Annotated in this window: 54 protein-coding genes and 1 tRNA gene (1 of these 55 cut by a window edge); 35 read left to right on the top strand and 20 right to left on the bottom strand. The window is 41.7% G+C overall.

Annotated elements, in window-relative coordinates:
* Positions 1-69: 69 nt before the first annotated feature.
* Complete coding sequence (locus tag ACS8FC_RS02460; RefSeq protein ID WP_439261965.1) at positions 70-882, bottom strand: M48 family metallopeptidase; 813 nt, start codon at positions 880-882, stop codon at positions 70-72.
* Between the two features lie 424 nt (positions 883-1,306).
* Between ACS8FC_RS02460 and ACS8FC_RS02455 the strand changes: the two genes are divergently transcribed.
* Positions 1,307-1,381: transfer RNA gene (locus ACS8FC_RS02455), tRNA-Gly, on the top strand.
* A 286-nt stretch (positions 1,382-1,667) separates the two neighbouring features.
* Positions 1,668-2,459 (top strand): glucose 1-dehydrogenase, encoded by a 792-nt coding sequence (locus ACS8FC_RS02450; protein ID WP_439295768.1) that lies wholly within the window; start codon positions 1,668-1,670, stop codon positions 2,457-2,459.
* A 143-nt stretch (positions 2,460-2,602) separates the two neighbouring features.
* Here the strand turns inward: ACS8FC_RS02450 and ACS8FC_RS02445 are convergent, their stop codons facing one another.
* The 5 genes from ACS8FC_RS02445 to ACS8FC_RS02425 form a co-directional block, all read right to left on the bottom strand.
* A complete protein-coding gene (locus ACS8FC_RS02445) occupies positions 2,603-3,859 on the bottom strand; it encodes an amidohydrolase family protein (RefSeq protein WP_439295767.1) in 1,257 nt (418 codons plus the stop codon).
* A 209-nt stretch (positions 3,860-4,068) separates the two neighbouring features.
* On the bottom strand, positions 4,069-4,872 hold the full coding sequence (locus tag ACS8FC_RS02440; RefSeq protein WP_439295766.1) for an SDR family NAD(P)-dependent oxidoreductase: 804 nt from the start codon (positions 4,870-4,872) through the stop codon (positions 4,069-4,071).
* A complete protein-coding gene (locus ACS8FC_RS02435; protein ID WP_439295765.1) occupies positions 4,872-6,011 on the bottom strand; it encodes an MBL fold metallo-hydrolase in 1,140 nt (379 codons plus the stop codon). Before ACS8FC_RS02435 ends, ACS8FC_RS02440 begins: the two co-directional genes overlap by 1 nt.
* 120 nt (positions 6,012-6,131) lie before the next feature.
* A complete protein-coding gene (locus tag ACS8FC_RS02430; protein ID WP_439295764.1) occupies positions 6,132-7,037 on the bottom strand; it encodes a LysR family transcriptional regulator in 906 nt (301 codons plus the stop codon).
* Positions 7,038-7,203: 166 nt separating this feature from the next.
* Positions 7,204-7,812, bottom strand: coding sequence for a YceI family protein (locus ACS8FC_RS02425; RefSeq protein ID WP_439295763.1), 609 nt, complete (start codon positions 7,810-7,812; stop codon positions 7,204-7,206).
* A gap of 532 nt (positions 7,813-8,344) precedes the next feature.
* Between ACS8FC_RS02425 and ACS8FC_RS02420 the strand changes: the two genes are divergently transcribed.
* The 3 genes from ACS8FC_RS02420 to ACS8FC_RS02410 all read left to right on the top strand — a co-directional run bounded on the left by ACS8FC_RS02420 (position 8,345) and on the right by ACS8FC_RS02410 (position 10,127).
* The gene (locus ACS8FC_RS02420) at positions 8,345-8,749 is read left to right on the top strand and encodes a DoxX family protein (protein WP_439295762.1); all 405 of its coding nucleotides are present in this window, start codon (positions 8,345-8,347) and stop codon (positions 8,747-8,749) included.
* Positions 8,750-8,812: 63 nt separating this feature from the next.
* Entirely contained in the window at positions 8,813-9,367 is a 555-nt protein-coding gene (locus ACS8FC_RS02415; RefSeq protein ID WP_439295761.1) for an NADPH-dependent FMN reductase, read from the top strand.
* Complete coding sequence (locus ACS8FC_RS02410) at positions 9,330-10,127, top strand: YoaK family protein (RefSeq protein ID WP_439295760.1); 798 nt, start codon at positions 9,330-9,332, stop codon at positions 10,125-10,127. Before ACS8FC_RS02415 ends, ACS8FC_RS02410 begins: the two co-directional genes overlap by 38 nt.
* A 206-nt stretch (positions 10,128-10,333) precedes the next feature.
* Here the strand turns inward: ACS8FC_RS02410 and ACS8FC_RS02405 are convergent, their stop codons facing one another.
* Positions 10,334-10,669: a GNAT family N-acetyltransferase gene (locus tag ACS8FC_RS02405; protein ID WP_439295759.1), complete on the bottom strand. Its 336-nt coding sequence runs from the start codon at positions 10,667-10,669 to the stop codon at positions 10,334-10,336.
* 281 nt (positions 10,670-10,950) lie between these two features.
* Between ACS8FC_RS02405 and ACS8FC_RS02400 the strand changes: the two genes are divergently transcribed.
* The 3 genes from ACS8FC_RS02400 to ACS8FC_RS02390 all read left to right on the top strand — a co-directional run bounded on the left by ACS8FC_RS02400 (position 10,951) and on the right by ACS8FC_RS02390 (position 13,626).
* Positions 10,951-11,664, top strand: coding sequence for a pirin family protein (locus tag ACS8FC_RS02400; protein WP_439261946.1), 714 nt, complete (start codon positions 10,951-10,953; stop codon positions 11,662-11,664).
* A gap of 205 nt (positions 11,665-11,869) precedes the next feature.
* Positions 11,870-12,808: a pirin family protein gene (locus ACS8FC_RS02395; RefSeq protein WP_439295758.1), complete on the top strand. Its 939-nt coding sequence runs from the start codon at positions 11,870-11,872 to the stop codon at positions 12,806-12,808.
* A 206-nt stretch (positions 12,809-13,014) separates the two neighbouring features.
* Positions 13,015-13,626: a nitroreductase family protein gene (locus tag ACS8FC_RS02390; RefSeq protein WP_439295757.1), complete on the top strand. Its 612-nt coding sequence runs from the start codon at positions 13,015-13,017 to the stop codon at positions 13,624-13,626.
* Positions 13,627-13,778: 152 nt separating this feature from the next.
* Here the strand turns inward: ACS8FC_RS02390 and ACS8FC_RS02385 are convergent, their stop codons facing one another.
* From ACS8FC_RS02385 to nadR, 3 genes are all read right to left on the bottom strand, one after another.
* Positions 13,779-14,225, bottom strand: a complete 447-nt coding sequence (locus ACS8FC_RS02385) for an Mpo1 family 2-hydroxy fatty acid dioxygenase (RefSeq protein WP_439261940.1) — start codon at positions 14,223-14,225, stop codon at positions 13,779-13,781.
* A 172-nt stretch (positions 14,226-14,397) separates the two neighbouring features.
* On the bottom strand, positions 14,398-15,141 hold the full coding sequence (gene pnuC, locus ACS8FC_RS02380) for a nicotinamide riboside transporter PnuC (protein ID WP_439261939.1): 744 nt from the start codon (positions 15,139-15,141) through the stop codon (positions 14,398-14,400).
* 107 nt (positions 15,142-15,248) lie between these two features.
* The gene (gene nadR / locus ACS8FC_RS02375; RefSeq protein WP_439295756.1) at positions 15,249-16,304 is read right to left on the bottom strand and encodes a multifunctional transcriptional regulator/nicotinamide-nucleotide adenylyltransferase/ribosylnicotinamide kinase NadR; all 1,056 of its coding nucleotides are present in this window, start codon (positions 16,302-16,304) and stop codon (positions 15,249-15,251) included.
* A gap of 605 nt (positions 16,305-16,909) precedes the next feature.
* Here nadR and ACS8FC_RS02370 point away from each other — a divergent pair.
* From ACS8FC_RS02370 to ACS8FC_RS02355, 4 genes are all read left to right on the top strand, one after another.
* Positions 16,910-17,122, top strand: coding sequence for a PspC domain-containing protein (locus ACS8FC_RS02370; RefSeq protein ID WP_439295755.1), 213 nt, complete (start codon positions 16,910-16,912; stop codon positions 17,120-17,122).
* A 421-nt stretch (positions 17,123-17,543) separates the two neighbouring features.
* Complete coding sequence (gene glyQ, locus ACS8FC_RS02365) at positions 17,544-18,539, top strand: glycine--tRNA ligase subunit alpha (RefSeq protein ID WP_439295810.1); 996 nt, start codon at positions 17,544-17,546, stop codon at positions 18,537-18,539.
* A 9-nt stretch (positions 18,540-18,548) separates the two neighbouring features.
* Entirely contained in the window at positions 18,549-20,642 is a 2,094-nt protein-coding gene (gene glyS, locus ACS8FC_RS02360; protein WP_439295754.1) for a glycine--tRNA ligase subunit beta, read from the top strand.
* A 282-nt stretch (positions 20,643-20,924) separates the two neighbouring features.
* Positions 20,925-21,179, top strand: a complete 255-nt coding sequence (locus tag ACS8FC_RS02355; protein ID WP_439262142.1) for a hypothetical protein — start codon at positions 20,925-20,927, stop codon at positions 21,177-21,179.
* Positions 21,180-21,195: 16 nt separating this feature from the next.
* Here ACS8FC_RS02355 and ACS8FC_RS02350 read toward each other — a convergent pair whose 3' ends face one another.
* Positions 21,196-21,654 carry a cell division protein ZapA gene (locus ACS8FC_RS02350; RefSeq protein WP_439295753.1) on the bottom strand — a complete coding sequence of 153 codons (459 nt, stop codon included), beginning with the start codon at positions 21,652-21,654 and terminating at the stop codon, positions 21,196-21,198.
* Positions 21,655-21,761: 107 nt separating this feature from the next.
* Positions 21,762-22,202 (bottom strand): hypothetical protein, encoded by a 441-nt coding sequence (locus ACS8FC_RS02345; RefSeq protein WP_439295752.1) that lies wholly within the window; start codon positions 22,200-22,202, stop codon positions 21,762-21,764.
* A gap of 212 nt (positions 22,203-22,414) precedes the next feature.
* On the opposite strand from ACS8FC_RS02345, the gene ACS8FC_RS02340 reads away from it, so the two are divergent.
* The 4 genes from ACS8FC_RS02340 to ACS8FC_RS02325 all read left to right on the top strand — a co-directional run bounded on the left by ACS8FC_RS02340 (position 22,415) and on the right by ACS8FC_RS02325 (position 25,758).
* A complete protein-coding gene (locus ACS8FC_RS02340; RefSeq protein ID WP_439261930.1) occupies positions 22,415-23,068 on the top strand; it encodes a UPF0149 family protein in 654 nt (217 codons plus the stop codon).
* 84 nt (positions 23,069-23,152) lie between these two features.
* Positions 23,153-23,635: a nucleoside deaminase gene (locus ACS8FC_RS02335; protein ID WP_439261929.1), complete on the top strand. Its 483-nt coding sequence runs from the start codon at positions 23,153-23,155 to the stop codon at positions 23,633-23,635.
* A 31-nt stretch (positions 23,636-23,666) separates the two neighbouring features.
* Positions 23,667-24,902: an acetylornithine deacetylase gene (gene argE / locus ACS8FC_RS02330; protein WP_439295751.1), complete on the top strand. Its 1,236-nt coding sequence runs from the start codon at positions 23,667-23,669 to the stop codon at positions 24,900-24,902.
* 124 nt (positions 24,903-25,026) lie between these two features.
* Entirely contained in the window at positions 25,027-25,758 is a 732-nt protein-coding gene (locus tag ACS8FC_RS02325; RefSeq protein ID WP_439295750.1) for a LysE family translocator, read from the top strand.
* 104 nt (positions 25,759-25,862) lie between these two features.
* Here ACS8FC_RS02325 and miaB read toward each other — a convergent pair whose 3' ends face one another.
* Complete coding sequence (miaB, locus tag ACS8FC_RS02320) at positions 25,863-27,344, bottom strand: tRNA (N6-isopentenyl adenosine(37)-C2)-methylthiotransferase MiaB (protein WP_439295749.1); 1,482 nt, start codon at positions 27,342-27,344, stop codon at positions 25,863-25,865.
* A 682-nt stretch (positions 27,345-28,026) separates the two neighbouring features.
* Between miaB and ACS8FC_RS02315 the strand changes: the two genes are divergently transcribed.
* The 4 genes from ACS8FC_RS02315 to ACS8FC_RS02300 all read left to right on the top strand — a co-directional run bounded on the left by ACS8FC_RS02315 (position 28,027) and on the right by ACS8FC_RS02300 (position 32,814).
* Entirely contained in the window at positions 28,027-30,009 is a 1,983-nt protein-coding gene (locus ACS8FC_RS02315) for a lytic transglycosylase domain-containing protein (RefSeq protein ID WP_439295809.1), read from the top strand.
* A 548-nt stretch (positions 30,010-30,557) separates the two neighbouring features.
* Entirely contained in the window at positions 30,558-31,088 is a 531-nt protein-coding gene (locus ACS8FC_RS02310; protein WP_439295748.1) for a T2 family ribonuclease, read from the top strand.
* 294 nt (positions 31,089-31,382) lie between these two features.
* A complete protein-coding gene (locus tag ACS8FC_RS02305; protein ID WP_439295747.1) occupies positions 31,383-32,366 on the top strand; it encodes a malate dehydrogenase in 984 nt (327 codons plus the stop codon).
* A gap of 208 nt (positions 32,367-32,574) precedes the next feature.
* On the top strand, positions 32,575-32,814 hold the full coding sequence (locus ACS8FC_RS02300; RefSeq protein WP_299217662.1) for a DUF2789 domain-containing protein: 240 nt from the start codon (positions 32,575-32,577) through the stop codon (positions 32,812-32,814).
* Between the two features lie 81 nt (positions 32,815-32,895).
* Here the strand turns inward: ACS8FC_RS02300 and ribF are convergent, their stop codons facing one another.
* Positions 32,896-33,939 carry a riboflavin biosynthesis protein RibF gene (ribF, locus tag ACS8FC_RS02295; RefSeq protein ID WP_439295746.1) on the bottom strand — a complete coding sequence of 348 codons (1,044 nt, stop codon included), beginning with the start codon at positions 33,937-33,939 and terminating at the stop codon, positions 32,896-32,898.
* Between the two features lie 203 nt (positions 33,940-34,142).
* Here ribF and ACS8FC_RS02290 point away from each other — a divergent pair, with 203 nt between their 5' ends.
* Positions 34,143-34,769 (top strand): GNAT family N-acetyltransferase, encoded by a 627-nt coding sequence (locus ACS8FC_RS02290; RefSeq protein WP_439295745.1) that lies wholly within the window; start codon positions 34,143-34,145, stop codon positions 34,767-34,769.
* A gap of 22 nt (positions 34,770-34,791) precedes the next feature.
* On the opposite strand, the gene ACS8FC_RS02285 is transcribed toward ACS8FC_RS02290, so the two are convergent.
* From ACS8FC_RS02285 to ampD, 3 genes are all read right to left on the bottom strand, one after another.
* Complete coding sequence (locus ACS8FC_RS02285) at positions 34,792-35,436, bottom strand: hypothetical protein (protein WP_439295744.1); 645 nt, start codon at positions 35,434-35,436, stop codon at positions 34,792-34,794.
* Positions 35,437-35,569: 133 nt separating this feature from the next.
* Positions 35,570-37,120, bottom strand: coding sequence for a murein biosynthesis integral membrane protein MurJ (gene murJ, locus ACS8FC_RS02280; protein ID WP_439295743.1), 1,551 nt, complete (start codon positions 37,118-37,120; stop codon positions 35,570-35,572).
* Between the two features lie 153 nt (positions 37,121-37,273).
* Complete coding sequence (gene ampD, locus ACS8FC_RS02275; RefSeq protein WP_439261911.1) at positions 37,274-37,873, bottom strand: 1,6-anhydro-N-acetylmuramyl-L-alanine amidase AmpD; 600 nt, start codon at positions 37,871-37,873, stop codon at positions 37,274-37,276.
* 288 nt (positions 37,874-38,161) lie between these two features.
* Here ampD and ACS8FC_RS02270 point away from each other — a divergent pair, with 288 nt between their 5' ends.
* From ACS8FC_RS02270 to lpxC, 12 genes are all read left to right on the top strand, one after another.
* Positions 38,162-40,198: an Lnb N-terminal periplasmic domain-containing protein gene (locus ACS8FC_RS02270; protein WP_439295742.1), complete on the top strand. Its 2,037-nt coding sequence runs from the start codon at positions 38,162-38,164 to the stop codon at positions 40,196-40,198.
* Between the two features lie 9 nt (positions 40,199-40,207).
* Positions 40,208-41,047: an SDR family oxidoreductase gene (locus ACS8FC_RS02265; protein WP_439261908.1), complete on the top strand. Its 840-nt coding sequence runs from the start codon at positions 40,208-40,210 to the stop codon at positions 41,045-41,047.
* Between the two features lie 163 nt (positions 41,048-41,210).
* The gene (locus tag ACS8FC_RS02260) at positions 41,211-42,248 is read left to right on the top strand and encodes a hypothetical protein (RefSeq protein ID WP_439295741.1); all 1,038 of its coding nucleotides are present in this window, start codon (positions 41,211-41,213) and stop codon (positions 42,246-42,248) included.
* A 76-nt stretch (positions 42,249-42,324) separates the two neighbouring features.
* Complete coding sequence (gene pyrE / locus ACS8FC_RS02255) at positions 42,325-43,041, top strand: orotate phosphoribosyltransferase (protein ID WP_439262138.1); 717 nt, start codon at positions 42,325-42,327, stop codon at positions 43,039-43,041.
* Positions 43,042-43,193: 152 nt separating this feature from the next.
* The gene (gene gshB, locus ACS8FC_RS02250; protein WP_439261904.1) at positions 43,194-44,159 is read left to right on the top strand and encodes a glutathione synthase; all 966 of its coding nucleotides are present in this window, start codon (positions 43,194-43,196) and stop codon (positions 44,157-44,159) included.
* 237 nt (positions 44,160-44,396) lie between these two features.
* Positions 44,397-45,482 carry an undecaprenyldiphospho-muramoylpentapeptide beta-N-acetylglucosaminyltransferase gene (gene murG, locus ACS8FC_RS02245; protein WP_439261902.1) on the top strand — a complete coding sequence of 362 codons (1,086 nt, stop codon included), beginning with the start codon at positions 44,397-44,399 and terminating at the stop codon, positions 45,480-45,482.
* A gap of 90 nt (positions 45,483-45,572) precedes the next feature.
* Complete coding sequence (gene murC / locus ACS8FC_RS02240; protein WP_439295740.1) at positions 45,573-47,012, top strand: UDP-N-acetylmuramate--L-alanine ligase; 1,440 nt, start codon at positions 45,573-45,575, stop codon at positions 47,010-47,012.
* A 29-nt stretch (positions 47,013-47,041) separates the two neighbouring features.
* A complete protein-coding gene (locus ACS8FC_RS02235) occupies positions 47,042-48,136 on the top strand; it encodes a D-alanine--D-alanine ligase (RefSeq protein WP_439261898.1) in 1,095 nt (364 codons plus the stop codon).
* A 400-nt stretch (positions 48,137-48,536) separates the two neighbouring features.
* Positions 48,537-49,334 carry a cell division protein FtsQ/DivIB gene (locus ACS8FC_RS02230; RefSeq protein ID WP_439261896.1) on the top strand — a complete coding sequence of 266 codons (798 nt, stop codon included), beginning with the start codon at positions 48,537-48,539 and terminating at the stop codon, positions 49,332-49,334.
* Positions 49,335-49,493: 159 nt separating this feature from the next.
* Positions 49,494-50,786 carry a cell division protein FtsA gene (ftsA, locus tag ACS8FC_RS02225; RefSeq protein WP_439295739.1) on the top strand — a complete coding sequence of 431 codons (1,293 nt, stop codon included), beginning with the start codon at positions 49,494-49,496 and terminating at the stop codon, positions 50,784-50,786.
* 281 nt (positions 50,787-51,067) lie between these two features.
* Entirely contained in the window at positions 51,068-52,264 is a 1,197-nt protein-coding gene (gene ftsZ / locus ACS8FC_RS02220) for a cell division protein FtsZ (protein ID WP_299217620.1), read from the top strand.
* A gap of 349 nt (positions 52,265-52,613) precedes the next feature.
* Positions 52,614-53,531, top strand: a complete 918-nt coding sequence (gene lpxC, locus ACS8FC_RS02215) for a UDP-3-O-acyl-N-acetylglucosamine deacetylase (protein WP_439295738.1) — start codon at positions 52,614-52,616, stop codon at positions 53,529-53,531.
* Between the two features lie 300 nt (positions 53,532-53,831).
* Here lpxC and ACS8FC_RS02210 read toward each other — a convergent pair whose 3' ends face one another.
* Positions 53,832-54,347, bottom strand: coding sequence for a DciA family protein (locus ACS8FC_RS02210; protein ID WP_439295737.1), 516 nt, complete (start codon positions 54,345-54,347; stop codon positions 53,832-53,834).
* Positions 54,348-54,498: 151 nt separating this feature from the next.
* On the opposite strand from ACS8FC_RS02210, the gene ACS8FC_RS02205 reads away from it, so the two are divergent.
* Positions 54,499-55,227 carry a CHAP domain-containing protein gene (locus ACS8FC_RS02205; RefSeq protein ID WP_439261890.1) on the top strand — a complete coding sequence of 243 codons (729 nt, stop codon included), beginning with the start codon at positions 54,499-54,501 and terminating at the stop codon, positions 55,225-55,227.
* A gap of 188 nt (positions 55,228-55,415) precedes the next feature.
* Here the strand turns inward: ACS8FC_RS02205 and ACS8FC_RS02200 are convergent, their stop codons facing one another.
* Together ACS8FC_RS02200 and ACS8FC_RS02195 are read right to left on the bottom strand one after the other, a co-directional pair.
* On the bottom strand, positions 55,416-56,177 hold the full coding sequence (locus ACS8FC_RS02200) for a DOMON domain-containing protein (RefSeq protein ID WP_439261888.1): 762 nt from the start codon (positions 56,175-56,177) through the stop codon (positions 55,416-55,418).
* 144 nt (positions 56,178-56,321) lie between these two features.
* On the bottom strand, positions 56,322-56,633 hold the full coding sequence (locus tag ACS8FC_RS02195; protein WP_439261886.1) for a YhbY family RNA-binding protein: 312 nt from the start codon (positions 56,631-56,633) through the stop codon (positions 56,322-56,324).
* 460 nt (positions 56,634-57,093) lie between these two features.
* Between ACS8FC_RS02195 and ACS8FC_RS02190 the strand changes: the two genes are divergently transcribed.
* On the top strand, positions 57,094-57,671 hold the 5' portion of the coding sequence (locus tag ACS8FC_RS02190; RefSeq protein WP_439261884.1) for an RlmE family RNA methyltransferase. It continues 55 nt past the right edge of the window; 578 of the gene's 633 nt are visible here — the first part of the coding sequence; its start codon is at positions 57,094-57,096; its stop codon lies beyond the right edge, outside the window.

Raw genomic sequence — 57,671 nt, 5'->3', positions numbered from 1 at the left:
CAGCAGTAAAAAAGCAGAGTGCAAACCATGGTTTGTACTCTGCTTTATACCCCATCCAAAAATACACAATTAACGACGTGTTCTTTGGTAGAGTGGCATGACTTTGGGCATCAATGATTGCAATTGTGCAATGCGATTGCTACTGGTTGGGTGAGTGCTCAAAAATTGCGGTGGCTCGCCTTGGCTGGCACGTTGCATTTTTTGCCATAAGGTAATCGCAGCTTGTGGGTTGTAGCCTGCGCGTGCCATTAGCTCTAAACCGATTTGATCAGCTTCTGCTTCTTGAGTGCGGCTATGCGGACGACTCAGACCGAGATCACCAGCGACGTTTGCAAGCTCGGCCTGTCCTTGCGATAGACCAAAGATGCTCGCGGCGACACCGATGCCTGTTTGAGTTGCATACTCACGTGAGAGGCGCTCGCGAGAATGCTCACGAAGTGCATGAGACATCTCATGACCCATAATTGCAGCGATCTCATCATCAGTTAAATTCAGGCGATCGATAATACCTGAATAGAACATGATTTTACCGCCTGGCATAACAAAGGCGTTAAGCTGATCAGACTTTATCGTATGTACTTCCCATTGCCATTTAGCAGCGTCTGGACGATATGTACCAACTTGACCAATTAAACGATTAGAGATGTTTTTTAGGCGATTCAGTTGTGCCTTGTTAGTGTCGAGCAGACCGCGCTTGCGAGCTTCTTGTAGGTTTTTATTATAACTCTGAGCTGATAGCTGTTGTACCTGTTCACTAGAAACCAATAAGAACTGTTGACGATCAACACCAACGGCACCGCTATTGGTTGTGCTCGTACAACCTGTTAAAGTGAGTGCCGATAACGAAGCTGCCATCACTGTGGTGGTAAGCATTTTTCTCATAATAAATATCCTCATTATAAATAGTAAAAAGTTGATCAAAGCTAATCTAGTAAATAAACAGACTATTATTTAAATTTTCATATTGTTTGTCAGCTTACCTACGCTACCAATAAATTTTACCCGAACTTTTGTTAAACATAAGTATAATAATGTTAATAATGAAAAACAAAGGTGGAAAAAGTAACAAAATAAAGTATCCCTGTAACTAAGGCGATGATGGATGGTCTTATTATTTTTTATTGTGAGTTAATGAAAAATTTTGCTATATCAATAGGTTATATGGATGCTTAACGTTATCTAGTACTGGATTTAATAATATTACTCATAAACTTTAAAAAATATATTGACACGCTCAGGATTTTTGCTAAAATAGCCAGCCTATCAAGACGTAGTCGTTATTAATAACGGTATGGTTTGATATTTAGCGGGATTAGCTCAGTGGTAGAGCATAACCTTGCCAAGGTTGGGGTCGAGAGTTCGAATCTCTTATCCCGCTCCAAATATGGCTCTTTAAGAGCACTAAAGCCTCACTTTATAGTGAGGCTTTTTTTATGTGTAAAATTTTTATTATTTAGTTTTTTGATTTTTTTATCTTATAGTTCCAAATTTATATCATTTATCTAAACAAAATTAACTTATAGATAATCGTTACAAAAGACGGTCAATCTGTCACATTAAGTCAAATTAATAGGCGCATACTTATTACTGTCATTCGAACAAGAGTGACAATCAAATCATAGATAACCATCTAACAATTATATAAATAATAATTATAAGGGATAAGTATGCAGAAATTTCAACATAAAGCATTTAATGAACTATTTGATTTGTCAGGTAAAGTGGCTATCGTCACAGGCGGCGCAAATGGTATTGGTAAAGCAACCGCAATGCGCTTAGCAGAGGCGGGCGCTAATATCGCTATTGCTGATCTAAAGTTAGAAGATGCTAAAGCTGCTATTAAAGATATTGAAGCACTAGGGGTCAAAGGTTTAGCGGTCGAGTGCAATATCCTAAAAGATGATGATTTAGTCGCTATGGTTGATCAAGTAGTGACAGAGTTTGGAGCGGTTAACATCTTAATCAATAACGCTGGCGGTGGCGGCGGTGGTAAAGAAGATCCTACTAAAATCTCAGTAGATGATATCCGCCGCGACTTTGAGCTAAACGTTTTTAGTGGCTGGCGTCTGTGTCAGTTGTGCGTGCCATACATGAAAGAGTCAGGTTATGGTTCCATTGTGTTTACCACTTCCATGTCGAGTGTGAATAAAAGCCCAAATATGAGTGGTTATGCAGGATCAAAAGCCGCTGTCAATCATATGGTGGCAAACTTGGCACATGATTTTGGCCCTGAAGTACGTATTAACGCAGTTGGTCCTGGCGCGACGCGCACGGCTGCGTTAGAGAGTGTATTGACACCTGAGATTGAGAAGAAAATGCTCGCAAATACGCCTATTAAACGCCTAGGTGAAGCCGATGATATCGCCGGTGCTATGTTGTATTTTGCTGCGCCTATATCGACTTGGGTCAGTGGTCAAACTATCTTTGTAAATGGTGGTGGTGTACAAACCTTGGATTAAGATTTGCGCGATTACTGCAAAATCAAAGTATTAAAATAAAAGCATCATCTGACTTTTGACTAGATGATGCTTTTTTTATTCTAACGTTGATACATTATAGTAGAGATTTAAGTATTTCCATCAGTACAAAGACTTAAGCATGTTTATTCAAAGCAAATATAAGCCGCTTCATTGCAAAAAGTCTGCTTGCCATTTTTAAAACCCGCGAGCGCTTGTGCATTGGTGCGGATCGCTTCTACGGCACTCTTGGCTTCTAATACGATGAGCGTTGCCGGCGCACCAACGATGATATCGCTCTTAACCGCTAATAATTTAGCAGCATTTTTGGTAATCATATCAAAGGTATCGGTAAGCTCATCATCCGTAGATAGTTGTGCAATATTGGCATACATGTTAGCCATTCTGATTAATGACGCATCACCATAAGGCGTAAAGGCGTTCAAAATATTATTGCTAGAGATTGTTGTATTAAGTCCCAACGCTGCAAATTGATTCGCATTGACTGTGCCTCTAGGTATCAGGGCTTCATAGTTGCTACCGTTGATATAGATATCAGTAGCTGGTAGTACAATCAAGGTGATGTCTGCTTGTTTGAGCAATCCTGCCATCTCACCGCGCTTCATTTTATCCATAGCTGACAGTTTGGTAACGTGACCGATAGAGACGCGGCCTTGATAGCCACGCTTAATAGTCTCTTCTGCTACTTTTGGAATGCTTGAACCTTGTGGATCTAAATCAAAATCTAAATGAAAGTCGACATTGACATCAAACTGCTCAGCAATGTCAAATATCATCTCGATGTGCTGGTCTGGATTTTCATCCTTATACGGGCAGCCCCCTATTAGATCAGCGCCTTGCTCAAGCGCCTGTTGCAACAGCTCATGAGTTTTGGGTTTAGTGGTTAGGCCCGACTGAGCAAACGCGCAGATCTCAATATCGATAGCAAAAGCGTACCTATCTTGCGCTCTTTTTATCGCCTCAAAGCTACGTAATTCTGTCTTCTCATCAGTCTCTACAAAGGTACGTAGACCTACTGTGCCTTTTTTTATTGCCATCTCAATAACTCTTGAGGCGCGCTCAAATACGTCTTGTTCGGTAAAATCTTCTTTAGCTTTACCTGTCTCTTCAACCGCTTCCTTAAGTGTGCCTTCTTGTACGCTACACCGATCTAAAATGCAGGCTTTATCAAGATGAATGTGACTCTCAAAAAACCCTGAGCACACAAAGTTGCCTTTAGCATCGTAAACGTTTTTGGAAGTTTTAGACTTTTTGTCCGATTCGTTATCAGTGATATAGTCTTCTACAACGTCTATATTAGCAATATGTCCATCTTTTATGTGAATATCGACAGGGTACTGATAATCCATTAGTCTGGCATTTTTTATTGTTAAATCCGTCATTGTTATTATCCTATTTTAGGTAGTATGCGCTTATTATACTTTGCAAGACTGTTTTGATGATTAGATAGAGTAGAGTATCGAAAAAACATCTACCATCCGTTACTGTCTTAGTTCGGTGGGAATTATGTAGATGCGATAGTGAAAGGTGTTATTAGCCATAAAAAAGCCAAGCAATATGCTTGGCTTATATCTACAAGTTGATGAGCAAATTACCTTTTCATAGACAATGCCACGGTCTTATTACCTATCCAATTCACCCATTTCACTGGGAAGAAGCGCAGCTGTAATCTTATTAAGTTTGCCATTACGCCTGGTACGACTAGGAACTCTCGGTTTTCCACACCTTTTAACATGGATTTAACCGCTCTCTCAATCTTTAGCTCACCTGCTAGCTTTTTCATACCGACGCCAGCTTGCGACATGACGCCGACTTCAGATTGCGTCAATGGTGTATCTATCGGCGGCGGCGCAAAGACAGTGATATCGATACCCAATGGCTTCCATTCAAAGCTTATCGACTGCACCATGCCCCAAATAGCAAACTTCGACGCGCTATAAGAGCTGTAGCCATAACTGCCAGTGAAAGATGACATAGAAGCGGTAACCATGACTTGCTTGCCACGTGACAAAAACGGACGTACGGCAGCCAGAACGTTGCGCGTACCAAACAGGTTGATATTTATCACCCGTTCAAACTGCTCTTGGCTCATATCATCAAAAGTCCAAGGCCCTGTAATCCCCACGAAATGCATTAAAATATCTGGTGATAAGCTTTCGGCAGCTGTAGCGATTTGCTTAGTGGTCATATCCGCATCGGTCACATCCAACTGATAGGTTGCAATCGAAGCGTCATTTTTATTCATAGCTTGTAAGGTTGGTAGTACCTCATCGAGCGGTTGTACATCAAAAAGTACTAAATTGGAACCTTGGTTAATCAGTTGCTTGGCAGTTTCAAGTCCGATACCAGATGCCGCGCCAGTGATATAAACCGTCTTATTGGTAAAATAACCCATTAGGCACTTTCCTTTTGCAAGGAGCTATTTCTGGTGGCAGTTGTCTGCGTTGAGCGACTTTTTTTCGATTTTTTATGTAAGGTTCCAAATTTTGCTTCACCGATGAGATGACTGACTTTATGACCAGGGATAAGCCAGTAAGGGGTCGCTTCACTGCTTGAGGCACAGTTAGGAAAGTTAGGGTTTTTAGAGGGACCGGCGATGGTTTTTTCGACGACCATTGAGATATATTGATCATTACTGCCTTCTAGCGTGTTGCCGTTTAGGATCACCTCCATGCCTGTCTGCTGAGCATAACGGCGGATGGCATTCACTTTTGAATTCATTGGCGCATAAGCATCTGCGCCCACGCCATTCTCTGAGGTGACTCTTATCCCATCGAGCACACGTGCGACTAGCGAATGGTTACCCTCGGTATGGCCTGGGGTATGTACTAGTGCCAAGCCTTCGCCCAATTTGATGCTACCAGTAAACTTAATGACTTTATTAGGGTCGACGCCTTCGATACCGTTGGGGCAATACCAATCTGCTTGTACTGGTAGCAAAGCAGTGGTGCTTAGCCATTCTTGTTCATGCACCAAAATCTTGGCATTAGGGAAGTAGGCGACGTTATCTTTGGTGCCTAGCCAGCGGCGTATATCTTGGGTATGTAGATGATCGTAGCTGATGTAATCGACATCTTCTGGAGCTAAACCGACTTCGGCTAATGCGCCAGTCACATCACGGATGATGGGAGCAACCACGCTTTCAAGAGGCGACCAGTTGGGCATCTTGTCCGTTAAGCGTTTAAAAAACGGCGTCTCGCGATCCGCTTCGATATCAGAAGGAGAGAATAACAAGGTCTTTAATTCGTCTAAAAAGTCATAATATTGAATGATAAAAATGCGGTTTAAGATATGAAGATAGGGGAATTTATAAGTGCTTTGCGTATAGACGCCGCTGTAAGCGTACCACGTTGGGTAGGGTACTCTGACCATGTCCGCGCTTTGATAAAATTGAACAGGTGGCTCATCTATAAAGCGTTCTCTAAACGCGCTTGCCTGCTTGCGAGCTACATGTAAGCGCTCTTGAGGTAGGGGACTTTGACGTACATTGTCAAAGTCATTAATCGCTTTCATACCTAGTGCTTGCAAATCCATAATGCATCTCCTTATGATTGATGGATATCTTGACACAATACTAGCAACATTGTTTTGGGGTTTATAGCGACTTTAGAAAACTGTTGAGTCTTATTAAATTAGGCTTGCTTGTGTTTTTTATTAGAATTCATCCCAATAAGGATCGTCACCAAAACGCTCTGCAATAAAATCGATCAAATAGCGACAGCGCTGTGATAAAAAGCGGTTTTTTGGATATACCGCATAGGCGTTTAGTGTGGGCAATTGGTATTGCTTAAGAATAGGTATTAGCTCACCTTTAGCCAGTTTTTGATAAGCGATAAAGGTTGGTATAAAAATAATACCGTGATCTTTCACTGCCAAATCTACTAAGAACTCACCATTAGTCGCTTTGATTTTTGCGTTTATTGTATGGTTATGCTTTTTTCCTTGTGCATCAGTCAGCTGTAGGTTGCTTGTTTTACTAAGGCCATACTGCAAAAACTCATGTTCTTTTAAGTCTTCGAGCGTTTCAGGCGTTCCCATCTTTTCTAAATACTCAGGGCTGGCACAGAGCGCATAACGAATCAGCGCTAAACGTTTTGCCTGATAGCTAGAGTCTTGCAGCTCTCTAATACGAATGGCTAACTCAAAACCCTCTTCAATTAAGTCAACATGTCGATCAGAAAAATCTAAATCAAAGCTTAAATTGGGATGTTGATTGGCGTACTCATCGATCACATCATTTAAATGCATAAGCCCAAATGACAGGGGCGCTGTCATTTTGAGCGTGCCTTCAATGCGTGTAGGTGCACCACTGGTCTGCTCATTAAGTGCGTCAACTTCACTGAGGATATTGTTCGCCTGTCGATAATAATGCTCACCAGCCTCGGTCAAGTTAGACTGCCGTGTGGTCCGACTTATCAACTGGTTGCCCAAGCGAGACTCTAAATCTTTTAGTCGCCTACTTACAGCCGACTTAGCAACATCCAATTGCTCAGCGGCTTTAGTAATACTACCGGCTTCGACAATGCGTACAAACATTGCCATATCTTCTAGCTGTCCCATTTTAGCTGTCCTATTGTTATCTTAACTTATCGCTTTATAAGGGAGATTGTCTGCATAAAACTCTCATAAACACTTTCACAAAATAAAAAAAGCCGGGTTAAAAAACCCAGCTTCATTGTAGTACAGATTGTCTTAAGTGGACGAGCCATTGTTGTTTAAGGTCTACTTACTTAAGATCTGCTTGTTTACTGCCCTCTACCTGAATGACCAGCTTGACATCTTTCATCATACCGCCGTCTGTATAGGTATCGATACCCCATTTGGTTCTGTCGATAGTGGTTTCAAAATCACCACCACAAGCTTCTGCTTCTAACAAAGGACTATCGTAGCAGTTAAATTTAGTGGCTGTTAAAGTCACAGGATGGGTCTCATCAAGTAAGGTTAAGTCACCTTTGACGGCCTTAACTTTATTGCCATCAAACTGCCATTCAGTAGATTTAAAATAAGCCGTTGGATATTCTTTTACATTGAAAAAATCGGCAGACTTTAGATGCCCATCAAAGACTTTGAGGCCTGTGCTTAAGCTGCCCATAGGGATAGTAATACCTATAAAGCCTTTCTGCTCTTCAGGTGCGTACTCAAGAGTACCCGATAGATTATGAAAGCCGCCGCTGTTGGTCGTAGTGCCAAAGTGATCGACATAAAAGCGTACCGCGGTATGTTTGGGATCAAGCTCGTAAGTCGCTGCATGACCCAAAGTGCTAAGCATACCAAGCGCACTGATGGCTGCAAAAGTCATAGCACGATTCGCTTGTTTGATAGATTTTAAAGTCATTATAAATAATCCTTTTTAGATAAGTAAATTAATTACATTTAAGTTTGTACGTATAGGTAAGTAAGGGGTTTAGTAAATATAGTATTTCCTTTGATCGTCAGCATAAAACTGATTGAATCTGAAACTATATTATTAATTACTGCTTATACATAGAAGTAATAAGTTTAGCAAAGAACTACTTTATTTAAAGCCAAACACTATCAAGAGATGTGTAATTCCGTTATTTTTTTGTACTTTTTATAGAGTCTTCAATACTTTCCTAACTAAACTCTGCTATACAAGTGAATAGGTTTTAACCATCTTACATAGGACGTTTTTCGTAAATGATTCACTTATAAAAGTTCTTTTGTGAGCAAGAAGTTGTTAAATGTCTAGGTATTGTTCTGATAAAAAGAACATATATTTGAGATTATTACTGTTTATCTAAGTATAGTCAATGTCTACAATGAGTGCATTAAATAACTGAATCAACAATACTTAAATATATTTATTTTCATAAATATTTTAATTTACACTTTTATGGAGAGTGGCAATGGATAAATTACAAGACATAAGCGCCCCTATCGGTCGTCTGTTTTTATCAATGATTTTTATTTTTTCAGGGTTTAGTAAGATTACAGGTTATGCAGCGACAGCAGGCTATATGGAATCGGTGGGCGTACCAGGTATCTTGCTACCATTAGTGATTGCACTTGAGTTATTGGGCGGTATCGCTATCTTGATTGGCTTTAAAGCACGTCTAATATCGTTGTTGTTTGTTGGATTCAACATCGTTTCTGCACTTCTTTTCCATCAATTTTGGAATGATGAATCACAGATGAACCCATTTATGAAAAACATCGCTATGGCTGGTGGTTTCTTAATGATATTCGCTCATGGTCCAGGTGCTTATTCAGTTGATAAAGGTCATGCACCTAGAACAAGAACGTTACACTAAGCAACACAAAGCTAAGCACTGTCAAATCAATTAACGTACGGTAAATAGGAGGTCTTCATCATTATGAACACATCGACGAATATAGCCCTAGTCATCGGAAGCTTGCGTAAAGAATCAATTAACCGCAAGTTTGCTGAATTTATTGTGTCGCAGATACCAGAAAGTCTCACGGTAGAAGAAGTCAATATTGCAGACTTACCTCTCTATAACCAAGATTATGATGATACAACCATAGACAGCTACGAACGAGTTCGTCAGCAGTTAAAGAATGCTGACGCGGTGTTGATTGTCACACCAGAGCATAATCGCACCATGCCTGCTGCTTTAAAAAACGTCATCGACATCGCCTCTCGTCCTTATAAAGAGAGTGTGTGGGAAGGCAAAAAAGTAGCAGTAGTGACAGCATCACCAGGCACTTATGGGGGTAGAGTTAGCGGTCTCGATGTACGCAAAAGCATGCAGATGCTATCGGCTCAAATGATGATTAGCCCTGAAGTATACCTAGGCCATGCGACTGATAGCCTAAATGAAGATGGTAGTGTCAGTGAGCGCACGCAAAAATTCCTGCAAAAGTTTGTGGATGAGTTTGTCGTGTTTGCTGGAAATACTGGTGCATAACAGCGCCTCTAACAACACTGAATCTAACATTACAGCCTCTAAGAATGATAAGAGTGGCGCTCAAGATGATAAGCCGCCAAGCTTTTGGCAACGTTATCAAGCGCCTGTGTTGCTGACAGTCGTTGGTGGGGCTATCGATACTATTGGCTTTATCACCTTGTTTGGGTTTTTTACCGCTCATGTCACTGGTAACTTGGTGCTGGCAGGTAGCGGTCTGGTGAAAGGCGAAGATGGTCTATGGATTAAGCTTGCGTCTGTACCATTGTTTATTTTGACGGTAGTAGTAACGAAGATATACATAGATAAAAGCAAAAAACAGCAGCTGATACTGAGTCATTTATTATTAGCTGAAGCAGTGTTTTTGACCGCATTTATGGTTGCAGGCTTGTCTTTTCAACCTTTTATCGATGCAGGCGATATTACCGTTGCAATAACTGGCGGTTTGGGTTTGACTGCGTTAGCGATTCGTAATACTGCTAGCAAAACAGTCATCAAGCACATGAGTCCAACGGTACTGATGACTGGCAATACGACGCAACTAGGGATAGGTCTATCGGACTACTTATCCAATAGAACGTCTGAAAATGCTAAAAAGTTGGGACATAGCTCAGCACTGGTCATAAGCTTTGTAATAGGCGCGTTGTTAGGCGCTGTACTATATGTCAAGTTGAGCTATTGGGCCGTTGGTCTGTTTGTACTGCCCGTACTCTATTTATCATTTTTGGCCAAAGATAAAGAATTTTTACAGAATATTGGTTAAGAGCTTTTTGTGTTGTTAAGTCGCTCTGTTAATTTATTATTTGTTAAAGTAGGGCTATTCAATTACGACAGTCTAATCTTCAATGAGTAAACCATCAAAGGTAAAGATTTTTGAAAAAGGTTAAATAGTTTATCGTTAAATCAAAAACGCCACGCTTTTTAGCATGGCGTTTTTTTGTCTTTAAAATCTGATGTTCAAAATGTGAGTTACGGCGTAGCGTTATGAAAGACAGAGTTGTCTTGATACTCAGGATGCTTGTCGATGTAGGATTTGACGTAAGGACAAGTCGGTTTAACTCTTAAACCCTTTGCCGCTGCATCATCTAAGATGTATTTCACTAAGTAACCGGCGATACCCTGACCACCAAGCGCTTCTGGCACTTCAGTATGTTTATACTCGATGCCTTTTTCACCCTGACTGGTAGTAAAAAACTCGTAGTCCTCTAATGCAATTTGATCATCAATATGGATCTCAAAACGTTTTTGTTCAGTATTGTCAATGACCTCATAATCTAGAGGCTGTTTGTTTAATTCATTAGACATGTTTAGCTTTCCTTATTAGTTAATATTATGTGTTTAACGTTTTATAAATTTAACACAATTTAGTTAACATTAATAATATTAACAGCTTATGCTGATTGTTCTGTTATGAATATATTACTCTATTTAGGTTTTTATATTGTTCTTGAAATAAGAATAGTTATTTGCTATTTACCTTGTTTATCTCTCAACCAACAACAATTATAATAGCTCCATTGTTTAGACAAGTTCGTTAATCATAAATTTTCAGACATGTTTAACTACTCAATAAATAAGGATAAATTATGAAAACTATCTATCATGCAGCAGATTCTCGTGGTGATGCAAACCATGGCTGGCTCAAAAGCAAGCACACCTTTAGCTTTGCAAACTACCACAATCCAGAACGTATGGGCTTTGGCGCACTACGCGTAATCAACGATGACCATGTGAGCGCAGGTCAAGGTTTTGGTAAGCATTCGCACCGTGATATGGAAATCATTAGTATTCCATTATCGGGTAAGCTTGGTCATGGCGATAATATTGGTAACAACGGCATCATCGAAACGGGTGAAATCCAAGTCATGTCAGCCGGTACTGGTATCACGCATAGTGAGATGAATGGCGACAATGAAGAAGATGTAAAGTTTCTACAGATCTGGGTCATTCCAAACAAAATGAATGTAGAGCCTCGTTATCAGCAAGTACGCATGGACGATATCATGCAGCATAATGAGTTCACCCAAGTACTGTCACCTAATCCTGACGATGCTGGCGTGTGGATTCATCAAAATGCTTGGTTCAGCATGGGCGATTTTGACAAAGGCGTCACTCAGACCTATCAGCTAAACGATGCCAATAACGGTGTTTATATATTGGTTCTTGAAGGTAAGGTCACTGTAAACGGTCACACTTTGGATACTCGTGATGGCCTTGGTGTTTGGGATACTAAGAACTTCACAATGGATGTAGAAGAAGACGCTAAAGTACTACTAATGGAAGTACCGATGAGTTTATAAGCCACTTTGAGCTTATAAGATACGTCTTTTTAAATGATAATATTTAGAAGATGTTAAGATTATAAAATACGATAATTAAAAGTAGCGTGGTGAGATATTTATAACATCTATGTTTTAGCGCTACTTTTATTTTTACATACCGTATGTCAGGCCGTATCATTTTCATTACATTGACTGTCACATAATAGATAATAAGAGGTGAACCATGAGTATCGAAACCCTAGAACCGCGTTTGGCAGATGTTGGCGGTATTCCAATTGCCCGTCTTTTACCAAATAAAGGCAAAGAGCCTATTGGTCCTTGGTGCTTTTTGGATCATGCAGGCCCTGCCGAATTCGATGAAGATGACTCAGGCATGCAAGTCGGCCGTCATCCGCATACTAATCTGCAAACTTTTAGCTGGATGTTGAATGGCGAAGTGCTGCACAAAGACAGCTTGGGTAACGAGCAAGTTATTACCAAAAACCAAGTCAATGTCATGACTGCAGGGACAGGCCTTAATCGCGGTATCAGCCATACTGAGCAAAGTGTCTTCCCAGATACGGGTGGCTCACCAGATGCGGCACGTGCGCTAAGCATGGTGCAACTATGGATCGCACTACCAACCGACCAAGAGATTGAGCCAAGTTTCCATCATTATCCAGAGCTACCAACGTGGACGGAAGATAGCGTTGAGATGATTCTGACGACCGGTAGCTATAACAGTATCACAGGGGAGCGCTATGAGGCGCCAACCGTACAGTACTCAAAAATGGTCGGTATCGATGTGTACTGGGTCGAAGACGGTGAAGTTACGCTGAACCTAGAGCCAGGCTTTGAGTATGGGATCTTGGTGACCGAAGGCGAGATTGAGTCTGAGGGCAAAGTCTGCCCGCAAGATCAGCTACTACGCTTCCACGATAGCGATGTCGCTAACAATGAGAGCATCAAGCTGGTCGCTAAAAAGGGTACTCGTGTGATGTTTATCGGCGGTGAGCCTTTGAATAATCAAGTACTACTATGGTGGAACTTCGTCGCTGATAATAAAGAAGAGATTGAGCAATCAATTATTGACTGGAACAATGGTCATGAGCGCTTTGGCGATGTTGATTCTGATATGAAGCGGTTGGTAGCGCCAGAATTACCTGAAGGCTTTAAAGGCTAATTTGATAACAAAGACGATTTGTTAAATTATCTTTTTAAAGAAGATTTATAATTAAGTTTTTTTACAAAAAGGAAATAAGGATTTAATCCAGTTTTCTTTATAATAAATGAAATTAATCTAGTGGATGGTTATCAGATATGACTTTTTAATCATACTCATCTAGCGTTTATTTTAATCAATACACATTAATAATTTGGAGAAAATCTATGTCAGACCTAAAAGATCTACAACAATTGGCTGAAAAACGTCGTTCTATCTATGCACTAAGCAATAAGCTGCCAGTGTCTAATGATGAGGTCATTAAACTGGTTGAGCATGCTATTTTGCACACGCCATCAGCGTTTAACTCACAATCAACGCGTATCGTTGTATTATTCGGTGACGATCATCAAAAGCTGTGGGATATCACTGAAGAGACCTTGAAGGTTATAGTTGGCGATAATGAGAAGTTCCAAGGTACGAAAGATAAAATCGCAGGCTTTAAAGCAGGCGCCGGTACGATATTGTTCTTTGAAGACAAAGGCGTGGTCAGAAACATGCAAGAAGCAGCGCCTTTATATGCGGACAAATTCCCAATTTGGGCACACCAAACCAACGCCATGCATCAGTATGTGATTTGGACGGCATTGGCAAGTATCGATGTTGGCGCAAACTTGCAACATTATAATCCAGTAATTGACCAGCAAGTTGCCGATACTTGGAATATCGCTGATGACTGGGAGTTGAATGCACAAATGGTGTTTGGTGCGATCGAGCAGCCAGCTGGCGACAAAGAGTTTAAGCCAGTAGAAGAGCGTATGAAAGTATTTGGTAAATAATACCCAGGCTCAGTAATATAAAAGATGAAGAGCTAAAAAAAGCGCCATCCAGTTAAGGGGTGGCGCTTTTTTAGGTGTAAAAACTATCAATACGTAAGTTGTGGCTACATAGCGCGCTAAACATAAAGCGTTGCGCTGTTAAACGGTGGTTATTAGCTGTTTTTGCCACCCATAAGGCTGTTGGCCACCCAAGCAGGGCCAATCAATAAAAACTGTAAGTCTTCAAAAAACGATGGTTTTTTGCCTTCAATTTTATGACCGATAAACTGTCCAATCCAAGCGACAATAAAAATACCTGCCCAAATCTTAAATCCCCATGGCAGCAAGCTCATCACTGACAGACAAATAAGAATGAAAATTCCCATCGCCATAAATAGTGGCGTAGAGAGTTGCATATAAAATAGTAATACCAAAGCACTAAGTACCAGAGTAAACCAGACTGAGAGCGACATTCCCATCCCTAAAAGGCTGACAAAGATAGTCGGGACGCAAAGCCAATGAATTTTCTTATTGACTAAGTTTTGGTGGCTGACAGAGTACTCACTGAGCCATTGTTCAAGTGTACGTTTGGACATACCTGTACGATTGATACGCGACATACTAACCTCCTTGTTAGTGTTTGAGTGCTTACGAGTAGTTAAGTCATTACTGAACCATCAGTTTTAACACTATCTAAGACAATCTACCATATTATTAGCTAGACCATGCAGTCATAAGGCCTTGTTTTGGTAGCGTTATTCGCCATTTAACTATCTAATATTCTTATTAACTTTAAACTTCTACTGCATCTTGCTCGCTACGATGCCATTCGTACAAGCCGATAAAGGCATTGACTTGATAAACCATGGTTTGAATAGCAAAAATATAGTTGCCAGACATCAAGTTTACGATTAACCAAACGAAGTTGACGATAATCCACAGCCACCAGTTAAACGAATAGCGCAGAACCATAGCAGCCTGTGCGGTAATAGACAGTACAAAGGCTAAGACGTTGATCCAAAAAAAAGAAATAACGCCCAAAAACTTACTATTATCATCTTCTACAACAGCATAACCATAGCTTGCTAGTATGTCGTTGACTGTCGGAAATAGTGCTAAACCAATGACAATAAAGGTGGCGGTGATAAGCCAAACCCATTTACTGGCTGATTTAGGTACCATGTCCCCATCGAGGTCGGTGTGCTTGGACCAATAAAACAATCCATAAACATGGGTAAAAAAGTTAAATAATGGCGCAAGCATCAAGCCCACTGCACCAGACGTTGCTTGTACGACCACCTCACCAGCGGTCGCCGCCATACCAAGACCGTTACCCATGACGTTTTTGCGAAATGACAGCGACACCACACAGATCAAGCCGACAAAAGAGACTCCCAAATAAAACATGTCAAGGGTTGTGTGTTCTGTAGTGAGCCAAAAGCCTGTAGATAGTGCAACCACACCGCAAATGAACCAGATAACAATCCATTGCATGGACCATTTTCCAGTAATGTTATCTAATAGCTGAATGCGCATAACTTGTTTTCCTAAAAATATATCAGGGAGGTACTGACAAAAATGATATTATTATAAATGTGGTATTCGTGAATCTCCGAAACTTCGGATTATGATGAAACTTTAAACTATGATTTTGGTATGTTTTTACCATAAATATACTGATCGATAAATCGTAACGCTTGCTGATAGCGAGCGTCGTAGTCAGGTTCATCGATCAAATATGGTGCTATATCATGCCGTACAAATATATCGATAAGACGCTGCTCAAAACGTCCACGTGCATCAGGGTCTCCCAATGAGCGCATGCCATCGTCAACCCATGGTGTGTTGTTATCTAGCATGATCGTATGGTCTAAGCGAAACTCGTCAATACTGGCAGTGACAAATGGGTGAGTACGACCTTCATACTCTTCACAAAATGCTTGTGTGGTCACAAAATCTGTATCAACAATAGTAACAGGGGCGGTTGCTACAGCAGTAGCATCTCGAATGGCCTGTGCATGATCAAGCGCAATAGGCCCATAATCACTGTATTGTAGACCAATTTCACTACCGCCTAAGTCCGTCCCTACGTACAAGCGTCCCATCTCTAACGCAAAACTCGCCCCATAATAGTTAGCAAGCTTATGGACTAAAGTGGTCTTCCCTGAGCTTTCACCGCCAACGATAGCGACCGTCTTTGTGTAATCACCGCGTGCTTGTGGATGAATCGCTGACCAATGGGCGATGGGATCACAAGCGATAGCATAAGAGTCAAATTCAGGCTGAAGTGGGGTAGTGACCACTGTCATCAGTAATTGCTCATGAATGTCGCTCTGCGCCAATGGATGATTATCCGCGACGAATAAAACCGCTTCTGCGGGTAAGTTGAGCGCAGCGATTAAACGTTGCAGTCTAGCATTGCTGGCTGGGACATCAATCTTGATATCATCAAAGCTATCATGAAGTGGTAGCTCAATCTCATGAGTGGTGTGAATGTGGATAAACGGCAGATCTGCACAAGCCATCTGGAGCCAGCGGGCTTTATCTTGTAGCGTAATAGTGAAGTCTGGATGCGGTGACGGGTGAGCGGTAATGATGATGTGTAACGATTTTGCTTGTCCTGCAGCGTCTAAAATACTACGCATTTGCCCTAAGTGTAGCGGTTCAAAGTGTCCAATCATCAAGCCGTTATCGTACATATTGTTCCCTAAGTTGTTCTCTAAAAGTGACTTATCAAATGTTTTATTGCTCAAATTTTTATCTGTTATTTATCATGGATTATATGACACAGAGCCTTACTTAGCACAGACTATATAAAGCTTTTCGCTCTGATGCAGGTACCTTATTGTAAACTACTGCTTGGTTTTTGTGAGTCTATTTCAATACGTCACTATATCAAACGATAAAATTATCCATTATTGACTAACCATACTTTTATATCAAAAGTAACAGAGCAAACTACCAGTAGAATAAGAGAAAGATAAGCGTAACAAAGGTTATTCTGAAACATTTTGAAATACCTATTTAAAATCAAGTAGTTAGAGGTGGTCATCGATATATTAGGGTAAGTTTAAGTAGCATAAATTCACAAAGCATACCTACATGAATAACAGATGGTAAGTAAATCATTGCTATAATTATCTCAAGTCAAAAAACAACAAATGCGCAAACAAACACTATTAGAATTTTTACTGAAAGTTGAGTTAATAACGGTTTGGTTTTCTAATAATTGTTCAAAGCATGATTTTCACGCATTTTATAATAATAACGCTAATTGAAAGTAAAAAAAGAAGAGGTATGGATTTTGGGTAAATTAGCAAAATTACATCGTTCACAAAATAGCCGTATGATCGCTGGTGTGATGGGAGGTATTGCAGAGTATGTAGGTTGGTCACCAACTTGGGTACGCCTTTTATTTGTAATAATCTCTACGTTGAGTGCAGCAGTACCTGGCATATTAATTTACGTTATCTTATGGGTCGTTATGCCTAAAGCCTCAAATCAGTCTTATCAGTAATATAATTTATAGTCAGTTATACAGCATTATCAAACTTAATAAACGAATAATAATAATAGTAACATGCTACAAAGGTTGCTTATAAAGTGCACAAGCCTTAAGCATAAATCAATAGCAGCCATACAGCTTTCCTCCTGCCCAGATGTTAATTCATCTGGGTATTTTTTTGTTGTCTGGTTTTACGCTACTTGATGATCATGACGTTTATGAATGTCTAGATACCATTTTATTATTCGATATGACTTACTAGCAAGATAAATTTAGTTGCGGTAAATATGGATAAAATATCCGTTTTTTAGTAAGGTGAGCAGGCAAATAGATATGTAGCCAAATGCGCTACACGAACAGTTAGCATAGATGTTTGTTACGTTCGGTCTAACCTTCTTAATTCCATAGTGATTTTCTTATGAATTCTCAACCGATGACTTTTCAAGATTTAATCTTAACCTTACAGAATTATTGGGCTGACAAAGGCTGTGTGGTCTTGCAACCTTATGATATGGAAGTTGGCGCGGGTACCTTTCATACGGCGACTTTTTTGCGCTCACTTGGTCCTGAGCGTTGGAACGCCGCTTATGTGCAGCCATCACGTCGTCCAACTGATGGCCGTTACGGCGATAACCCCAACCGTCTACAGCATTACTATCAGTTTCAAGTAGTGCTAAAACCCAACCCGCCCAATATCCAAGAGTTATATTTAGACTCATTAAGAGCCATTGGTATTGATCCTTTAGTGCATGATGTGCGTTTCGTTGAGGATAATTGGGAATCACCTACGCTTGGCGCTTGGGGGCTTGGTTGGGAGATTTGGCTCAACGGTATGGAGGTGACGCAGTTCACTTATTTTCAGCAAGTCGGCGGTATTGAATGCTTCCCAGTCACAGGCGAGATTACTTATGGTCTTGAACGCTTGGCGATGTATGTACAAGGCGTCGATAGTGTTTATGACTTGGTTTGGACAGATGGTGAGTTTGGCCGTGTCACCTATGGCGATGTCTTTCATCAAAACGAAGTTGAACAATCAACCTATAACTTTGAGCACGCTGATGTGCCAAAGATGGGTGAGTTTTTTGATTTTTATGAAGCGCAAGCGGATAAATTGGTTGCCGAAGGCTTGCCATTACCAGCGTATGAGATGGTGCTAAAAGCCTCACATGCTTTCAATTTGCTCGATGCACGCGGTGCTATTTCGGTTACTGAACGTCAGCGCTTCATTTTACGTGTGCGAACGCTAGCGCGTAAAGTGGCTCTTAGTTATGTCGAAGCGCGTGCCAAGCTTGGTTTTCCATTGGCAGATGACGATCACCGTCAAGCGGCGCTTGATAAGTATTTGCCAAAAGAAGAGCCTGAGACGGCAGCTGAAATAGCGGACAAAAACCAGTCTAACGACAATCATCAAACGACTAATAATAAATAGGAGCATCCCATGAGTACGATATTATTTGAATTGGGGTGTGAAGAGCTGCCTCCAAAAAGCCTAAAACCACTACGTGATGCCATGCAAGCCAGTGTCATCGAACAATTAAACGAATTTAATATTAGCTTTGATAGTATTAAAGCTTTTGCCGCACCGCGTCGTTTGGCACTTCAGATTCAAGGAATTAGCGATAAGCAGCCAGATCGCATGGAACAAAAGCGTGGCCCTGCTATTAAAGCGGCATTTGACGCTGATGGTAACCCGACGCGCGCAGCAATGGGCTTTGCCAAAGGCTTAGGCATCAATGCCAGCGAGCTTGTCACTATCAACACCGATAAAGGCGATTATGTTGGCTACGAGCAGACCATTCATGGTCAGGCAACGACTGAGTTACTGCCTACTATTTTTCAGGCAGCGCTAGATAATTTGCCAATTGCCAAACGCATGCGTACAGGTGCGAGTCGTGATGAGTTCGTGCGTCCAGTACAGTGGACAGTATTAATGCAAGATGATGCTGTCATTGATGCGGTGATTCAGGGACATCAGACCAGCAATCAAACCCGCGGTCACCGCTTCCACAGTCCTGACTATCATAATATTGCTCACGCCAATGATTATGAGGAGCTCCTTACTGACCTAAAAGTTGTGGCCGATTTTGATAAGCGTCAAACAATGATCAAAAACCAAGTCAAAGCATTGGCGGATGAAGTCAATGCTGATGCGATCGTGCCGCAAGACTTGCTTGATGAAGTGACGGCGTTGGTCGATTACCCTATTGCATTACGTGCAAGCTTTGAGCCGCGCTTTTTGCAAGTGCCACAAGAAGCGCTAATCTCCACCATGCAAGCGGATCAAAAGTACTTTTGCTTGACTGATAAAGCAGGTAAGTTGCAACCGTACTTTATTTTTATTACTAATATCGAGTCAAAAGACCCCAATCAAATCATCGAGGGTAATGAGAAAGTGGTGCGACCACGTCTGGCTGATGCCGAGTTTTTCTTCTTACAAGATCAAAAGCAGCCATTGTTTGCACTAACTGAAAGCCTCAAAACCCGTGTGTTTCAAGACAAGCTGGGTACGATTTGGGAAAAGTCTGAGCGTATTGCTAAGCTTGCTGCCTTTATTGCTACCTTGATGCAACAGCAAGATCGTGATATTAGTGTTGATGAAACAGTACGCGCGGCTATGTTGTCCAAGGCGGACTTGGCAAGCTCGCTTGTTGGTGAGTATCCTGAATTGCAAGGTATCGCTGGTACTTATTATGCGCGTTTAAATGATGAGCCAGAAGCCGTCGCTACAAGCCTGCAAGAGCAGTATTTACCTAAATTTAGCGGCGATATATTACCGCAGACGCAGATTGGTATCTGCTTAGCGCTAGCTGATCGCTTAGATACGCTCGTCGGTATCTTTGCAATCGATCAAGCGCCAACTGGTTCAAAAGATCCGTTTAGCCTGCGTCGCTCTGCTATTGGTATCTTGCGGATTTTAATTGAAAAACAGCTACCGATTAATTTGGTAGCATTGGTTGAGCAAGCGATCAAAGGCTACAGCACAAGCGATGGCAGCAAAATCACTAAGATGGGTGATACTTTCACCCAAGTGATGGCGTTCTTAAATTCGCGTTATCGAGCGATGTATACAGAGCAAGGAGTGAGCGTCGATACCATCCAAGCAGTACAAGCGATTAATCCGCATATGCCACTAGATTTTGATCAGCGTATTCGCGCAGTACAAGCGTTTAGCGAGTTGCCTCAAGCTTCGATGTTAGCCGACTCTAATAAACGGGTGGCTAATATTTTAGCCAAGTCAGAAATAACCGTTGCTGACAATGTCGATGAAGCATTACTGAGCGAAGCGGCCGAACAGAATCTGTATCAAGCTGTTCAGCAAGCACAAGAGGCTGTAGAACCGCTACTTGAGCAAGCTGATTATACGCAAATATTGCAAACGCTCGCCAGCTTAGATGGGCCATTGACGCAGTTCTTTGATAACGTGATGGTCAATAGTGACGATGCAGCGCTTAAAAACAACCGCTTAGCCTTGCTCAAACAAGTACGAGCCTTGTTCTTAACCGTGGCTGACATCAGCGAGCTACAACTATAACCTTATGGTTTAAGCTCGCTTAAATTGTTTTTGCAAAGTAGTGCACTAATAATAAAAAACTGACCCTAATGAGTCAGTTTTTTATTCTCTTTAAAAAGCGTTTTTAAAAAGTGCTAAGCGCTTGGTAACAATTAATATGACAGTAAACAAACAGAGCAAAGATTGTGCTTATAGTTTAACTTACAGTACACTTCATACCGTACCTATAGTATATAAATTATCTATCTAAGGAGCATGACCGTGGCTGCTGCTATTATTATAATCATTCTTATTTGGGTCTCAATGTGGGGGTTTTATAAGTTCATGTACCCACGAGCACCCAAAAGTATGATGCCAAAAGAAGGGGATGTGACCACACCGCGCAATTGCGATTTTTGTGGGCACAGCTTGGCTGAATATCGCGGCGTCCTCGAAAGCCAGCCTAATTTGGCCACAGATAGCGATGGGCATACTGTAGCCAATAAAGAACTATTTTTTTGTAATTATGAGCATCAAGCAGACTTTCATGCTGGTAAGCATTATCAGCCAGAAGGGTAGTCTGTCATTTATGAGCTTACAAAATAGACTGTGCATCTTTCATAATTTTTCTAAGCAGTGCTTCAGCTTGTTTAGATGCTTGAGCAGTCTCGTCATCTGATTTTTTATGAGCATGAATTTTTTCATAAAGGTTCAAGCAGCATAGTACGAGTAAGTTTTCTTGACTTAAGTTCGGCGCATCTTTTTTGATATTGAGCAAAAAGTCATTGATATAATATACTGCTGAGCGTAGCTCCGCTTCTTCATTTGCAGGGCAATAAATTTGATAGGTCACACCAGCGATGACAATGTCTACTTTTTTCATTTCTGGTTCCAAAGTCGCAGGTTTTGCGCTTGTATTAGAGGCAGAGCTCCTAGAAGCTGAGTTGTTAGAAGTCAAGTTTGCATTGTCAGCGCGCTGTTTTGATGCTTCATTTTGGTTTTGCTGAGATTGCAGTTTGTCTTTTTGAGTGGCGTTGCTATTGTTATCAGTCATAGAGAATCCTACAAGTTAACGTCGTTAAAATAGTATCATTAGCCCAGACATCATTAATACATGATGCACCGCAGCATTATTAAATTAAAGTATATAAAAAACTATGCTTAGCCTTCCATTTGATCAATACGCGTCAATCGTTTTAGTACGACTTGCGTACGTTCAGCGGCGAGCTGATTTTTTTCTTGTAAGTCATGATTTTGCTTTTTGATATCGCTATTTTGTTGCTTAAGTTCATTGTTGTGCTGTTGTAGCTCATTATTCTTATGCTGCAAATCACTTATCTGTTTATGCAGTTGGTCTTGTTCTTCGCCAATCATATGATGTGCTTCAGCGAGGCTTTGATAGCGTTTATCCAGATCGCCCAACTGTTTTTTGGCATTATCGTTTTCAGATTTAAAGCTGTTTAGCTGGGTTTTAAGCGCTGCTAGTTCTTTTGGGTCGCTATTTGGCTTTTGTTTGAGGCTGCTAAGTTCGCTACTGACGAGCTGATACTGCTTTTTTATATCGAGTATCATTTTTTCTAAGTTTTTGAGTTGATCGTACATAGTCAGTTATTATCCTTAACAAGTAATGTGTGGAGGAATTTTCTTCGTTACGTTTAATAATGCCATAGGTGACCGCATAATATCTATATCAACAAAGTAATTGCACGTATTGTGCTCCATTTTTTGCTTTTATTGGCTGTAATCTTATAAATAGTATGAAATTACAGCTATTTTAAATGAATAAGTACCGACTAATTGATAGGACGATAGTTATGAATGACAACATCTCAGGCTGGAATACTTGGTCAAATACCATTGAAGATTGGACTGATGTTAGCATTAGTGAGCTACATGGTTTGATGACAGGCTTGATGACAGCATGCAATGCTCCTAGTGAGCAAGAATGGGCGACTGTCCTTGCAGAGCTAAGTTTTGCACCATTGCCAGACGCGGCGCTAACCTTATTGGCAGAGGAGGGCGAAGATACAGTATTTCAGCTAAAAGACAAAGACGATGCCTATGCATATATGCCACTTGTCCCTGATGACGAACATAGCTTATACGAACGTGTCATTGCTTTGAAACAGTGGGCGAATGGTTTTATGACAGGGTTTGGGGTTACTGATTGTGGTCTGACTGCTGAAGAAAATGAGATGCTTTCAGATTTGGCCAAAATTGGGGCTATCCGCCTTGAAGAAGATGAAGAATATGAGGGCGGTGAAGAGTCTTACCTTTATATTTATGAGTTTGCGCGTATGATACCTGTAAGCTTTGCCACCCGTAAGCGTAAACCTGTCAAAGATATCGCCCTGATTTCTGGACTGGCCATTGATGCTAAAACGACCAAAGAGTTACAAGCAGAAGGTAAGCTGCCGAAACCGATGCCACCAGTGATAGATATCATGAATCAAAACAATCCGTCATAATTGAATCGTTATAATAAGCAGTGTGATAGGAGTGCTGGTTGACAGTAAGCTTATAAGCTATAAGCGATTAAAAAGGAGACTGTGATGATAACAGACAAAGACATGCAACATCTGCGTCGCTGCGTTGAGCTTGCCGCCGAAGCTTTGGAAGCGGGCGATGAGCCATTCGGTAGCGTATTAGTGGATAGCGAGGGTCATGTATTACATGAAGATCGTAACCGTGCCAATACGGTTGATGCGACTTATCACCCTGAGATTGCTGTCGCCAAATGGGCGGCTCAAAACATGGACCCTGATGCGCGTGCAAAAGCAGTGGTCTATACCTCAGGCGAGCACTGTGCTATGTGTTCTGCTGCGCATGCTTGGGCAGGATTGGGGCGTATTGTTTACGTTAGCTCATCGAAACAGTTGGGCGAATGGATGGAGGAGATGGGCATTAAATCTTCTTCTCCTATCAATACCTTGTCGATTCAGGAAGTGGCTCCGAACATACCAGTAGAGGGCCCAGTTACTGATTTAGACAACAAGGTAAAAGAGTTACACCGGCGCTCAATCCAGAAAGACTAATGTTTGTTTTATATCGTAATGAGGATGTTCTATGGCTATGAGTAGTAGTAACGATGATGATAATCAAACCTTGTCTCATGTGACGTATCCTGCGCAAAGTATCGATTGGCTAGAGCGTCTGATAGGCTTTGATACGGTCAGTCGCCATTCCAATTTAGCGTTGATCGAAGATGTACAAGCCTATTGTGAGCAATTGGGCTTATCGGTGGATTTGACTTTTAATGAGGCTAAAAATAAAGCCAATTTATTTGTCACCGTCCCAGCAGGAGCCAACGCTGATGAGGTGAACCGTGGCCTTGTGTTGTCTGGTCATACGGATGTAGTGCCAGTTGATGGACAAGAGTGGGCATCGGAGCCATTCACCGCGACCATTCGTGGTGACAAGCTATATGGGCGCGGTGCTTGTGACATGAAAGGCTTTATTGCCTGTAGCTTAACGGTGCTACCTAAAGCAGTAGAATTATCTAAAGCGGGTAAGCTGAGCCGTCCGCTGCATCTGGCACTATCCTTTGATGAAGAGGTGGGCTGTTTGGGTGCGCCGCTGATTTTAGCGGATATCGAGGCGCGCGGTATCACTCCTGATTATTGTATCGTCGGTGAGCCAACCAATATGACGGTGGTTGTGGCACATAAAGGCATTGCTGTTTATCGCTGCCGCGTCCATGGCAAGTCTGTGCATTCATCATTGACCAAACAGGGCGTCAATGCCATCAGCTATGCCAGTCGTCTAATCGGCTATGTCGATGAGTTGGCGGAAGAGATTAGCCAGCGTGATGACAACGATGACATGTTTGATGTGCCTTTTTCAACCATGTCAGTGGGTACAATAAAAGGCGGCACAGCGACCAATATCGTACCCAATCTGTGCGAGTTCACCTTTGACTATCGTAATCTACCGCATATGACGCAAGAGAATATTGTAGCGCCCATCCAAGCTAAAATTGCCGAGCTAAACGCGCAGATGCAAGCGCGGTCTCCTGAAACCGGTATCGAGCTGATACAGGAAGAGGGCGTACCCGCAATGAACGATAATAATAATGATGAGCTACAAACGCTGATAGCGGCATTAACGGGCGATAATGAGCGCCATAAAGTGGCTTATGCCACCGAAGGCGGGCAGTTTACCAATTCTGGCATTCCGACCATTATTTGTGGCCCCGGCAGCATTGAGCAGGCGCATAAAGCCGATGAGTTCGTGGCATTGAGTGAGATTGCGCGCTGTAATGAGTTTTTACAAAAATTGCTTAAGAGCTGTGCGGTTAGTTAAGGCAGTAAGCAGTTCTTTTTTGTTATGAAGTAGCATAAAATATACCGTCTTTATGGCGGTATTTATTTTTTGCGTCTTTTGCGTTTATGCCATTTATTTTAAATAAAAGAGTAGGGGTTGGTTGATGTCTTGGCATCTGTTTGCGGTATTTTTTGCAAGTACGTTTTTTATTTCAGCGACCCCTGGTCCCAATATGTTATTAGCGTTCCAGTATGGGATGAACTATGGGGTCAAGCGGACAATCTGGACGCTGGCGGGGTTAAGCCTTGGTTTGTTTATACTGCTATTATCGACATTGCTTGGATTGGATGTCATCAGTCGCCAGTCCCCTTGGTTGCTTACGGTTATTAAAGCAGTCGGCGCAGCATATCTTATCTATTTGGGTATCAGCTCGTGGCGCGATGCTAGTGAAGGCAGCTTAATGAGTGATGCTTGTGAGATAGGTGAAGAGGTGGCAGCTGACTATCCCACTACTATGCAACCTATGGCTGATATGCCCAGACCGCGTTCGCTATCTAGTGCAGCCGTTAAGGTATCGCCGAGCAACACGACCTTGTTTCGTACTGGTATTTGGGTATCACTGTCTAATCCAAAAGCCATCTTGTTCTTTGCTGCGTTCTTTCCTAAGTTCCTCAATTTTAGTGCGCCATTGTGGCCACAATATGTGGTATTGACTATAGGATTGTTTTTGAGTGAGACAATCTGGCAGATTGTTTATACCCTAGGTGGTACAAAGCTCGCAAGCTGGCTCGATGTTGGAAATCGCTTAGCGTGGCTTAATCGTGGTTGTGGAGTGATTTTTATATTAATTGCGGCGGCGCTATTGGCCGAAGTGCTTAATAGCTTTATGGTTTAAAATAAGCCGTTTGTCATTTAGAAACTTATCATTGAGTCATAAAAAAAGTCGCTTCCTATCGAATAGGAAGCGACTTTTCTTATTTGTATCTACACAAAATAAATTTAGGCTAAAACAGCCTCAAGCTCACCCTTGACCATATGCGGACTCACAAAATCCGTCACGCGTACGTTGACGATTTTACCGAGTAGCTGATCTATTTGTTCCATATCGTAAGGGAACATAACAGTGCGTGTATTGTCCGCCGTACCGATTAGGCAATCCGGATGACGATCTGCCACTTGTTCAACCAATACGCGAGTCGTCGTGCCGACCATTTCATGAGTTTTAGCAAGCGTTGAGTCAATAATGACTTGCTGAAACTCTGCCAAGCGCTCTTTTTTGGTCGTAAAGCTCACATCGTCAGGCAGCTCTGCTGCTGGCGTACCTGGGCGTTTAGAATAGATAAAGCTATAAGAATGATCGAAATTTAACTCTTTTGCCAAGTTTAATGTATCTTGGAAGTCTTGATCGGTCTCACCAGGGAAGCCAATGATGAAGTCGCTCGACAGATAGATATCAGGACGAATAGCTTTGAGTTTATTAATCTGATTGATATAAACATCGATCGTATGATTGCGTTTCATCGCTGCAAGGATGTTGTTTGAGCCACTTTGTACAGGTAGGTGCAGGTGCGATACCAGCTCTGGTAATTGCGCATAAGCATCAATGATATCATCAGTAAACTCTAGCGGATGGCTTGTGGTATAACGAATACGCTCAACGCCATCGATATGTGATACATAATGCAGCAGCTCAGCGAAACGGCAAATACTGCCATCATCCTTTTCTCCGCGATAACCATTGACGTTTTGACCGAGCAGGTTGATCTCACGAATACCTTGCGCCGCCAAACTGTCAATCTCAGCCAATACATCGTCTAATGGACGTGACAGCTCTTCGCCGCGCGTATAAGGAACCACGCAAAATGAGCAATACTTTGAGCAGCCTTCCATAATAGAAACAAAGGCTTTATAACCCTCTACCTTTGGTTCAGGCAAAAAGTCAAACTTTTCGATACTAGGAAAAGAGATGTCAATGGTGCCAATACGATTTTTGGGAGCGATATTACGTTGCTCGCTCGATTGATCATATAGTTCTGGCAGACGGTGCAGGGTCTGCGGACCAAATATCATATCGACGTAAGGGGCACGTTTTTGGATATTATCGCCTTCTTGTGAGGCCACGCAACCACCGACTCCGATGACCAAGTCTGGACGTTTCTCTTTCAATTTACGCCAGCGACCCAATTCTGAAAACACTTTTTCTTGGGCTTTTTCGCGGATTGAGCAGGTATTCATCAAAAGCACATCAGCTTCATCAATGTCCTGCGTCACTACCATGCCGTGCGAATCGCCCAGCACATCAAGCATTTTATCAGAGTCATAAACGTTCATCTGACAGCCTTGAGTCGTGATAAATACTTTCTTAGTAGCAGTTGAGGCAGTTTCTGGATTTGTCTCTACGAGTGCATTGATAGCAGGCGCAGTGACATCAGTTTTAGCACTAGCGTCAATGATGCGGGGGTCGAATACAGAAACACTCATAAGTTAAAATCCACAATTATCAAAAATTATCAAAACATAGCGGCGATGGGCCACTAATGCGTGGCGTATTTTATCATAACCATCTGCTAATGTGAAAAGTAACCGTAGCGTATTGGATATAATTATCATAAATTATTTATAATACTATCAATTGCTTATCATGATTTTTATAGGTGTTTGACGAATATAGCAGAGTCGGCGCTATATCATCTCTGTGTTACGCGCCACTCTCTTATTTATTAACGAATAGTAAGGGCGCTGGTTGAAGGTCAGATGAATGTAGTATGATAAGTGTGATACTACCAATACAGTACATTGTTCTAGTCTTTACTTATTTTGACTGATCTCTACTCATTTTAATAAGTAGTGAGCCTATCATGGTATGAATGAACAGATAGTCGATGTTAATAAAGAGTATTTGTCAAATATTAGAATGACGTTCATAAAGTTAGTACAGGAAATGAGCACAGATAAGAGAGCTAAAACAGCATAAAGGGTTTTGGCAGTAAATGATGATTAAAATACAAAGAGAGAAAGTATGAGAAAGCAGTCAGCTGCCAATCACATTCAAAATAACAGCCAAGCTAGTGATTTTGCTATGTCTAAACCTAAACGCCATATAACTGTTATGGGCGTGCAAGCCCGATCATTACGTATTGGGGCGCTAAGTCTAGTCACCGCAATGAGTGCAGCTGGGTTGTCACAGGTTGCTTGTGCACAGCCTACAACCTCTTATGGTAATAGTTACCAGCAAGACAACAGTGTGGATTACTTTACATTAGCTGCACAAGCGGCAGACCGCGGGGACGTTAATGCCTTGTTTAATTATGAGCAATTGATGAGTGGCGGATTGTTTGCCATGTATCCGACCTACTGGCGTATGAATCTAGATTTAGAGGCACAAACCTCTGCCGCCGTATCGCAGTTCGTTCGTCAGTATCCTAATACGGTAATGGCTGAAAAATTGGTTGCTGATTTTGCCGAAACAAAAGCCGCTTCAGGTGACCACGCTTCGGTACGTCAAGTTGCTAATTTAGTGACAAATGGCGATCGTAGTGAGCGCTGTGCTGTTGCTCTTGGATTTAATAGTGGCGGTGATACGATGCGTGCGCTGGCAGAAAAGTCAGATGTTTGGTTGAGCACGCTTAAGCAGCCTGCACTGTGTGATCAGCTTGCCACTGAGCTTAATAATAATACGCTTATTAGTAATCAAGACCGCGCCGCTCGTCTCAAACGTATGTTACGTAAAGGCAAGACAGGCGATATTATGGCATTATCATCACGTCTTGGTACGCCGATTCCTTATTCTACGTTAAGCGAGATTCAGCTTAATCCAAGTGCTTATTTTGGTCGCTTTAGCATGCAGCCTAATAACCAAACCAACCAGTATTTATATCTATATGCTATAGGACGACTCGCTGAAAAGTCATACCGTGAAGCTGCTCTGCAGTTAGATTTTGATATCAAACAAGACAATCAGCGTTCAGCCAAATTATTGAATGATGATACACGTCGCTACGCTTACCGTATTCTAGGGGTAGAGCGTATGAACCACACCACTGATGATGGTTTTAGCGCTGAGGCTATCGACTGGTTTCGCAACAGCTTAGACGATGACTTTAACTTTGAAGAAGCTGAAGATTATGCTAAAGCGGCTATTCGTTTTAGTCGTTGGGATGATGTGATCGAATCGATCTCGCAAATGGATGCTGAAACTCAAAAACTGAATCAGTGGCAATATTGGCTAGCACGTGCATACGAACAGTCAAATAACAGCAGCAAGCGCAATACGGCTAAGAAAATGTATCAATATTTGGCCAAAAGTAATGATTATTATGGTTTGATGGCTAAAGACAAAGTCGGACAGCGTTTCGATGCTAGGAGCTTAGGTGGTAGCAACCTGCCAAATGTAAGTACTGCTGATAAAGCTCGTGTTCTACAAGACCAACACTTTGCACGCGCTTTTGCTTTATATAATGCTGACGCTAGCCGTGCCTATGCCAACCGTGAATGGAACTGGGCTGTAAAGCAGGCACGCGATAATCGTGATGATGGCTTAATTATTGCAGCGGCTCGTCAAGCGCATGATATGGGCTGGCTTGATCGTGCTATTTATGCTGCCGACAATACTAATAGGATAAACAGTTTGGCATTATCGCATCCAATGCCGCATCAAGATGCGGTGGTACGTTATAGTCAGTCGGCCGGTATTGATCCAGCATGGGCTTATGGCATTATGCGTCAAGAAAGCCGCTTTGTGACGTCAGCACGTTCTAACGTTGGCGCTAGTGGACTTATGCAAATCATGCCAGGTACAGCAAAATATATCGCACGTAACCTAGGTGAGTCGTATAGTGCCAGCCGTGCCAATAGTGGAGACACTAATATTCGCTATGGCACATGGTATATGAGTGATATCTTGGGTAAGCTGAACTATCAGCCTGTACTGGCAACGGCAGGTTACAATGCTGGTCCTAACAATGCCAAACGCTGGCAACCTACTTATGGTCCGCTTGCCGCAGATCAGTATGTTGAATCGATAGCCTATCCTGAGACTCGTAATTATGTGAAGCATGTAATGGAGAACGCGACTGTTTATAGTAGTTTGTTGGGTCGTACTAAGTCGATTAGTGAACGTATGGGCACAGTGCCAGCAGCGCTTTAGATTTAACAGCGATCTGATTTTTCCTATGTCGGTATTATAAAATTAAAGTTTTTGTAAGTGGTAGTAAGGGCGATGTGAAAGCGCTTTGCTACCTCTGTTATAATTGTCATTCTTTACAAAGTTTTACTAAACGGTTCATTTAAAACTGTTGCTTAAATTATTAGCATTTTACGTTCAGAACTTAGCTGCATTTTACTGTATGATGTTGCCTAAATGCTGCTGTCCATGTTTAATAACTATTGAGTATTTTTTTATTTATGATAAACAATGCCCCCATCCGGCTTGCGCATACGTTCACCAGATTTCAGTTATCTGCTCGAAAGCGTGCGCGCCAGTTTGTGCGGGTATTTGTTTCAATAGCTAAATTACGGCGAAGTGATATAAAAAGAGATGGGTCACAAAGATATTGGTCGAACAAACTTGAAAATAATGTCCCTAATAAAAATCATTATCTAACCTTGAATATTGTAGGTCTAATCCTACTACAAGGCATATTTTTACTACCAGCACAGGCAGCAAATGCTATTCAATCTAATCAAAGAGTACTAATGATTGAGATGACGCCAGCGCTGTGTAATTTGCAACCTTCACGCGCACGCATGCGTCAATGTTTAGAAGGTTATTCCTTGACGGTATCTGGACTGGATATGGGATATGGAGAGCGCTGTGGTCGCGGTAGTGATCCACGTTTAACGCCGTTGCAGCTAAAAGTTGTTAATCGTATTATGCCTGATACGACCGTACGTAGCCAAGCATGGCAGCATCATGGTGCTTGTAGTCCGCTGAGCGCCAGCAGCTATTTTCGCCAAATTACCAACTATGCCGGCGCTTTAAAACTACCTAGCGAGTTGAATACAGGTAATAGTTATACGGTTTCAAAGTCTCGTTTTATTAGTCAAATGACTCGCCTCAATAGTGGAATGTCTTCTGCTAGTGTTGATTTGATCTGTCAAGCTGGTAATCGTCGTCAGTCTGTACTGACTGACATACATGTTTGCTACGATGGTGGCCAGTTTGGTAAATGCAACGAAGTAACAAATAGTTGCGGCAGTAACTTTATTATTTCGGGTGGTAAGTAGCCATAACTATTGATGAGACAAATCAATTAAAGCAGTTCTCTTACTGTACAGCCCTTTCTTATGTGCATGATGGTTTTTGCTGACAAACTTTTGTACGTATAAAATGTAACAATATAGACATCAGTAAGCGCGTCGTTGTCCCTAGACGGTTTACTAAATGAAGTGCTACACTAGCTTTCGGTTTGTGACCGCTACCATTGAGCAAGTCTATATCTCATTGCGCAAGTCCATATCTATTATGCTTGTCTGTATAATGATGACGACATTATCTAATAATTAATTAGGGAGTATTCTATGAAACAGCCTTTACGTATTGCCGTGACTGGTGCCGCTGGTAATATCAGCTATGCGATGCTATTTCGTATTGCATCTGGTGAGATGCTTGGTAAAGATCAACCAGTTATTTTACAATTGCTTGAAATCACACCAGCGCTTGATGCTTTAAAGGGCGTGGTCATGGAATTAGAAGACTGTGCATTCCCATTGTTGGCAGGTATTGTCCAGACTGATGATGCCAATGTTGCATTCAAAGATATCGATTATGCGTTACTAGTAGGTGCACGTCCGCGTGGCCCAGGTATGGAGCGCAAAGACTTGCTAGAAGCCAACGCTGCGATCTTCTCAGCACAAGGTAAAGCATTAAACGAAGTGGCCAGCCGTGATGTAAAAGTATTGGTCGTCGGCAACCCTGCCAACACCAACGCGCTAATCGCCCAGCGTAATGCGCCAGATCTTGATCCACGTAACTTTACTGCCATGACTCGTCTAGATCACAATCGTGCGATGGCACAGTTGGCTGACAAGACAGACAGCACTGTTAATGACATTAAAAACATGACTATCTGGGGCAATCACTCATCAACTCAGTATCCAGATCTAACCGCTTGTACGGTAAATGGTAAGCCAGCATTAGATTTGGTAGATCGCGACTGGTACGAAAATACTTATATTCCAGAAGTACAACAGCGCGGTGCAGCAATCATCAAAGCGCGCGGTGCATCATCTGCGGCCTCTGCTGCCAATGCTGCCATCGCTCATATGCGTACATGGGCACTCGGTACTGATGAAAACGATTGGGTATCAATGGGTGTTTATTCAAACGGCGAATACGGTATCGCTGAGGGTTTGATTTACTCATTCCCATGTACATGTAGCAACGGCGATTGGTCTATCGTAGACGGCGTTGACGTGTCATCAGATTTCTCAAAAGAGAAGATGGCAGCTACAGAACAAGAACTTAGCGAAGAGCGTGATGCGGTTGCACACCTGCTTCCATAGGTCGTAAATTTGCTAAACCCATTGTACAAAGTAATCTAGAAGAAGCCCTCTTATATAGAGGGCTTTTTGGGTTTTAAGCGTACATCAATACAATTGATAACGTTAGATACACGTTGATTAACAGCGAATAAAAAAAAGCTTGCTACAATAAATGCGTTCGTTGAAATAATAAGTACAATCAAACTTGCATTATTTAAGGAGAGACAGTATGTTGGGTGAACCTGAATATAATATGAATGAGCTATTTGCTCAGTTGGGGCTAGATAGCTCGGATGAAGCGATTGATGAGTTTATCGAAAAGAACCAATTAGCAAAAGAAGAAGAGCTAATCGATGCTCATATTTGGAATGATAATCAGCGTATGTTTTTGCAAGAAGAATGGCAAAAAGATGCAGTGTGGGTTGAGACGATTGATGAATTAAACGTACGCTTGCATCCAGACGCTTAGAGTAAAACAACAGATGAATTAAAAAAGCCCACAACTTTACTTACAGCTTGTGGGCTTTTTTCTGCAAACAAGTTGCGCTCTTTAACTTATTTTTTGATGCTCTCGCCATTCAAGTAATTCTTTAACATCTTGATGAATACCTGCTTTAAGGTCTTCTAAACTCTCGTAGCGCCGTTCACCATGCAAAAAATGCAAAAAGCGTACTTGTAAGGTTAGATCGTACAAATCGCCTTCAAACTCTGGAAAATGCACTTCCAAGCGCCAGTTATGTGCTTTATTAATAGAAGGTCTGATACCGATATTTGCAGTACCAAACAAGCTATGCGGACGTAGGCCTACCACACCTGTTTTCTTACCCGTAGCCAGTTTTGCCAAGCCATGGGGTATTATTCTGCCTTTATCATCAAGACTGACCACATCAACAGCAAAAATACCATGAAGTGCAGGCTTTAAACGATCCAGATTTATATTAGCGGTGGGAAAGTCCATCGTTCGACCGATTTTATCTCCGCTGACAACCGATCCTGTCATAGTATAGTCGCGACCAAGTAAAACATTGGCCGAGTCGATATCCCCTGCTAACAATAAGTCACGAACACGTGTGGAGCTAATGCGGGCCGCTTTACTGCTATCATCGGTGACCGTATGTAGATTGGTCACATTTAATCCATAATCTCGTAAAAACTGACTGTCACCAGTACGATCATGACCAAATTTAAAGTCATCACCTAATACCAAAGCTTTGACATTTAGGCGCAGTGCCAACAGATCAGCGAACGCCTGCGCTGATAGCGAACGAAACTCATCATCAAAGCTTGCAACGATTAAAGTGTCGACTCCATGCTCGGCTAATAAGGCTTGCTTTTCTACTAGATTGGTCAAGCGCGCTGGAGCCTTGGCTGGTGCAAAAAACTCGCGCGGTTGGGGTTCAAATATCATGACGGCAGAATGGAGGTTTTGCGTGTTAGCGATGTCACGCACTTGCGCTAACATCGCTTGATGACCTAAATGTACACCGTCGAAGTTGCCAATAGTAAGCACGCAAGGTGCCAAATCTACAGGACTGGTATCTGCAGGCAAAGTGCTTGGTGATGCAATCAGTTGCTCAAGAAAATAGGTGTTCATAAATTTCAGCTATGATAGATAAGACCAAATAAAAAAACAAAAAACACACCTGTACTAAAAAACGATGTGTCTAAAACCAGCTATTATAAAGTAAAATAGTCACACTAACATCTATAGTCTGCTGATAATACAAGTATAGTCAATCTACTATAAAAACGTTACATCGCCTCATTATTTACTATGCCATTAGCTATGGAAACTCTATGACTAACATTACTTTGAATGCTATACCGCCTAATTCATCAATATACAATCTTGACGAGCAGTTTATGGTGCATCTTGCCAATAAACAGGATTTACCAGAGATTTTGGCAATTTATAATCAAAGTATTGCCGGCAAGCAAGCGACAGCAAACTTGACGCCGGTGACTTGTGAAGAGCGTGCAGAGTGGTTTGATGAACATCTAAATAGTCCAACGCGTCCCATTTATGTAGTTAGAGCAGCGGTTATATCAGCAGATGATGATAAGATTGTCACACAAACAAAGTCACCAATCGTTGCATGGGGCAGCTTTAGTGATTTGTATGCTCGTACGGCTTACCATATTAGCACTGAGATTAGCATCTACCTGCATCAAGGCTACCAAGGAAAAGGCTTGGGCAGTTTGCTCGCACGCTGGATGCTGGCGCAAGCGCCAAATCTTGGAATTCAAAATGTCGTCGCGCTTGTCTTTGCCCATAATAAACCAAGCCTAGGACTGTTTCATAAGCTTGGTTTTGAGCAGTGGGGTTATATGCCAAAAGTATGTGATATGCAGGGGTTTATCGCGGATGTCGTAATGCTTGGTAAAACCGTGGTAGTTGAACAAACAAAGGCCGATAACGCATAATTAATAACAGACCCTAAATGTTCTAGCCTAAAATTTTCCATTGGCCATCTATCTTTTGCAGCTCATAGGTCAGTGGTGCAGGCTCACTTTGGTCTTTCAGCATGAGCTCACCGGTGATAGTGGCACGCGTTTTATCATCATTATATGTAGTATCAGTAATAGTGACGCCTTCGACCGTTTGCTGAAAAGCCAACTGCGTATTGGCCAGCTCCTCTTCAAAGTTTGCCATATCTACTTCATAATAAGAGGCAGATTTTTTTGCATCATCATAGTACAAGCTGTTTAGCGCTTTTTTAACAGTATCTTCTGGTGTACCAGCTTCAGTAGGATTGGTGACTAGACTTTTCTGCTTGGCAGAGGAGGTAACTGGATTGATATTATCACTATCAATAGCAGTTTCCTCTTCAACGCTATCTGCTGCTATCTGTTCACTTTCAACAGCATTGTCAGCATTAGTTAATTCTGCTTCAGCTGCCTCATCCTCAGAGGTCTCAACGACAGCTGCGGTGTTTTGAGTATCACTGTCTGCTGTCTCTGTTTTTACATTGTCATTATCGCTACAACCAGTTAAAAGTAGTCCAGTGCTTAGTACGCCGACAGTTAGTATGGTTGGCAAGCGTAACAATGTAGGTCGTGAAGATTGTAATGCTGAATTTTTAGTTGTCATAATAGTCCTCAATAGCCATTTATTCATTAAAGAGCAATTATGGCAACTATCAGCGTCCTTCACTGTCAATTCTCATACTAAGCTTGTTTTGGTTTCGTAAGTTTGTACGCTACTTATTTTTTAACACTTAGTTTTAACCATGTTTTAGCTGACGAGGACGGAAGCCTGTTGCTAACAACACCACGCCATAAACTACCGCACCAACTGCACACATAATGAGCAAAGCTGCTATACGTCGCCATTGAGCATTATCAGTTGGGAAGTAGGGCAGCATGACATAAAGCACGGCAACCATAGCGCTTGTAGAAATCGCAAATTGAGCAAACAGTTTTTTCCAGTGACTGCCAAAACGGAATATCTCACGCTTATGTAAGAAATAATACAACAAGCCTGCGTTTACAAAGGCTGCTCCCGTCGTTGCTAATGCCAAGCCGCCATGCAGCGGCATGTCAAAGAAGTAAAATATGCCGATAAATATGACACTAAATACCATATTGGCAAAAACGGAAACGATACCGATTTTTACCGGTGTTCTGGTATCTTGGCGGGCAAAAAATGCTGGTGCAAAGATTTTAATCAGCATAAAGCCTAAAATACCACCTGCCATACTGCGTAACGCTAGCGCACTCATCTGCGCATCACGTAAGGTAAATTCACCACGTAAGAACAGCGCCTGCATCAACGTATCGGCCAGTATAAACAGAGCTGCTGATGCTGGAACACCAACCAAAATGATTAGCCGCGCTGCCCAATCAATGGTCTTTTTAAAGCTAACATCATCTTTTTGCGCCTCACTTTTTGACAAGCTTGGCAGAATAACCGTACCAATAGCGACACCGATTAGTCCTAGTGGTAGCTCGCTCATACGTTCGGCAGCATATAACCAAGAGACTGAACCACCTATCATGAGAGAAGCGAATACGGTATTGAGCAGTAGGTTAATCTGAGTGACAGAGACGCCAAAGATAGCAGGTAGCATTAATTTTAAAATACGCTTAACACCTTCGTGTTGAAAATCAACTTTAGGTGCAACCAGTAATTTTTGTTGCCATAGCTGTGGCAGCTGTATTAAAAACTGCAACAAACCAGCGATAGCGACTGCATAACCGAGCGCCATAATCGGCGTATCAAACATTGGAGCGAAAATCAGTGCGCCGCCAATCATGCATAAGTTTAATAATACTGGTGCAAAGGCCGGTGCAGCAAAACGTCCGTAACTTTGCAGAATACCGCTGGCAAAAGCGGTCATAGAAATAAATAGTAAGTAAGGGAAGGTAAGACGGAGCAGCTCAGCGGTAATGGCAAATTTATCGGGCTGATCAGCAAAGCCAGGCGCAAATAATGTCACTACCCAAGGCGCGATTAAAATGACAACGACTGTCAGCATGGATAGCACCAGCAACAGCGCCCCTGAGGTACGACTGACTAAAATCTGTACCTGTTGCAGACTGTATTTTTCTTTATATTCGGACAGTACAGGGACGAAAGCTTGGCTAAATGCACCTTCTGCAAACAGACGCCGTAAAAAGTTTGGTATCTTAAAGGCGACCAAAAAGGCATCCATTAGGCCACCTGCGCCAAAGACACCTAAGAGTACGATATCGCGTACTAGACCTAAAATACGAGACAGCATGGTCATGCTACTGACCACCATGGTTGAACGAAATAACCGACTTTTTGCCATGAGAACCTATTTTGCCAAATTGTTTACTGATGGTTGTTTGCTGATGTAGTGTTGTCAAAAAACTGACGGATTATAGCACTTTCATGGCATATCTATAGCATAGATAAATGAATTGAATGTGGAATTGACTGCTGCTGTTATTATGAGTAATCGCTACTTACATAATTTCTCGGCCACCAGCTCACGCAACTTCGCCCATTCAAAATAATCACCAGGATCTGTCTTACGTCCCGGTGCAATATCACTGTGTCCGGTTAGGTGTCGGCGGGTTTTTGGATAGGCGGCGTATATAGCGGCGACTACTGCTGCAAGCGTGTCGTATTGAGCGATGGTGAAGGTCACAAAATCTGACCCTTCAAGCTCGATGCCAATGCTATAATCGTTACATTCAGGTCGGCCAAGGTAGCTTGATCTACCCGCATGCCACGCGCGTTCATCGAAATTTACAAATTGAGTAATAGAGCCATCACGTTCGATAAATAGGTGCGCTGAAACTTCTGCGCCTTCAATCGTCTGAAAATAAGGATGTGCGTCCCAGTCTAATTGATTGGTAAATAGCGCTTTTACATAATGTACGCCGTCAGTACCACAGGTGCCAAACTCATTCGGTGGTAGGCTAATATTATGGATGACGATAGTATCAATAGTCGTATTGTCAGGTCGTTTATTATAATTCGGTGATGCAACCCACGTCGCGTCGGATAATAGGCCGTCTTTGATAGTCATTGACGATGGGGTAGCTGAACTGAGCATAATGTTCTCTTTATCTTATATAGTGGTATTAATAAGTTTTCGTAAAGTAGCAACAAACATAATTTATATGCTTAAGAACCAAATAATTAAATAGTTTAGCTCAAGGATAGTTTTTGAAATATTTAAGTCAACAACCTAGCAGAACTTGTTGACCAGACCTTAGCAGCGCTACCAGCCTATCAATATTAACGTGCGAGATTTTACCTTATGTCTATAAAGCCGTCTTCTATATCTGTAGATTGTACCTTAAGCGCAATTAGCCTGCGAGCTTGCAGTCATCGAGCACGTTTGTCACTTGTTATTGCTGGGCTACTACTCTCTGCAAATGCGCAGGCCTTTTTACCAACGCCATTGTCAGTAGTGACGACAGGTGAGCTAGCGCCTAATATAAATTCTGCGTCTCAAGTAAAAGCGGTGAATTTGGATAGTGATAAGAGTGTGCAAAACAATCAAGCTCATTCACTACAAGCCGAACAACTATTAGCCACATGGCGTAAGCAGGTGCAAGCAGACAATCTTGCTGAGCATACAACATGGCGACGGTTATTATATTTTTTGGATGATAAAAAGTCGTTCTTTAATAGAGATGCGCCCAAAAGCTTAATCGATAGTCCAGAATTCTTTATTAGTGCGAATGGGCAACAGGATGCCAGTGCTGAGCTTGATGCGATGCTTGTGGCATTTGCCAATCAAATCGCAACCTCTCAAACCACACAGTCTACCAATAACTCAAACTCAGCCATTTGTCGTTTTCCAGCGCGCACGCACTGGCTTACTGAGACTTTGGGCATTGATAGTTCGAGCTTGCAAGCTGACTGCCCTGAGCTTAAAGAGTGGATGACCATGCTGAACCCCAAGCAGCTGTCGATTATGTTTGCTGAGGAGTATTTGGACAATCCTATCTCCGCTTTTGCTCACACCTTGCTGCGTATTGACTCGCCAGCAAGCGCGGCAAATCCTAGCCAAATTCATCATGCTTACGCGCTCAATGACACCGTCGATGGCAATCCTGATGATGCTTTTGCTGTTTATGCTATCAAGGCTACCAGTGGCGGCTATGATAATAGGATTGAGATTGACCCTTATCCAGAGAAGCTGGCCAAGTATCTCAAAGACGATGAGCGTGACGCTTGGACGTATCAGTTGGATTTGACACCCGCAGAAGTGCAGCAAATTATATTGCATGTATGGGAAACCAAGGATTTAGATATTCCTTATTATTTCACCACAGATAACTGTGCTTCTGAGATTTTACGGTTGATTGATGTCGTGCGCCCTGAGCAGGATTTGCTCAGTCAATTGCCCTATGTCGTTATTCCTTCCGACGTGATTCAACTGCTAAATAAAGAAGCCATATTAGCAAATGCCCGTTACACACCAGCTGACAGTACCGTACGTCAAGCTGAGCTGAATAAAGCCAAAGCAGCAGCGCTTGGTTATCAGAAACTGTCTAAAGATGACGCTCTTGATATTAAATCAGCAGAGCGCAATTTGGCATCAAGTATATCTGCTGGTGATGCTGACCCAAAAACGATTATAGATCACGGTATTGTCGCCTCAGATAATAACCCTATCGACAGGCATCCTTTGCAAGTGGCTCAAATTGGTATTGGGCAGCGCGGTGACAACAGCTATGTTGATGTTGGGTTACGTCTAGGCTTTCATGACACCCTTGATCGGGCGTCAGGATTTTCACAGTTCTTTAATTTAGAAGCGCTCGCCACTACGCTGCGCTTTTATGATACTGATAGCAGTAAGGACAATGAACCTGACAGTGTGGTGTTAGAAAACTTTACCGTGCTGCGCGGACGCTCTTTTAATCCGGTCAATACTGCCAAGCAAGGCAAGACTTGGGGCGCAAGTGTCGAAGCAACGCGTGTGAACGATGGCTCGCAAGCCGAGGGTCGGGATCATCTAGTTGGGAGCGTTGGCTATGAAACTGGCTGGTCGTGGGCGTTCGGCACACCTAGTGCTGGTACTGGTGAGATGCCGCCACAGTTATGCTATGCCCTATTATCAGGGAAAGGGCAAGCAGGGCGCGGGATTAATAAAGGTTTTCGCGTAGGCGCAGGCGTAAATGCTGGCTGCCGTTATCAGATTAACAATCAGTTACGCGCGCAGGCTGAATTGCAATTGCCATATTGGTATCATGGCAGCAGCGATGACTCTAACACTCGCGGTCATTATTGGCAGCCGATCTCAAGCTTAGGTCTGCAATACGATATCGATAAAAAACAAGCATTACGCATCAATGCCAACTACGACTGGCAAGATCGCGTCGATGCCAATGACGATGTGCAATTGTCATACAGACGCTATTTTTAAGGATATAAAATGAGTACGCAAAATTTACTGATTATCGGACAAGGTGATATCGGACTGCCAGTCACCAATAAACTTGCTGAGGACGGTTTATCGGTCACGGGTCTTGCCCGCAGTAAACGCGAACATTATGATTTAGATAGTAATGCAAAGTTTATGCAAGCTGATGCGTTGACACTTAGCGCTGAGCAGCTCCAAGACTTTACTCATATGGCAGTTATCGTCACTCCCGATGAATATTCGACCAGCGGTTATCACGATAGTTACTTGGCGATTAATCAACATTTAGCAGAGCTTGCGGACACGCTAACCAACCTTGTGCGCGTGGTTTTTATTTCCTCAACGGGTATTTATGGGCAGGATAGTGGCGAATGGATTGATGAAGATACTGCGCCTGTTACTCCTGAGCGCGCAGCTTCCAAAGTGATACTCCAAGCAGAACAAGCGCTGCAACAAGGTTTTGGTCATAAAACCATTGTCATTCGTCCGAGCGGAATTTACGGACGTGAGCGTCTCATGCGCCTACGTAAAGCCCGCGAGCCACAGAAAAAGCCCGTGGCAGCCGCGCACTGGAGCAATCGTATTATGGATCGTGATTTGGTCAATATTATCGCCAATGTACTGATTACAGATGCGCCGAAGCCCCTTTATATCGCCACTGACTATGCGCCAGTCACAACTTTTGAGCTAGGCGTTTGGTTAAGTGAGCAGATAGGAGAGACGCCTCCTGCTATTGATAATAAAAAAACAGCGGTTACGGGGAAACGCTTACATAGCAACATTCCGTTAGCTTGGCTCAATTATCCTGACTGGCAAGCAGGTTATCGTGATATTTTGAGTCATCAAGAGTAATGCCAAATCCAAAAAGTATGATTAGCGGTGTCAAACTCGTTTAGTCTACAATATGTAGTACTTACACTTGTTTTCCTTGCTACTCTAACTTTTGTGAAAGGCATAAGATGACAGTTTGATTTAATTAGAATTGATTTTATGTTTTATAGTTTATGGAGATTTCATGACCCAGCCTTCTACTTCTGATAATCGCTTATCCAGTGCTGAACGTGCAGTAATAAGCGATAAACTGGCAGAAGGCAATGCTGATCTGTCGTCTACATTGGCTGATAGTAAGCAGCCTGCGATCGTGCACCCTAACTTTGATCCGAGCCAATCGCCACTTGATCCTGCACGGCCTTTAAGTGATATCCCAGAGCCTGCTCGACGCCTAAATGGTCAATTGCGACGGCTCTATGGAAATTCTGCGCGGTTTTATCAGCCTAATGAAGACAGCTTATCGAAATGGGAGCTGGTTGCGTCAGAGGCATTGGTTGAGCATTTGTCATTATTAAATGCGGCAAAGCTTGTCGAGTTTCCTGATAATTTTTATCAAAATCATAGCGAGCAGCCGTTATTATCGCCACTAAGTGACATGACTCTATTAGATATGTCGGATATTCAGCAGGCAATTCGCGCTCATCCAAAACTGAATCGTTATGGTTTTGCGCTTGCTGATAGCCCAGTAAAAATTAATAAAAATGACGGTGGCTCTAACAACAATGTCTCTAATAACGATTTTAATAAAAAAGATACCAAAGCGTCTTCTGCCTCGTTACGTGCTTTGACCAAACGTTATAATCCTGATGAGTTACTCAACAGCCTTTATGCTGATGACTGGCAAGTGATTTTGCAGCCGCAGCAGTTTGAGACAGGCGAGGGCAGTTTGGCTACAGATATTATGGCGTGTAGCGTCGCTCTTCATGCTTTAAAGCAATGTAGTACGCGCAAAACTATCAATCATAGCTATAGCGCGGCGCAAATCTGTCAGCATGTCCGTAGCTATTTGCTTAGCCAGCTTGATCTTGAACCAGCACAGCGTTATCAGTATCGTCAAGTGCGACTATTTGCAGGACATATTATTGTTGCGGCTTATCATTTAGGCTGGGACATACAAGTGAGCCATGATGGTCAATGCTATTTTAATCTCTCATCGCGTAATGGCCTACTGACTCGTTATCCGAATATGCAAGATTACGACATCAATGGTTGGTCAAGCTGACCAATAATGCGTACAATAATGCAAATTTTTTGCCCTTTATTTTGCTGATAGGAATGCCATAATGCTCAATGCCTCAATGACTAATGCTCAACCTGCCCAAAACGTTTCTTTCTCATCGCATCAATTTATTCAGCTCGCTTTAGACAATCAAGTTTTAAAGTTTGGTGAGTTTGTGCTTAAGTCTGGTCGTATCAGCCCATATTTTTTTAATGCTGGCTTGCTAGCGACAGGTGAGATGTTATCGTTACTAGCGCGCGGTTATGCAGATGCTTTGGCTGAACAGATGGCAGCTAGCAATAACGGTGCAGAGCAGCAAGAGCTGGTTATTTTTGGCGCGGCTTATAAAGGTATTCCATTTGTGGCCGCAACCGCGCAAGCGTTATGGCTGCATCATGGCATCAATGCTAAATGGGGTTATAATCGTAAAGAAGCCAAAACTCATGGCGAAGGTGGTAACTTAGTGGGTGCTGATGTCAGTGGCAAAGCTGTCTGGGTGCTTGACGATGTTATTACTGCGGGTACAGCGATGCGCGAAGTGGTCGAGATTTTAGAGCAATCGGGTGCAAGTGTGGCGGGTATTATTGTTGCTCTTGATCGCAAAGAAAAAGGCCAAAATGATCATTCTGCTATACAAGAGCTTACCGCGACGCTAGAAGTGCCTGTACATGCTCTCGTTAATATTGATGATTTAATTAGTTATTTAGCAGACGACCATGGTGCACAAAGCGGCCAGTATAAAGACGCGACCCAACTTGCAAAGATGCAGCATTACCGCGAGCAGTACGGCGTATAGTTTGTTGTTAGGATGCTGTTCTTGAGCTGTATTCAAGCGTTAGTATATTGCAGGTACTTATAAATAAGGGTTTATAAATACCTGCCTATAGATTAAGTGTCTGTCAATTTTAATAACTGCCTATTTATAATATAACGTAAGTGAGCCTTATCATGAGCCAAGAAAATCAAAAAAAATCTCTAAAAATACTCGTTATCATGGATCCTATCGAGCAGGTTAACTATAAAAAAGATACCAGTTTGGCAATGATGTGGGCCGCTCAAGACCGCGGTCATACGCTTGGTTATTGTCAGATTCATGATCTATGGTTGGATCGTGGGCAGTTGATGGTCGATACACAGCCAGTAACGGTAAAGCGTGATCCTGAAAACTTCTATACGTTAGGTGATAAAGCGACAGGTCCGGTCAGTGACTATAACGTGATTTTGATGCGTAAGGATCCACCGTTCGACATGCGCTTTATTTATGCAACCTACCTGCTCGATCATGCCAAAGCGGCAGGCGTGTTAGTGGTCAATGACCCGCAAGCGATTCGCGACTGTAATGAGAAGCTGTTTGCGACTTGGTTTAGCGAGTATATGAGCCCAACGATTGTGACCAGTAAACAGGCCCACATTCGCAAGTTTATCGCTGAGCAACAAGACGTAATCGTCAAGCCATTAGATGGGATGGGCGGAACTGGTATCTTTCGTCTGACCGCCGACAGTGCCAATATCGGCGTAACGCTGGAGATCTTGACTGAACTTGAGACCTTGCCAATTATGGCACAGCGTTATCTACCTGAGATTATTGAGGGTGATAAGCGTGTGTTGATCGTCGATGGGGTAGTGGTTGATTATAGTTTGGCACGTATTCCAGTCAAGGGCGAGACCCGTGGTAATCTAGCTGCAGGTGGTAGCGGTGTGGCCATGCCGCTCACCGATATTGAACGTCAAGTGGCAGAAGTAGTCGCTCCTATTGTCAAAGAAAAAGGTCTCATGTTCGTTGGTTTAGACTTAATCGGTGGCCGGATTACAGAAATTAATGTCACCAGTCCCACTTGCGTCCGTGAGATTGATGATCAGTGTGGTACGGACATTGCGACAGACTTTATGATAGCGATAGAAGCTCGTTGTTAAGGATTGTATTTTGAAGATGAGCGGTTATTAATTTTTTGATATCTCTCATTTTTATTGTTTGGCATTAAAGTGTTTCAACTCATTATTTAAGCGATAAAGTGCTATATAAATGAGCATAAATTCCTCTATACTATGCGGTCTTTAGTGTATGAGCTTTTATAGTGAATTATTATTATTAATATATGAGTGGCTACTACTTAATATTTGTTTCAGTAAAGATAAGAAAGGCAGGCGTTAATGAAAACACCGCACATAATGATGATGGCCGCTGGTACGGGTGGCCATGTATTCCCAGCTCTGGCAGTTGCTGAGGAATTGACCCAACGCGGTGCCGTCATTCACTGGCTAGGTACGCCAAACGGTATGGAAAATGGTTTGGTCAAACCAGCTGGCTATGATTTTCATCCTATTGCGATGCAGGGATTGCGTGGTAAAGGTATCACGCGCCTAGCCAAGTTACCTTTTACCTTACTATCAGCGACGATGGCTACAGTCAAAATTATTCGTAGCAATCAGATTGATATGGTGGTGGGTTTTGGCGGTTATGTCACAGCACCCGGCGGTATTGCAGCACGTATGACCAATACGCCACTAATTATTCATGAGCAAAATGCCATCGCTGGTATGAGCAATCGTTATTTGGCGAAGATTGCAACTAAGGTACTACAAGCGTTTGATCATACCTTTGCTGATAGTACACAAGATGCAAAGCTTGAAAGCGTTGGTAATCCAGTACGTAATGCGATTTCGGGTGTCGCTGAACCGATTAAGCGCTACGATATCAGTGATCGTTCACCTTTAAAGCTATTAGTCGTTGGTGGCTCATTGGGCGCGCAAGTGTTAAACGATACCGTACCTAAGGCACTTGCGTTAATAGGCCGTCCTTTTGAGGTACAGCATCAGTGCGGTCGTAATAATGAGCAAGCGACAAAAATAGCTTATGATAGCGAGGATTTAAGCGCTCATAAGTTCACTGTACAGCCATTTATTGACGATATGGCAGCGGCGTACAACTGGGCAGATATTATCGTTTGTCGAGCAGGCGCGTTGACAGTTACCGAAATTCAAAATGTCGGTATTGCCGCGATTTTTGTACCGCTACCTCATGCAGTTGATGACCATCAGACTGCTAATGCACGCACCTTGACGTCACACGATGCTGCGATTTTATTACCGCAGTCTGAGCTAACAGCGCAGCGTCTGAGTAATGAGCTTGCAGCGCTTGATCGCCACACTTGCTTGGAGATGGCAAAAAAAGGCCATGCCCTTGCCAATCGTAGCGCCACTAGCCAAGTTGCTGATATTGTTTGGCAAGCCTTGTAGCCTATATCTTCAGAAGCTACTGTTTCCATAACTGGTTGTTTCTACAACTAATTCAATAAATTTACTGGCCTTTAATAAAGAGAACCTTTTATGTCTACCTCCGCGAAAGCTCTACCCAAGCGTTTGATTGAAATACCAGAAATGCGCCGTATCCAGCATTTGCATTTTATTGGTATTGGTGGCTCGGGAATGTGCGGAATCGCTGAGGTTATGAATAATCAAGGCTACCAAGTTAGTGGCTCTGATATTGCTGATAGCGTGGTAACTCGGCGTCTACAGCAGATTGGTATTGAGATATCAATTGGTCATGATTCCAAGAATATCGCGAATGCAGATGTCATCGTTGTATCCTCAGCAATTGATCGTAGCAATCCTGAAGTAAAAGCGGCGTTAGAGGCGCGTCTACCAGTGGTACGCCGCGCTGATATGCTTGGCGAATTAATGCGTTATCGTCATGGTATTGCCGTTGCGGGCGCGCATGGCAAGACTACAACGACTAGTTTGCTGACTACTATGATGGCAGAAGGGCAGCTCGATCCGACCTATGTGATCGGCGGTAAGCTAAATGCATCTGGTAAAAATGCTGCGCTTGGTAGCAGTCGCTATCTAGTTGCCGAAGCGGATGAGTCTGATGCATCGTTCTTGTCATTGCATCCAATGGCAGCGATTGTCACCAATATCGATCAAGATCATATGGAAACTTATGAAAACAGCTTTGATAAATTAAAAGCCGCTTATATTCAGTTTTTACAAAACATGCCGTTTTATGGCTTGGCTGTGGTATGTGGTGACGATCCAGAGCTATATGCAATGATTGATGATATTGGCCGTCCAGTACTAACTTTCGGACTTGAGCCGTTCAATGATGTGCAAGCGATTGACGTGGTTAGTGAAGGCACTAAGACTCACTTTACGGTACTGCGCCGTGACCGCGAGCCACTACGTTTAACGTTAAATATCCCAGGTATTCATAACGTCTATAATGCCCTTGCTGCTATCACCATGGCAACTGATGAAGGGGTAAATGATGATGCTATTGAGCGTGCTTTACAAAAATTTGAAGGTGTCGGACGCCGCTTTGAGCAGCATGCTTCTGTCAGTGTTGATGAAGGTGATGTCTTACTCATTGATGATTATGGGCATCATCCAAAAGAAGTCGATGCCACGATTAAAGCGGCGCGCCAAAGCTTCCCAGCTCGTCGTTTAGTGATGCTGTTTCAGCCGCATCGTTATAGCCGTACGCGTGATTGCTTTGACGATTTCGTTGAAGTGCTCTCAAATGTTGATGAATTGCTATTATTAGATGTATATTCAGCAGGCGAAAGTCCTATTGCGGGTGCTGATACTAAGGCCTTGGCACGTAGTATTCGTCTTCGCGGCGCCGTTGAACCTACGATTGTTGATAAAGACAATCTTGCGCCCGTTATGCAGCGTCTTCTAGAAGCTAATGACATGCTCTTGACCCAAGGCGCTGGTAACATTGGTCAAATTGCAATCGATTTAGCTGCAAATGATTTATATCTTAAATAAGTTTTAAAAGATTTTTGGAAATCGTACTCATGACTATTAATGACAATCAACACACAAATCTTCTCAATAGTGTCAACGATGGTGCTGATAATGAAACACTTATCACCAATCCAGAGTCAGCTTTAGCAGCAGCTGCTCAAGCAGAGAAAGATGGTATAGAAAATAACCAGCCAAGCCAAGCCTCATCATTGAGTGTTGCGACGAGCAAAGTCAAAGATGCCAGTGAGTTTGGTAAAGTCGCTGTCATTTATGGCGGTAGTAGCAATGAGCGCAGCGTATCATTAGACAGTGGCGCAGCAGTCTTGCAAGCATTACAAAACCAAGGTGTTGATGCCATACACTTTGATCCTAAGCATCAAGATATTACCGAGCTACGTGATTATGATCGAGTGTTTAACGTGTTGCATGGTCGCGGCGGCGAAGATGGATTGTTACAAGGCGTGTTGCAATGGTTTGATATCCCGCAGACAGGTTCAGGAATTTTAGCATCGGCACTTGGCATGGATAAAGTACGTACCAAGCAATTGTGGCAGGGCTGCGGCTTATCGACAGCGCCATTCTCATTACTAACGGCTAATACTGACTGGCAGCAAGTCGTCAACATGCTAGGGCTACCTTTGATTATTAAGCCCGTTCATGAAGGTTCAAGTATTGGCATGACGAAAGTCAATAACCTTGACGAGTTGCCTGCAGCATACGCAACGGCAGTACAGTGCGGTGATGCAGTAATGGCGGAACGCTGGATTACTGGACGCGAGTTTACGATTGTTGTTATCGATGACGAAGCTTATCCAGTGATACGTCTTGAGCCTGCCGACATTACCAATTTTTATGACTTCGAAGCAAAATACAACCGTAACGATACCAGTTATTATATTCCGTGTGGTTTGAGCGATGCTGACGAAAAGCATTTGCAAGCGTTGAGCCTTGCAGCATTCCGCGCGGTTGATGCAAAAGGTTGGGGACGTATTGATGCGATGCAAGATGAGGCGGGCAACTTTTGGCTACTTGAGATCAATACTGTCCCGGGTATGACCAGTCATAGTTTAGTGCCCATGGCGGCTAAGGCTTACGGCATGGATTTTGATATGTTGTGCTGGCATATATTGGCACAGACACTTTAATAGATAAAAGGATAAGTAGAGACTGATTGTCATCGCTTATTTTACATAAAGTGAATTTTATTACGGTTTATCAAACTAAATAGGTAATTTTTCTAGTACTATATTGAACAAAACGGATATAATGCCACTTCATATTGTATCACTAGCCCTGCTATATCCCAGCTTCATGTAAACTTGTGTAAAATCACTGGCTACAGCATGGGTTAGGCTATTGTTTACCATCAAAATACGTTAAGATTGTTATGATTGGCTTATGTTGATGATATTCAGCTCATTTTAAGCATTTTCTGTTATACAGAATGATAAAGCTATGATAAAAGGTGTTTATTGGAATAACAGTTATTCAATCAAATATTTATTAAGTTAACAACATATAAAAAGTATAGGGGCAAATGCGGCTATGGCTCAAACTGTCAATGGAACAACTGACTTGATGAGTAATGACGTCCGTCGCCCAGGATCTAGCTTACAAATACCTTTATGGGTAAAGTACATTTTTACGACTCTGGTAATAGGGTTATTGTTGTTAATACTATTAATGGGTGGTAAAGCTTTACGTGATGCACCGCCAGCGGCTATTCATGTTGATACACAAGACTTATCTACTGCTCAGCATCAAGTACTGCAACAGACCATGAACCAGCAGAAAGTAAGCAGTTTTTTTACAACTGATTTACAAGCGTTACGAGATATTGCCATGAGTCTTGCTTGGGTTGATGAAATTAGTGTGACTCGAGATTGGCAACAAGGTATTGTCATTACTGCACTACCTAAACAAGCAATAGCCAATTTTGGTACGGAACGACTGGTTGATGCAAAAGGTGCAGTATTCGTGCCAGCTGATAGTGAAGCGTTGATTCAGCCGCAGTTTGCTACATTGCAAGGTGAAGTAGACCAAGCACCTGTGATTATGCAACAAATGCAACAAATCAATGATTGGTATGTTCCGCTTGATATGCGAGTAGAGGATATTATTTTAACACCTCGAATGACGTGGCTGGTACGTTTTGATAACGGTCTACGGGTCATTGTTGATAACGAAAATACTGCTCAAAAACTGCTCAATTTGAGTCAACTTTTGAACAATCAATTGGCTGATCGTCGCGACAATATACAATCGATAGATTTACGTTATAAAAATGGTTTTACAATAGCGTGGAAAGTAAAAGAGTCGTCGGCAGAGTCTCCGACGAGCTAGTCTGTAACATAGGGTTTATGCTTTGTGGTCTGGTTATATGAGTAGGATAGTTGCACAATTTTTGTACTATAAATGATAGAGTGAATCAAATAGTACTGTTCTAATGATTCAATAGAGACAGCAGATAGTCTTCTATTTAGTGATAATTTGTTTGGTAACATGAAAAATACTGAAAATCTGGTTGTTGTCCATCTAAGTGCCACTGCAGTTTATGTGGTGATTGGTAGCGTTGTCTCTGCAAAAGACATACGTATCATGGGTGTTGGACAAGTCAAAAATAGTGATTTTTATCAAGGCCAAATCAAGCATCGCGAACGTTTACAGGGTGCAATCAAACAAGCCATTCAAGATGCTGAAGATATGGCAAATTGCCGTGTGCATAGTGTATGGCTAACACTTGCGACGCCTGAGTTATCTAGTAAAAATAGTATCGGTAACGTTGCAGTTGAAGAAGAAGTAGTACGTGCTAGGGATATGGTACAAGCATTATCTAATGCCAAATCTCAAGACTTACCCTCTGATTATTATTTAATGCATTGTTGTCAGCAAGGTATTTACATTGATGAGCAGGATACTATGGTTGATGATGCGATTGAGATGATCGCAAAAAACATCACGGTTATGTATCACATGATGATGATGCCAGTCTCTAGCCGTCAAAATATTCAAAAGCTATTACAAGGTTGTGATGTTGGTATCGATCATATTGTTTTTGATGCAGTAACAAGTGCTGAATATAGCCTAATGAGTGAAGAGCGCCAGCAAGGTGTCTGTCTAGTAGATATAGGCGCGAGTACCACTAGTATTTGTGTATATAAAGAAAATAAACTTATTTTTACTCACTGTATAGCCAGTGGTAGTCATGAAGTAACCATGGATATCTCAGCCGATATCGGTATTTCTATGATAGAAGCTGAAAAGCTCAAAAAATCACATGGCACAGTAGATATAAATAGTATGGATCCAAGCTCGTTCTTTATCTTTAAACCGCAAGGTTCAGGTGACGAAGTTAATGTTAGTCTTTATAATCTAGCGCGCATTATTGAGGCACGTTATGTACAGATATTTACTGAAGTCGTACGACAACTTCATGAAGCCGAGTTATTAGGATATATTGATCGAGGTATTGTGCTTAACGGTGGTGGTAGTACTATTAAAGGTATGATACCTTTTGCTAAAAGGCTATTAAAAATGCCTGTAGTGTTATCCAACACTCATCCTGCTATTAGTGCTTATAACCATTTCGATAATGAGGAATCGTTTAAGCAGTTAAGTATGCAGGTAAATAATCGTGCTTATCAAACGGCATTTGGTACTTTGCTCTATAGTCAAAGTGAGCAATTTCGTCATAGTGAGCAAAGTGAACCCGATGCCATTAAAAGAGGTCGTATAAAAGGGACCTTCAAAAATGTCGGTCAACGTTTTACTAGTGTTCTGAAAAAAATACTTTGAGATTTTGAGGTGATACACAAAAATCTTAAGTATTTTTAACCCATATTTGTCATGGACGATTGAAAGTAGGCGTTTGATATACGTGTTTTGAGACTATCGTAGTACTGTATGATTATATTATCAGCGTAACATGTTTTAATAGAGGTTTAACACACATTGATTGAACCTCATCTTTATTATTTTATTTGTATGTATTTATATATAGTAAGTCGATAGTACTTTATACGAGTGCGTTGTCACGTATCGACCATCACGCTATCTGCAACTGGAGAACCTTTTTTATGTCAAAATACACCATGCCAGATGATAACCAGTCTCAAAGCAACGGCCAAGCTCGTTTTACCGTATTCGGTGTAGGCGGCGGTGGCGGTAATGCTGTAGAACATATGGTACAGCAAGGTATCAAAGGCGTGACGTTTATCTGTGCCAATACTGATAGACAAGCCCTTGATCGTCTAACCGTACCGCATAAACTGCAACTTGGCGCTAAAAGTAATCGTGGTCTAGGGGCGGGTGCCAATCCAGAAGTCGGACGCGAAGCAGCAGAAAGCGAAGAAGAAGCGATTCGAACGCTACTTGAAAACTCAGACATGGTATTTATCACAGCTGGTATGGGCGGTGGTACAGGTACGGGTGCAGCGCCTGTTATCGCGCGTATTGCTAAAGAGATGGAAGTGTTGACAGTGGCAGTCGTTACGACACCATTTAAGTTTGAAGGTGGTAAGCGTAATAAATCTGCTAAAGCAGGAATTGAGCAATTAACAAACTTCGTTGACTCTATTATTACTATTCCTAATGATAAACTTATGAGTGTGTACGGCAATATTTCAATGAAAGATGCATTCAAAAAAGCGGATGACGTCTTATTGCATGCAGTACAAGGTATCGCTGAAACTATTGCTCGTTCAGGTCTTGTCAACATTGACTTTAACGATATACGTACGGCAATGACGGCTAAAGGTCATGCGATGATGGGTGTTGGACGTGCGAGCGGCGATGATCGTGCGCGTCAAGCAACTGAAAAAGCAATTAAGTCACCTTTGTTGGATGATCTGTGCTTAGAAAACGCGAAAGGTCTATTGGTCAACGTTATTTCTTCTGAAACTTTATCGCTAGATGAGTTTAGTCAAATCAGCGAGATTGTTGAAGGTATAACGGATACTGATGAAGCAAACATTTTCTATGGTTCAGTTGTTGATGAAGAGATGGGTGATGACTTGCATGTTACTGTGATAGCCACAGGTCTAACATTGGATGAAAAGATGGAGAAAGCGCCTCAAGTCCAACAGCCAGTACCTTCTGTCACTAGTACCCAATCAGTAGATCCAAACTTACATACCAGTGCATTAAACAGTCAAAAGCATTCGCAAAATCAGACGTATCAAGATAATGGCGTACGTTCTACATCTACTCAAGAACAACCGCAAACTAAAACCAATAGCATTCAAGATTATCTAAAACGTCAACAGAACAAATAGTATGTTTTAGATAACTATACTATTTGTAATGTATATATTTTTACATTTGTTTTTTATATAGTTCTTAAACATATCACCAACAATATATTAAACATAAAAAACCAGCACAATAGTGCTGGTTTTTTTGCATTTATACTAAAAAAAGGTACATATACCCTTCGTTTTGTAAGAGTCTAAGCTGACATCAGTACTTTTAGGAACCTTTATAAGTATTATAGATTGATACTTATATGGTTATTTAATATATAAATCATGGGTATAAGAAGATTACGGTGCCATAACTGTAGCGAATTAAGGCCTGCTAATGGTAAACTATGACAATTGTAACAAAGTATGTGAGAAAACAGCCATGAATCAACGAACCATAGAAAAAGCGATAGCTATCACAGGCATTGGTTTGCATAGTGGTCAGCCTGTCGATTTGGAGTTTCATCCGCAACCAGTTAACACTGGAATAGTTTTCGAGCGTTCTGACATCGTTGGTAGTGCGCCAATACCAGCCAGTGCTTTTTTGGTACAAGATACTATGATGTCATCAAATCTTGTTTTCGGTGGGACGCGTGTTGGTACAGTAGAGCATTTATTAAGTGCAATCGCTGGGCTTGGAGTAGATAACCTATTAATAAAGGTATCAGCAAGCGAGATACCAATTATGGATGGCAGTGCATCGCCTTTTGTCGGTCTATTATTGCAAGCAGGTTTTGTTGAGCAAGAAGCGCTAAAAAAGTTTTTGAAAATCGTCAAACCTGTGCGTGTCGAAGTTGATGACAAATGGGCAGAGCTGCATCCATATGAAGGATATGAGTTAAATTTTGAAATTGACTTTGATCATCCAGCATTTGATAAAGACTTTCAACATGCTCAATTAGATTTTTCAACACAGAATTTTATCGAACAACTAAGTGAAGCCCGTACCTTTGGTTTTTTACAAGATATTGAGACTCTAAGACAAAATAACTTAGCATTAGGCGGTAGTATGGATAATGCCATCGTTATCGATGATGCTCGTATTCTGAATGTTGAAGGGCTACGTTTTGCTGATGAGTTTGTTCGTCACAAAATATTAGATGCTTTAGGCGATTTATATCTGATTGGTTATCCCATTATAGGTCGTTTTAATGCCTATAAGTCAGGACACGCATTGAACAACATGCTAGTCCGAGAAATTTTATCAGATAAAAGTAACTTTGAAATTGTAACATTTGATGACAACGTAACTTGTCCAATCGAGTATTTACCTTCAACAGGCTTAATAGTTGAAGGATAAATACAGGAATATACAGGAAGTATCGCAACACTTACGTAAGATTACATAATTTAATCAAAATAATGCTCAAATTATAACCATAATAGCGAATATATGATTTTGTATTGTTTGATTGAGTAGCTGAAGCCTAGAGTATTCAAAAGCTCAAAGTTTTCTAAAAGTCATCTGTTAGTCAAAACTCTCGATTGGGTTCTGACTAACAGATGATTTTTTTTGTTTGCGAAATTACAAAAACGCAGCGTTATCAGCTTATTTCCCTCTGTCACTTTACATAAGTTTACATTGTAATAGAGGGTTTTTTTACTCATTTACCAGCCGTAAAAGGGCTTTTTTGAGGTTTTTATCTGCCGTGACATGCTCTGCAGCCTGTGCTATAGTCCGCTTTGTGTTTTGGCTAAGAGCCTGATTTTTACCAATTTTATGAGAGTTTAGGTCACTTGTTATTGACGATAAATTCTTTTCATTTAACAATTTATTTGAACTCGTTTTTGAAACGATGACCTTTATTTTCTTAAGTTGTTTAAATGTAATCGATTGTTCTGTTAATACTTGTAGATAGGCACTTTGTAGATAACGAATATGGTTGGCTGCAGTAGCAGAGCCTACACTTAATGTTAATTGCTCAGAGCTCAAGCCAACGACCCAGCAATTGGCAAGTATTTCCTCAGGTAGACAGTCAATTAGAAGTGTTTTTAGTTCATGAGTCATCTGTGCATAAAGCTGCATATTTTCAGTTAAGGCTTGAGGTAGGGCGCTACCAGCAAATGCCTGATGATCAATAAGTTTAGCAAGCTGATTAGGCTGTTTCTTCGACATTATGTTTACTCATCCATTGGGTGATAAAGGTCGATAAATAAATTGAGTATGTTGAATTTTATCACGGTTACTTAGTGATACGTCTTCTAAATTAATTAATGTTTTGTCATGGATGACAAGCAATCTTGTATTAACAATAGGTAGTAAATTTATGAAACAAGCTTTATTAATTTTGTCAGTATTGGGAATGGGTTTAGCACAAACGAGTGGTGCTGCCGAAACCACCTTTCAGCCAAATAATACCTTGAGTCATACCATTACAAATATTTCAGTATCTCAGAACTACGGTTCTAGTCGTAATATCTATAGCACTAATAGTGGCGCGCATGTTTTTAGCAATGATGAAATTAGTCAAGCTATTGACAACTTAAGTGCTCATGCCAAACAAAAAGAGTATAAATTAGCCTCATTAACCAGTCGCTTATCTTATGAGCGTCAGCAGCAAGCAAGCAGCAGAATACCAGATAGTAACTCTGCCCCTGCTATTGCAGCTGCTCGTGCGTCAAGAGTTGCTCTTTCTAGAAGCTCTGGTTATTGTGCCCGCTATGTGCGTAAAGCTTTGCAATCAGCTGGTTATGAGTTCACTCCAAACCCTTCAGCTTATCAGTACGCCTCCCGTGGTACACTTGCCAATGCTGGTTTTACTAAAATCAGCAACGACATGGCGCCTCAAGTTGGAGATGTCATAGTCTATGACCGTAGCTCAAAACGCCCACATGGTCATATACAGATTTTTGATGGTTCAGATTGGGTGTCTGACTTCCGCCAGAACAGTATTAGCCCGTATAGCGGTGTACATAGCTATACCACATGGCGTGATTCGCAATATGTTGATGATGCATCGGATCGTGGTATCTACCTAGCTATGGCTGATAAATAAAACATAAGTAAATTGTTTAAACTTATTATTTTAGCGTTTTCTCCTAACTCAGTAATGCTCTTTATGACATTACTGAGTTTTTTTATTTCTATCATCGTTCAACTATCAAAGCTATCTGCTATCTGCTATGAGCTATGAGCTATTCAAAAGACCAACCAGCCATTAAACGTTGCTTGACGTTATAAAAACTATTTCGTTAGTGCAGCTTGCAAATCCAGCACTGTCCAATAACAGTGTTGATGAAAGTCAGGCGGGGTAGCGTGAGCTGGGGCAAAGTACAGGTTTGTTTTACCAAACTGTAGAATGACGCATGGATGTAATAGCTTTATGCTGATATCGCCGGATAAGTCGTGGTTATGAGTATTGAGCGAGAGCTGTTCTAAAGACAATCCAAAGCAGCGTCGATATTGATAGTACGGAGTAAATTTGGTGATGGTTGAGTCCACAAAGTGGTTTGCCAGTGCGGGATGTGGTTTTAGACGGTTTATTGGTTCTGCCTGCTGGTTTGAGGCGTTCTTAGCCCAAGTGACGTTCGCTTTTGTAGTACAGTTTGCTTGCATCAATGGTACTGGAGGCAGTGTCGATGGTGTACGATATTCATCAAATTTGTAAAGAGCATATTGTCCGTTTGGATTAACATTGATTTCTATATAGTTAGCTGTTGTATCAAAAACTTCACTACTGACAAAACATTCAAGACAAGTACGCTCCCATAAATAGTCGGTAAAACGGACTTTTGATTGTTGCCATGCTGTCCAATCTAGCTGCGCAGCTAGCCTAACGGATGGTAGCTGTATTTGGTAGCTCAACCAAAGTTGGCGTGTCGACAGCACAATCGAGGCTTCTACGTTAATGCGTATTTTTTGTAGCTCTTTAATCGATACACCGATTTGCTCTGCATCAGCCGATAATGTGTCGGTTGCCAATCGTAAGGTAAATAGCTGGCTCATAGTACTTGATTCATTATAGAAAAGATCGTCAATGTAGATTTGATAAAATGAGGGATAAAATAAAAGCCACGAGCAATGATGCAACGCAGCTTCTATAATCTTGGCTGTTCTTTCAATCTATTTTATACGCTTCATAGATACTAATTATTGAGCATGACGTGCTAAGTTTGATAACTTAGGATTAGCATTTGGATTCTGACGTAGCAATAACGCCATACGTCCAATAGTATGAATCACATTGGCTTTGGCTGCGGTTGCAAGCTCAGTGGCGACTACGTCACGGTCATGCTTACTGCCAGCTGGTAATTTTACTTTAATAAGTTCATGATCGGTCAAAGCGCGATCAATCTCTTCGGTGATAGCGGGAGTAATGCCATTGTTACCGATCATAACAATGGGTTTGAGCTCATGACCAATACCTTTTAAGCGTTTAATCGTAGCGTTATCAAGTTGCATAGTATTCCTAAATTTTAGTAAAAATAAAAAACAGTTCTAAAATGGTTGAATTGTCATAATAAGTCATAATAAATAAGAAGCAATGTTATCTAAACGACATGACCAAAACCATGTTATTAAAAAAGTTAATATTCATTATAAATAATCTATGACTATCTTGCATGATATCAGTACCATTTTGCACGATTTTACGTGATGAAAATGTTAAACTGAATAACTTGTTGCATTATAAACGCTGCTGGATCATAAAGCTGCTAAATCGTTAATAATGCCTTTAAATTTATTTATAAAAATAAAATTATCTTTAATGGGTATTATCGAATGGGTTTATTAGCACAATATAGTCGATACTAAATAAAAAATGAGATCATCTTTAATTGATAGAAATTTAGTCAGTCGGCTGTTAAAAATTATGACATCGTAAAGTATATGACACCATAAAGTAATAGGAGCAGGTATTTTGGCCACGCGCATTGAAAATAAAGGTTTATCAAAAAGTAGCCGTGCTTGGATGAAAGAACATATTGATGATCATTATGTAAAAAGAGCGCAAAAAGATGGCTATCGTGCGCGTGCTGCATACAAGCTGCTTGAGATCAATGAAAAGGCTAAATTAATATCGTCTGGAATGACAGTAGTAGATTTGGGTAGTGCACCTGGTAGTTGGTCACAAGTCGCCGGTCAACTGGTCGGTGAAAGCGGTACATTGATCGCCTCTGATATTTTGCCTATGGACGCTCTAGCAGATGTAACCTTTATTCAAGGGGACTTTAGAGAAGCAGATGTTTTTGACAAAATTATGACTGAGGTCGGTGACAGACAAGTAAATGTGGTATTGTCTGATATGGCTCCTAATACAGCCGGAAACAGTGCTGTCGATCAACCGCGAATGATATATTTATGCGAGCTTGCAGTGGACTTTGCTTTGGAGACCTTACCTAAAGGTGGCGCGCTTATTATGAAAGTGTTTCAGGGCGAAGGGTCACAGGAATTACGTAAGCAGATGCAGTCCAAATTTAGTAAGATTCGTAGTATCAA

Source organism: Psychrobacter sp. 1Y4, from assembly GCF_051847555.1.
The sequence above is the reverse complement of the archived record's forward strand: the minus strand, read 5'-3'. Positions and strand labels throughout refer to the sequence as shown.

What these genes read in the sequence shown, in the direction of transcription:
- ACS8FC_RS02460 (WP_439261965.1), bottom strand. Translation starts at nt 882, where the DNA reads ATGAGAAAAATGCTTACCACCACAGTGATGGCAGCTTCGTTATCGGCA.
- ACS8FC_RS02450 (WP_439295768.1), top strand. Translation starts at nt 1,668, where the DNA reads ATGCAGAAATTTCAACATAAAGCATTTAATGAACTATTTGATTTGTCA.
- ACS8FC_RS02445 (WP_439295767.1), bottom strand. Translation starts at nt 3,859, where the DNA reads ATGACGGATTTAACAATAAAAAATGCCAGACTAATGGATTATCAGTAC.
- ACS8FC_RS02440 (WP_439295766.1), bottom strand. Translation starts at nt 4,872, where the DNA reads ATGGGTTATTTTACCAATAAGACGGTTTATATCACTGGCGCGGCATCT.
- ACS8FC_RS02435 (WP_439295765.1), bottom strand. Translation starts at nt 6,011, where the DNA reads ATGGATTTGCAAGCACTAGGTATGAAAGCGATTAATGACTTTGACAAT.
- ACS8FC_RS02430 (WP_439295764.1), bottom strand. Translation starts at nt 7,037, where the DNA reads ATGGGACAGCTAGAAGATATGGCAATGTTTGTACGCATTGTCGAAGCC.
- ACS8FC_RS02425 (WP_439295763.1), bottom strand. Translation starts at nt 7,812, where the DNA reads ATGACTTTAAAATCTATCAAACAAGCGAATCGTGCTATGACTTTTGCA.
- ACS8FC_RS02420 (WP_439295762.1), top strand. Translation starts at nt 8,345, where the DNA reads ATGGATAAATTACAAGACATAAGCGCCCCTATCGGTCGTCTGTTTTTA.
- ACS8FC_RS02415 (WP_439295761.1), top strand. Translation starts at nt 8,813, where the DNA reads ATGAACACATCGACGAATATAGCCCTAGTCATCGGAAGCTTGCGTAAA.
- ACS8FC_RS02410 (WP_439295760.1), top strand. Translation starts at nt 9,330, where the DNA reads ATGAGTTTGTCGTGTTTGCTGGAAATACTGGTGCATAACAGCGCCTCT.
- ACS8FC_RS02405 (WP_439295759.1), bottom strand. Translation starts at nt 10,669, where the DNA reads ATGTCTAATGAATTAAACAAACAGCCTCTAGATTATGAGGTCATTGAC.
- ACS8FC_RS02400 (WP_439261946.1), top strand. Translation starts at nt 10,951, where the DNA reads ATGAAAACTATCTATCATGCAGCAGATTCTCGTGGTGATGCAAACCAT.
- ACS8FC_RS02395 (WP_439295758.1), top strand. Translation starts at nt 11,870, where the DNA reads ATGAGTATCGAAACCCTAGAACCGCGTTTGGCAGATGTTGGCGGTATT.
- ACS8FC_RS02390 (WP_439295757.1), top strand. Translation starts at nt 13,015, where the DNA reads ATGTCAGACCTAAAAGATCTACAACAATTGGCTGAAAAACGTCGTTCT.
- ACS8FC_RS02385 (WP_439261940.1), bottom strand. Translation starts at nt 14,225, where the DNA reads ATGTCGCGTATCAATCGTACAGGTATGTCCAAACGTACACTTGAACAA.
- pnuC (WP_439261939.1), bottom strand. Translation starts at nt 15,141, where the DNA reads ATGCGCATTCAGCTATTAGATAACATTACTGGAAAATGGTCCATGCAA.
- nadR (WP_439295756.1), bottom strand. Translation starts at nt 16,304, where the DNA reads ATGTACGATAACGGCTTGATGATTGGACACTTTGAACCGCTACACTTA.
- glyQ (WP_439295810.1), top strand. Translation starts at nt 17,544, where the DNA reads ATGACTTTTCAAGATTTAATCTTAACCTTACAGAATTATTGGGCTGAC.
- glyS (WP_439295754.1), top strand. Translation starts at nt 18,549, where the DNA reads ATGAGTACGATATTATTTGAATTGGGGTGTGAAGAGCTGCCTCCAAAA.
- ACS8FC_RS02355 (WP_439262142.1), top strand. Translation starts at nt 20,925, where the DNA reads ATGTGGGGGTTTTATAAGTTCATGTACCCACGAGCACCCAAAAGTATG.
- ACS8FC_RS02350 (WP_439295753.1), bottom strand. Translation starts at nt 21,654, where the DNA reads ATGACTGATAACAATAGCAACGCCACTCAAAAAGACAAACTGCAATCT.
- ACS8FC_RS02345 (WP_439295752.1), bottom strand. Translation starts at nt 22,202, where the DNA reads ATGTACGATCAACTCAAAAACTTAGAAAAAATGATACTCGATATAAAA.
- ACS8FC_RS02340 (WP_439261930.1), top strand. Translation starts at nt 22,415, where the DNA reads ATGAATGACAACATCTCAGGCTGGAATACTTGGTCAAATACCATTGAA.
- ACS8FC_RS02335 (WP_439261929.1), top strand. Translation starts at nt 23,153, where the DNA reads ATGATAACAGACAAAGACATGCAACATCTGCGTCGCTGCGTTGAGCTT.
- argE (WP_439295751.1), top strand. Translation starts at nt 23,667, where the DNA reads ATGGCTATGAGTAGTAGTAACGATGATGATAATCAAACCTTGTCTCAT.
- ACS8FC_RS02325 (WP_439295750.1), top strand. Translation starts at nt 25,027, where the DNA reads ATGTCTTGGCATCTGTTTGCGGTATTTTTTGCAAGTACGTTTTTTATT.
- miaB (WP_439295749.1), bottom strand. Translation starts at nt 27,344, where the DNA reads ATGAGTGTTTCTGTATTCGACCCCCGCATCATTGACGCTAGTGCTAAA.
- ACS8FC_RS02315 (WP_439295809.1), top strand. Translation starts at nt 28,027, where the DNA reads ATGAGTGCAGCTGGGTTGTCACAGGTTGCTTGTGCACAGCCTACAACC.
- ACS8FC_RS02310 (WP_439295748.1), top strand. Translation starts at nt 30,558, where the DNA reads ATGATTGAGATGACGCCAGCGCTGTGTAATTTGCAACCTTCACGCGCA.
- ACS8FC_RS02305 (WP_439295747.1), top strand. Translation starts at nt 31,383, where the DNA reads ATGAAACAGCCTTTACGTATTGCCGTGACTGGTGCCGCTGGTAATATC.
- ACS8FC_RS02300 (WP_299217662.1), top strand. Translation starts at nt 32,575, where the DNA reads ATGTTGGGTGAACCTGAATATAATATGAATGAGCTATTTGCTCAGTTG.
- ribF (WP_439295746.1), bottom strand. Translation starts at nt 33,939, where the DNA reads ATGAACACCTATTTTCTTGAGCAACTGATTGCATCACCAAGCACTTTG.
- ACS8FC_RS02290 (WP_439295745.1), top strand. Translation starts at nt 34,143, where the DNA reads ATGACTAACATTACTTTGAATGCTATACCGCCTAATTCATCAATATAC.
- ACS8FC_RS02285 (WP_439295744.1), bottom strand. Translation starts at nt 35,436, where the DNA reads ATGACAACTAAAAATTCAGCATTACAATCTTCACGACCTACATTGTTA.
- murJ (WP_439295743.1), bottom strand. Translation starts at nt 37,120, where the DNA reads ATGGCAAAAAGTCGGTTATTTCGTTCAACCATGGTGGTCAGTAGCATG.
- ampD (WP_439261911.1), bottom strand. Translation starts at nt 37,873, where the DNA reads ATGCTCAGTTCAGCTACCCCATCGTCAATGACTATCAAAGACGGCCTA.
- ACS8FC_RS02265 (WP_439261908.1), top strand. Translation starts at nt 40,208, where the DNA reads ATGAGTACGCAAAATTTACTGATTATCGGACAAGGTGATATCGGACTG.
- ACS8FC_RS02260 (WP_439295741.1), top strand. Translation starts at nt 41,211, where the DNA reads ATGACCCAGCCTTCTACTTCTGATAATCGCTTATCCAGTGCTGAACGT.
- pyrE (WP_439262138.1), top strand. Translation starts at nt 42,325, where the DNA reads ATGACTAATGCTCAACCTGCCCAAAACGTTTCTTTCTCATCGCATCAA.
- gshB (WP_439261904.1), top strand. Translation starts at nt 43,194, where the DNA reads ATGAGCCAAGAAAATCAAAAAAAATCTCTAAAAATACTCGTTATCATG.
- murG (WP_439261902.1), top strand. Translation starts at nt 44,397, where the DNA reads ATGAAAACACCGCACATAATGATGATGGCCGCTGGTACGGGTGGCCAT.
- murC (WP_439295740.1), top strand. Translation starts at nt 45,573, where the DNA reads ATGTCTACCTCCGCGAAAGCTCTACCCAAGCGTTTGATTGAAATACCA.
- ACS8FC_RS02235 (WP_439261898.1), top strand. Translation starts at nt 47,042, where the DNA reads ATGACTATTAATGACAATCAACACACAAATCTTCTCAATAGTGTCAAC.
- ACS8FC_RS02230 (WP_439261896.1), top strand. Translation starts at nt 48,537, where the DNA reads ATGGCTCAAACTGTCAATGGAACAACTGACTTGATGAGTAATGACGTC.
- ftsA (WP_439295739.1), top strand. Translation starts at nt 49,494, where the DNA reads ATGAAAAATACTGAAAATCTGGTTGTTGTCCATCTAAGTGCCACTGCA.
- ftsZ (WP_299217620.1), top strand. Translation starts at nt 51,068, where the DNA reads ATGTCAAAATACACCATGCCAGATGATAACCAGTCTCAAAGCAACGGC.
- lpxC (WP_439295738.1), top strand. Translation starts at nt 52,614, where the DNA reads ATGAATCAACGAACCATAGAAAAAGCGATAGCTATCACAGGCATTGGT.
- ACS8FC_RS02210 (WP_439295737.1), bottom strand. Translation starts at nt 54,347, where the DNA reads ATGTCGAAGAAACAGCCTAATCAGCTTGCTAAACTTATTGATCATCAG.
- ACS8FC_RS02205 (WP_439261890.1), top strand. Translation starts at nt 54,499, where the DNA reads ATGAAACAAGCTTTATTAATTTTGTCAGTATTGGGAATGGGTTTAGCA.
- ACS8FC_RS02200 (WP_439261888.1), bottom strand. Translation starts at nt 56,177, where the DNA reads ATGAGCCAGCTATTTACCTTACGATTGGCAACCGACACATTATCGGCT.
- ACS8FC_RS02195 (WP_439261886.1), bottom strand. Translation starts at nt 56,633, where the DNA reads ATGCAACTTGATAACGCTACGATTAAACGCTTAAAAGGTATTGGTCAT.